Source organism: Sphingobium soli, from assembly GCF_020782245.1.
GTDB lineage: Bacteria > Pseudomonadota > Alphaproteobacteria > Sphingomonadales > Sphingomonadaceae > Sphingobium > Sphingobium soli.
On the sequence record NZ_JAJGNP010000001.1, the window covers coordinates 454155 to 509910 of the forward strand.

Here is a 55756-nt window from a genome sequence, read left to right on the forward strand (position 1 = left end):
CGAATTGCGCCAGCCATAGGCGTCGGGCGTGGGCGCATCGAGGCTGAAGAGATCGCCGCCATTCTTTTCCGCTTTGCCCAGCGTATAGGCGATGTTGACGCCCCAGCCCGACGCCTTGGTGTAATTTTTGTCGAGCGTGAAATAGAGTGCCTTGTAGCGGGTATCCAGCCCGTCATAGCCGATGATGACGTTGGAATAGCCCGCTTGGCGCACCGCGGCGAGCAGATCGCCGTCGCAGCAGGTGCCAAAGCCGCCATCGTTGCGGGTCGCAAACAGATTGGTGTAGCCATTCTTGCCCCGCTGGTAGGAGGCGGTCAGCGAGGCTTCGAAAATGCCGACCTTCTGCCGCACGCCCAGCGAAAACTGGTCATTGACCGGCGGCTTGGCATTATTCTTGACCGCGAAGAGTTCGGGCAGGCCGACTTCGGGGTTGCTGTTGATCAGCGCCAGCAGTCCGTCGCGGGTCAGGTAGGACGGGTCCCAGGCGACCGTCGGCTGGCCATCGCGCGGCAGGCCGTCGGCGGAGAAGCGGAACAGGCCGATGGGGTTGATGGTGCGCGAGAGTTCATCGACCGTGTTGTTGAAATTGTTGCGGTCATAATAACGGCCCGCGCCGCCGAAGATGACGGTGCTGCGGTCGCCCTTCACATCCCAGGAAAAGCCGAAGCGCGGCGCGAAGGCGCCCTTGAACGGGCTGCGGTCATTGCCGTCGGTGATATAGTCTTCGGGATTGAAATAGGAGGTCGTCGGCAGCGCGCGCAGCGCCGTCGCGGCGGCGGCCGGCGTGGTGTAGCGATTGTTGAAACCGTTGCTTTCATAATCCCAGCGCAGGCCAAGGTTGAGCTGCAACCGGTCGGTGATGTCCCAATCGTCCTGAATATAGAGGCCAAGCTGCGTATTGGACGACTGGATCAGGCCCGAACCAAGGCCCAGGCGCGCTTCGGCCGGGAAGGCGAAGTTGAGGTTATTATTGGGTTCGCGGCGGAAATAATAGCGCGGCTGGATGAAGGCCTGATTATCGAAGCTGATATCGGTGAATTCGATGCGCGCGCCGAACTTGATCGCGTGACCGGTCAAGCCGGTATAGGTGATGTCGTTGCGGAAATTATAGCTTTGCTGCACTTCGCGCCGCGTCGAATCCTTGCCGCCGAACAGGATCACACCCTGATAGTCATAGGCGGGCAGATCGGGATTGAGCGCCGTCGGATTGAACGTATAGTTCAGGTAACTGGCGTTGAATTCGTTGAGGATCGTGTCGTCGTCATAGGTCCATTTGAACTGGTATGTATCGACGACGTTGATCTTGTTTTCGGCATAGGAATAAGCGGTGTTGCCGCCAAAGCCCTGAATGTCACTTTCCTCACGCCGGCTGAACGACACGTCGAACGTCTGATAATCGTCGGGGGTCAGCGTCAGCTTGCCGAAATAAAAATCGCTGCGGAACGGGCTGACGAAGGAGCCTTCGAAATCCGTGATATCGCGGCCGGAAAAGCGTTCAAATTCCGCGATCGCATCAGCCGCGCCGGTGGAGCGCACGTTGAAGGCGCGATCCTGGTCATTGCCTTCATAGGCAGCGAAGAAGAACAGCTTGTCCTTGATGATCGGACCGCCGAGCGACGCGCCATATTGCTTGCGCTCGAAAGCGGGCTTGGGATTGCCGTCGCGCTTGTCGATAAAGCTTTTTTCGGTCAGCGACTTGTCGGTATATTGACCGAAAATTTCGCCATGAAAATCATTGGTGCCCGATTTGGTGACGGCGGTAATGACGGCGGCGCCCGCCTGCTCATATTCCGCCTTGTAATTCTGCGTGATGACGCGGAATTCCTGGACGGCGAGCTGGCCAAAGGGGTTGCCGCGGCTGTTCTGCTGGCCCGCCACGCCGCCTTCGCGCAGCTTGTTCTTCAGGCTGACGCCGTCGATGAACACATTGACCTGGCTGGCGGGCGAGGCGCCCGACGAGAAGCTCTTGTCGGTTTCGGAGTCGTTGTAGCGCACGCCCGGCGCGAGCGCGGCGAAGCTCAGGAAATTGCGATCCGTCTGCGGCAGGACGCGCAGCTGTTCCTGGCTGATGTTGGTCGCGATTTCGCTGGTGCGGGTTTCGCGCAAGCGGCTTCCGGTGACGACGATCTGCGCGCCGTTGCCATCGGCCGAGGCCGTGGAGCCGCCCTCCGTGTCAGTCGCGCTGGACAATTGCGCGTCCACCGTCGCGGCGGTGCCGACGCCCACGGCGATATCGCGCTGAAACGATCCCTTCGCCGGGTCGGACACGGAAATCCGGTATGTGCCCGCACGCACGCCGTTCAGAATATAGGAACCGCCGGCATTGGTGGTGGTCGTCTGGGCGCGGCTGGTGCCGGCGCTCGTCAGCGTGACCGTCGCGCCCGCGACAGGCGCGCCTGCGCTGTCGGTCACGCGGCCACGGATCGAAGCGACCGTGGTCTGCGCCACGGCCGGAATGGCGACCGCCAGGCTGCTGAGCGACGTAGCGCCGACAAGCAGCAGGCGGATTGCGGACATCTTGCTCATATGCATCTTCCCCTTGTTCTAACCCTGTTTCCCTGGACGGGACTTTTGTTACGCAGCTGAAAGCTGGCTACTGGTGCGGATAATGAGGCCGGGTTGCCTTAGTTCCATCTGCGGAACGGCTTCGCCGTCGATTAGCGCGACGAGGCGGTTGATGCCGCGCGCGCCCATGTCGGCGATATCGACCGCCATGGTGGTAAGGCCCGGACTGATGAGCCGGGCGAGCGGTATATTGTCGAAGCCCGCGACCGCCACCTGCGTGGGCACATCGACGCCCAAATCACGCAGCGCGACCATGACGCCGATCGCCGTCATGTCGTTGGCGGCAAAGATGGCGTCGACATCGACTTGCTCGGCCTGAAGGCGCTCGACGGCGCGGCGGCCTGACTCCTCGTCGAAATTTCCGGGGAGGATGACGGGTTTGAGGCCCGCCGCTTCCATCGCCTGAGCATAGCCCCGCGCGCGGTCGGCCGCTTCGACATTGCCCTCCGGCCCTTCGACATGGACGATGGCGCGATGACCGCAATCGATCAGGTGCCGCACCATGGTGGCCGCGCCCGCCACATTGTCGACCCGCAATTCCGGCATCCCAAGACCATTGGCCCGGCAATTGAGCAGGACGGCGGGGATGCCGGGGGGCAACTGCGCGAACAGATCATCCAGGTTCAGATGCGGGGCCATGACGATCAAGCCATCGACCCGCCCGCGCATGTTGCGCAGCGCTTCGATTCCGTGGCCGATATCCAGATGCATGTTGGACAGGAGCAGATGGCGTTGGTGCAAGGCGGCTTCCCGCTCCATGCCACGCAGCATTTCGGAGAAATATTCACCGTGCAGGTCGGGCAGGACGATGCCGATCGAGCCGGTGCGCGCCATGCTGAGATTGCGGGCACCGGCATGGGGGACATAGTGGAGCTTACGCGCGGCCTGCTCCACCCGCTCCTTGAGTTCGGGACGCACGTTGGGCAGCCGGTTGAACACGCGCGACACGGATGCGACCGACACGTCGGCTTCGCGCGCGACGTCGCGAATGGTCGCCTGCCCTATGTCCTTTCCCGTCATCCTCAATCCGTCCGGTAAAATATTTATCGGCCCCATGACTTGCCGGGCCAGCTTGTAACCGGTTACAAGAATCCTCTGGCCACTGCAAGTGGGCGTGCAAACGGTGCAATAAGGACATCGGACACGCGCCCGATCTTTAGGAGAATGACATGCGACCACCCTCTTCTATATCCCGGCGCGCATGGCTGATGGGTGCCGGCGCTGTGGTGGCATGGGCATCCTCGCCCGCACGCGCGCTGATGGCGCAGATGGACGGAAGCGCGGCGGCATCGACCGATCTGAACGCGCTGATCGCGCGGATGACGGTGGAGGAAAAGGCCGGTCAGGTCACGCTGATGGCTGCGGCCTGGGCTGGCGGCGCGGCCAATGCGCTCAATCCCACATCGCCGTCGCGCGCCAGCTTTCGCCAGCAGATGGACGATGTGCGGCGCGGGCATGTCGGCGGCGTGTTCAATGGCAATGGCGCGGAGATGGCGCGACAGATGCAAACGATGGCGGTGGAAAAGAGCCGCCTCAAAATCCCGCTGATCTTTGCTGCCGACGTGATTCATGGTTTTCGCACCGTGTTTCCCATGCCGCTCGCAGAAGCGGGCAGCTTCGATCCCGAACTTGCCGAACGCACAGCGCGGATCGCGGCCATCGAGGCCACGGCGGCGGGCATCGACTGGAACTTCGCGCCGATGGTCGACATTGCCCGCGACCAGCGCTGGGGTCGCGGGATCGAGGGCGCGGGCGAGGATGTGCTGCTGAGCCGCATCATGGCCGACGCGCGCGTGCGCGGGTTCCAGGGACGCGCTGGCCTGGCCGCGCCCGACGCCATGGCCGCATGCGCCAAGCATTTCGCCGCCTATGGCGCAGCCGAGGGAGGGCTCGACTATAACAGCGTCGACGTGTCGGAACGGACGCTGCGCGAGGTCTATTTCCCGCCCTTCCAGGCGGCGCTGGATGCGCAGGCGGCGACGATCATGGCGTCGTTCAATGAATTGTCGGGGGTTCCCGCCACCGCCAATCATTGGCTGCTGAGCGACGTGCTGCGCGACGAATGGCATTTCGACGGGCTGGTCGTGTCGGATTATACCGGCGACATGGAACTCATCGCCCATGGCTTTGCCGCCGATGCGCGCGAAGCGACCAAGCTGGCGTTCCTGGCCGGTGTCGATATGTCGATGCAGTCGGGCTTCTACATGGAGCATCTGCCTGACCTGGTGAAATCGGGCGAAGTGCCGATGGCGCGGCTGGATCAGGCAGTGCGGCGCGTGCTGGCGCTCAAGGCGAAGCTGGGCCTGTTCGACGATCCGTTCCGGCGGATCGACCCCAGCCGGGAAAAGACGCTGGTGCGCACGCCTGCGCATCTGGAGGTTGCGCGCGACGCGGCGCGCCGGTCGATCGTGCTGCTCAAAAATGAGGATGATCTGCTGCCCCTGCCCCGTCAGGGCAAGACAATCGCGCTGATCGGCCCGTTCGCGCAGGGGCAGCGCGATCTGGTCGGACCGTGGAATGTCTATGGCACCGACGCGGACGCGATCGACCTGCTGACGGGCATGCGCGCGGTCGCCGCCGACCCGGATGCCATCGTCGCGGTCGACGGATCGGGCGTGGACAAGCCGATCAGGGGCGGCATCGAGGCGGCGGTTGCGGCTGCGCAAGCCGCCGATATCGTCGTGCTGGCCGTGGGCGAAAGCCAGACCATGTCGGGCGAGGCGCAGTCGCGCACCGACATCGTCATTCCCGCGCCGCAAATGGCCCTGGCGGAGGCCGTCGCAGCCACTGGCAAGCCGATGGTCGTGCTGCTGCGTCATGGCCGCGCGCTGGCGTTGCACGGCGCGGTCAAGGATGCGCAAGCGATCCTTGCGACCTGGTTCTTGGGGTCGATGTCGGGCATGGCGACCGCCGACATATTGTTCGGCCTCGCCAGCCCTTCGGCGCGCCTGCCATGCAGCTTTCCCTATGAAAGCGGGCAGGAGCCGCTTTATTATGCGCACAAGAATACCGGCCGCCCCAATCCGCCCGGCCCGCGTGTCGCCTATAAGGCCCATTATCGCGACGCGCCCAATGCCGCCCTCTATCCCTTCGGTCATGGCCTGACCTATGGCGAGATCGTCTACAGCGCGATCGACATGGGAACGGGCCGGCTGAGCGCGGACGGCGAACTGACTGTCACCGCAACGCTGCGCAACAGCGGACGCCATGAAGCGACGGAGGTGGCGCAGCTCTATGTGCAGGACATCACCGCCAGCATCACCCGGCCGGTACGTGAGCTAAAGGCGTTCCAGCGCGTGACGATCAAGCCCGGCGAATCGCGGGAGGTGCGCTTCACTATCAGGCGTGAAGAGCTGCTGTTTTTGGGGCAGGACATGCAGCCGACAGTGGAGCCGGGCAAGTTCCGCCTTTGGATCGCGCCGTCCGCTCAGGCAGAGGGCGTGTCCGACATATTCACGCTCGCCTGATCGACCCGGCCGCGCAGCGGCGCCAGCATCATGATCGCGCCCCCCGCCGCGATCATGATCGCCGGTCCCGCGATCATCACCCAGGCGATGACATCCCTGCCCGCCGCATCGGGCACGCCGCCGGCGTAGCCGCCCATCGCATAGGCCAGACCCAGAAACAGCGCGGCAAGGCCCAGACCGATTTTCTGCACCAGCATGAACAGGCTGAAGGCGGTTGCCTCCACACGCACGCCGGTTCGCACCTCGCCTTGATCGACGCTCAGTGGCAGAAGTGCCCAGGCGGCAAGATGAAAACCGCTGAGCGCGACCTGGATCACCGCCAGCATGGCGATGGAAATGCCAATATCGGGCGCACCGGGCCAGAGCGGCAGCACCGCCAGTGCCAGCAGTGCGAGGCAGGCCGCAGCAAGCCAGCTGGGCTGGGCGCTCCAGCGCAAGGCGACCAGCGTCCAGAGCGGCACGGCGACCGCGCCGATCACGCCCATCACCGCCAGCGCCCGTTTGCCCGCCCCTGCGTCAAGCAGCACATGGGCGAAGTAATAGAGAACCGAATGACCGATGATCGCGCCCGCAACCGTGGCGCAGAATGTCGCGGCGCATAGCATCAGGAAGGCACGGTTGCGCGCAATCGCAGCCAGGTCCTGCGCGAGGGCGTGACGGGCCGGCCTGGGGGGCACCGGCGCGATGGCTTCGGGGACGCGCCACACCACGATCCACAGCACCAGGGCTGCGACGCCAGCCAGCAGCATCGCCACGCCGGCATAATGATCCCCACCGGCGGGCATAACCCAGGCGACCGTGACCGCGCCCAGCGCGCCGAAGGTCATGCGCGATCCCGACATCAAGGTGCGGTCGCGGGCGTGCGGGCTGACACGGGTCGACCAGGCCGCATAGGGCAGGTTTACCAGCGCATAGAGGATGCGGAAGGCGACATGGGTCGCCATCACCACCGGTAACAGCCATTCCGCGCCACCCGCCGGCCGCTGGAACAACAGGACGAAGGACGTTGCGAGCGGCACGGCCCACCAGGCGATGATACGGCGATATCGCAGACGCCAACGATCCGCAGCAATGCCGATGGCAAGATCCGCCAGTCCGTCGGCAATGGCGCCGACCATCATCACCAGCCCCGCCGCTTCGGGTGTCAGGCCCAGGGCATCTGTGTAGAAGAACAGCAGATAAAGAGTGACCGTCTGCCAGAAGAGATTGAAGGCATAGTCGCCCGCGCCAAAGCCGATGGCGCGCGCTGGATGCGGGCCGGAGGAGTCACTCATCCCAAGGAATCAGATGCGCCGGGCGATAGCACCGGCCGCCCAGCCCATCGCCACGGCAATAGCGATCGCGGTCAGACCATAGAGGAACGGCCAGTCTTCAGCGGCGACCGCCATGAACTGTTCGAAGCCCGATTTGCGCACAGTGATGTCGCGCACGGCGGCGGCGACGACGCGGCCATCCTGCACCAGAAATGTTTCGGCCGTATAGTCGCCGACGATGACGCGGGCAGACAGCGGCAGGCGCGCGCGGTAGAGAACGCCGTCCGTGATCTCCACCGTGCCCTGCCGCTCGACAAACAGCCCCGCCCGGTCTCGCAGATCGACGAGGCCAGCCTGAAAACGGTTCAGCTCCGCGCTGTCGTTAAGCGAGGACGGCGACAATTGCAGCTTGTCCACGCCCAGTTCGTAAATGGCGGCGGTGCGTTCATCGACGATCTGGCTGATCGGGCGTGAGGAGGCCATGGCATAGAAGCTGGGCGCGGATTCGAACCGGGCGCTGTCGGCATTGACCCATATGCCCGCCACCTTCTGCTTTTCGCGCATCTGGATCGACTGTTCGGGGCCTTTTAGAACCACGACGATGTCGGCCGGCTTGTCCGGGCGCACGCCGCCGGGATAGACGATCGCGCCAAACAGCAGCAGGTCAGCGCCGGTGAAGCTGTAGAGGATCTGCACTTCACGCTGCGACACGTCGGGCACCAGTTGCGGTTCGTCCGCACCGGTCAACAAGAGCAGGGCCGCGATCAGGGCGCTGGCGCGACGCAGCATCACCGCACCTCGATCGTGAAGATTTCGTCGGGCCGCCAGCCCAGGCCCAGCGCCATGCGCGCGGCCACCAGCAGCACGATGGCAGCCAGCAGGACGCGCAGATATTCGGGCCGCAGCTTCATCGACAGGCGGGTGCCGATCTGCGCGCCCGTGACGCTGCCGATCAGCAGCAGCATGGCCAGCACCAGGTCCACCGCCTTGGTCGTCATGGCGTGCATCATCGTGGTCGCCATGGTGACGAACAGGATCTGGAAGAGGGACGTGCCGACGACCGATTGCGTCGTCATGCCCAGCAGATACAGCATCGCGGGCACCAGGATGAAGCCGCCGCCCACCCCCAGCAACATCGTCAGGATGCCCGTCGCCATGCCCAGCAGAAAGGGTGCGAGCGGCGAGATATAGAGGCCCGAGCGATAGAAGCGCCAGCGCATGGGCAGGGCCGCGACGAGCGGATGGTGCCGCCGCTTGCTCGCCTGCGGCTTGCGGCCGGTCTTGAGCGCGATCAGCGCCTGAATCGATTCCTTGGCCATCAGGCCGCCGATTCCGCCCAGCATCAGCACATAGAGAATGCCGATGACGGTATCGATCTGGCCCAGGCTTTGCAGCAGGCGAAAGATGAACACGCCCATCCCCGCGCCGACGATGCCGCCTGCGATCAGCACCCCGCCCATGCGGAAATCGACCGTGCCGCGCGACATATGGGTGACGACGCCCGACACGCTGGCGCCCGTGACCTGCGAAGCCGCCGACGCCGCCGCGACCGTTGGCGGGATGCCGTAGAAAATCAGGAGAGGCGTGGTCAAAAACCCGCCACCCACGCCGAACATGCCGGACAACAGCCCAACCAGCCCGCCAAGGCCGATAATGACCAGCGCGTTCACGGATAGATTGGCAATGGGCAGGTAAAGATCCATGGCGGTTCAGGGCCTAATCGCAAAGCCGTTCGATAGAAAGGAGAGTTGCGCCGCCCCGATCAAAAATCCGTGGCCAGCGTGATGGCAAGGCCCGAGGGCGGTGCGGCATCGCCGGCAATGCGTTCACGCCATTCGATCGACAGGCGCGCGTTGGCGCGGGGCAGCGGCAGGCGCAGTTGCACTTCCGGGCCGATGTCGAGCCGGCTGACGCCCGGCTGCGCGCCGCCCGATATCGCGCCCCCGATCCGCAGCGCCCCCGCCTTCACTGGCGCCAGCAGCGCAATGCGCCCATCGACGAACCGGTCACCCCTGCGGAAGCCGACGACGCCCGCCTGCCCATAGCCTTCGGCGTAAAGTCCCGGCGCGATGTCCACCGGCCCAAAGCCGCCAGCACCCACGATCGCCATGGCGTTGCGGCCGCCCGAACCAAGCGCCACGCGCCGTTCGATGCCGATGCTGACCGGCAGGTCGGGCAGCGGGCGGACGGCAAGGCCGATTGCGGCTTCGGGTGCGGCAGGGTCTTGCAGCGCGGCCGTAGCCCTGGCGTAGAGCGCGGGTCGATGGGGCGAGGATGACGCAAGGGCATAGTCGATGCGCAGTCCGGCCTGTGATCCGCCGAGGCGCCCCACTGGCGCGGTCTGAACCGCGGACGCCTTGCCCGGCCGCACCAGCAGCCAGCCGCTCGCCTGCCAGCGATCAGGCGCGGATGGGACTTGTTTCGAAACAGGCGGCGGCGTTGCGAAGGGAATGGGCGATGGGCGCGCGCCCATATCCTGGCTGGCATAGTGCCGATTGGAAAAGGCGACCATTTGCCGGATGAAGTCCAGCATGTCGGTTGGCGCGCCGAAATTTCCCGACGGCTTCGTCGCGACGGTGACGGGCTGCACCATGACATTCGAGCCGCCGACTGATCGAGCGACGGGCCATAAGATTTGGACCGGCGGACGATCCATGCGCAATGGCACCGGCGCGACGGCGACGATGCGGTGTGGCGCATGTTGCGACGTCGCGACAGCAAGCGCGGTCGGTTCCACGGCAAAGTCCATCTGGGCCATCACGCGTAGCCCAATCCAGCCCAGCATCAGGACCGCGAGGAAGCGAAGCGGGCGGCCTGAACGGGCGCGGATCATGGGTCGGTCTTGAGGTCGGGAAAGCGATGCTGGGTCTTGTCCCAGCGTAGCGGCTGCCCGGCGAGCGACCTCAGATACAGGAATATGGCGCGGCGCGCGGCGAGGATACCGATATAATTGGCGATCAGCGTGCGCGGCACCGCGCCCAGTCCCGCGCGCAGGCCATAGGCGCGGGCGACGAACAGGAAGCGCATCGCCATGCGCCAGAGCATCAGGAACAGGTTGAACCAGAGCAGCCCCGTCAGCGCCGGGGACAAAGGCCGGGCAGGAAATGGAATGACGAGCGCCAGCAACGCCAGGGTCGCCCAGAGCACCAGCGTCAGATAGGCGGCAAACAGCACCAGCGCTGCCAGAACCGCGCGCCGATCGCGCAGGCGCATCCAGAATTCAGCCGGTCCGCCGCGCCAGCCCAGCCTGTCCCACCCGGCCAGTGCGATGCCGATCGTCCAGCGCGCCTTTTGCCGCACCGCCGCGTCGATGCTGTCGGGGAAAAATTCCCGCGTCGCGATGATATTGCCATAGGCGTCACGCATCCGCACGAAGGCGCTGCGGCCGCCCATGTCGCGAATGCGAAGCCCGGCCTCATAATCTTCCGTCAGCAAACCGGGATCGAACGGCCCGGTGGCTTCGTCGGATGCAAGCGCCGCCAGCATGTCCCGCTCGAAAGCGCAGGCGACCCCCGCCGATGGCACCGATGCCCCCAACGCTTCGCGCACGCTGAGCAATTTCCCATGGCTCTCGGCAAATTCGTCGCCATAATGGTCGGCAATCGCGCGCCGCCACCAGCCGCCCCGGCCCCGCAGTGGCAACACCGGCAACTGGACCAGATCAAACCGGTCGATCATGAAGTCGAACAGGCGAATCTCGTCGGCGTGCACGACGTCCTCCGCATCGTGCAATATGATCGCCTTGTAGCGAAAGTCGCCCTGTTCCTCCTCAGCCCGCATCGCGCGCCAGAGCAGGTTCAGGCAATCGGCCTTCGTGGTCGGACCCGCGCGATCATTGATGCACAGCGTCAACCAGGTGGCATCGCACGCCACGTTTGCCACTGCATCGATGGTCGCATCATCATTGGGGTAGACGCCTACAAAAATGCGATAGCGCGCTTCGCCCCAGCTGTCGCGGGCGTGATTCAGCATCGCGGCGATGACGTTCGATTCCTGCCATGCGGGCACGAAGACCGCGATTTTCCCGGGTCGTCGCGAATGCGGAAGCTCCGGGCCCGTCATGCGTTGGTGTCGAGCGTAAATGACGATGTCACGCCAGGCCTTGCGCCCGAAATAGAAGATGTCGATCAACAGATCGTTCAGGCCCCCGATCGCGAGCCCGACTGCCGCAAAGAGCAGGATTTCATGATGCACCGCGACAAGAAGCGCGGCCGTCCCTGCCCCCAAAGGCTTGACCCCCATGCCCAATCAGGGGAGAGGATGCCATCAGCCTTCCCGCTATCCAACCCCCTGCATGGCAAACAGAGGAATTATTCGCGCATGATCCAACGCCCATCATCGGCCCTGAGGAACTTTCTGACCGGAGAAGCCGGCGGCGCGGTCCTGCTCATCCTGGCTGCGGCGCTGGCCATGCTGCTCGCGAACCTGCCCGCCGCGGGGCATTTCTATCATGATCTGGTCCATGCGCAGGTCGGCCCCACGCTGACGCCCAAGCTTGGGCCGATGACGGTCCATCTGTGGATCAACGATGGGCTGATGGCGATTTTCTTTTTGGTCGTCGGGTTGGAAATCAAGCGCGAGTTTCTGGACGGCGGACTTTCCACCTGGGAACGGCGGCGCTTGCCCGTGCTCGCAGCGGTTGCCGGCATGGTGTTTCCCGCCATCGTCTATCTGGTCGTCACCGGCGGCGAGCCGGGGCTGACCAATGGATGGGCGATTCCGGCCGCGACCGACATCGCCTTTGCCATTGGCGTGCTCGCGCTGCTGGGCGACCGGGCGCCCGCATCGCTCAAGCTGTTCCTGACGGCGGTCGCTATTGTCGATGACATGGGTGCCGTCGCGATCATCGCACTGGTTTATACCCAGGGGCTGGACATGACCGCATTGGCGGGGGCCGCGGCGGTGCTGGCGGTGCTGTATGGCATGAACCGGGCCGGGGTGAAGGCGCTGACGCCCTATATGATCGGGTTCGCGCTGCTGTGGTATTTCACCCTGTTGTCGGGCGTGCACGCGACCGTCGCCGGCGTGCTGGCGGCGCTCACCATTCCGATCCGCTGCACGCCGGGCGCACCCGATGCGATCGACAGTCCGCTGCACCGGCTGGAACATGCGGTCCACCCCTGGAGCGCCTATCTCATCATCCCCCTGTTCGGGTTCGTGAACGCCGGGCTGGCGCTCAATGCGCAAATGTTCGCGCTGCTGCTGGAGCCGCTTCCGCTGGGCGTCGCGCTGGGCTTGTTCATCGGCAAGCAGCTTGGCATTTTTGGCGCGATCTGGGCCGCAGTGCGGTTCAACATCGCCGATTGCCCGTCCGGGGCCAATTGGGCGCAAATCTATGGTATGTCTCTGCTTTGCGGTATCGGCTTTACCATGAGCCTGTTCATCGGGGGCCTCGCCTTCCCAGGGCAGGCCATTTTGGTGGAAGAAGCCAAGGGCGGCATATTGATGGGATCACTGCTGTCGGCGCTGGTCGGTTTTGCGGTCCTGCGCTGGGCCGCGCCGGGCGAGCGACGGGCTGAAATCGCAGCCGGATAATCGGTTCGCGTAACCCTGGGATCATGCTATGATCCCCGGGCTGTCGCTTTTGCATCGACAGCCTTTTTCGACCAGACTCACGCAATCGGAGGAAGGCGATCATGAGCAGGGAAACAGATGTCAATTATCTGCTGCTGCGTCAGCAGATGTCGATGGCGCGGGCGCAATCCAGCCCGTCGAGACAAGGGCGCGCGGCCTATGAAGGGCTTGCGCGCGGCTATAGCGATCAGATCGACGCCTATCGCCGCACCAATGTCGAGATGGTCGAGCGCGCTCACTGACGCCAAGGCCGGCGGCGCGCCTCAGCGCCGCTCTATCAGGCGTTCGATCGCCAGCTTATGCGTGACATCGTCCCCGCATTCGCGCTCCAGCACCTGCCGGATGCGTTCCAGTTGCGCCTCGGTCAGATGTTCGATTCCAATGAAGTCGTTGCGGGCGCTGTCGATTGCGCGAATCAGTTCATCCAACTTTGCCTGAATGGCGGCGCCATCGCGGTTCTGGGCATTTTGGATCAGGAACACCATCAGGAAGGTGACGATGGTGGTGCCGGTGTTGATCACCAGCTGCCAAGTGTCCGAATAAGCGAAAACCGGACCGGTCACGAGCCAGACAAGGACGGTCAGCGTCGCCAGGATGAAGGCGGCCGGCTGGCCCGCCCAGCTGGCGATGCGGTGGGAAAGCGCGGCGAAAATCCTGTCCATGACCTCATGTCCTTTTGGGAGCACCGTTTAGGCTCCGTTCAACCAGGCGTTGCCATGACCGGGCGATGACCGCCACAGCCTTTCGCACCATGCGCGCCGCCCTTCTCCTGCTCCCTCTGCTTGCCGCCTGCACAAGCCTGTCGCCCGAATCGCGTTTGGCGGCCGGGCTGGAGGACGCAGGCCTGCCGAAGGATATGGCCCGGTGCATGGCCAAAAGGATGGCGTCCAAGTTGACCATCGCTCAATTGCAAAAGCTCCAGTCGCTTGGCACGCTCCGCAAGTCGCCAAGCGAACCGCTCACGATCGAGGAATTGGTGCACAAACTGCGCGCCATGGGCGATCCGCAGATCGTGGCCATATCGGCAAAAGCGACCTTTTCCTGCTCATTCTAGCGCGCGTTTCGCACCGTCGGAGTCAATCGAGCCATTTTCGTTTTGCAATTTTGCAAAGTGATTTTGCAAAATCTTCTGGCCGCTGGCTAGCGGCTGTGCTTACTCCCGACCCAACAGCTTGAAACGCAAAAGGACGGGCGAGCCCATGAATATTCACGAATATCAGGCCAAGGAATTGCTGGCGAAATATGGCGCACCGATCGCCGCCGGCTATCCCGCCTTCTCCGTCGAGGAAGCCGTCGAGGCCGCCAAGAAGCTGCCCGGGCCGCTTTATGTCGTGAAGTCGCAAATCCACGCTGGTGGCCGCGGCAAGGGCAAGTTCAAGGAACTGGCCGCCGAAGCGAAGGGCGGCGTCCGCCTCGCCTTCAACCTGGACGAGGTCAAGGCCCACGCGACCGACATGCTGGGCAATACGCTGGTCACGATCCAGACCGGCGAAGCGGGCAAGCAGGTCAACCGCCTCTACATCACCGATGGCGCCGACATCGCCAAGGAATTCTACCTTGCGCTGCTGGTCGATCGCGCCACCAGCCGCATCGCCTTCGTCGTGTCGACCGAAGGCGGCATGGACATTGAAGAGGTCGCCCATTCGACCCCTGAAAAAATCCACAGCTTCTCGGTCGATCCCGCCTCGGGCTTCCAGCCGCACCATGGCCGCGCCGTCGCCGCCGCGCTGGGCCTTACCGGCGATCAGGCGAAGCAGGCCGCCAAGGTCGCCTCTTCGCTCTATGCCGCGTTCCTCGACACCGATGCCGAGCAGATCGAGGTCAACCCGCTGGCGCTGACCGAACAGGGCAACCTGCTGGTGCTTGATGCCAAGGTCGGCTTCGACGGCAACGCCATGTTCCGTCACAAGGACATCGCCGAACTGCGCGACCTGACCGAAGAAGACGCGGCTGAAGTCGAAGCGTCGAAATATGACCTCGCCTACATCAAGCTGGATGGCAATATCGGCTGCATGGTGAACGGCGCGGGCCTTGCCATGGCGACGATGGACATCATCAAGCTGAACGGCGAATTCCCCGCCAACTTCCTGGACGTGGGCGGCGGCGCCACCACGGAGAAGGTGACGGCAGCCTTCAAGATCATCCTGAAGGACCCGGCGGTCAAGGGCATCCTGGTCAACATCTTCGGCGGCATCATGAAGTGCGACATCATTGCCAATGGCATTGTCGCCGCCGCCAAGGAAGTGAACCTGTCGGTTCCGCTGGTCGTTCGCCTGGAAGGCACCAATGTTCAGGAAGGCAAGGACATATTGGCCAATTCGGGTCTGCCGATCGTCCCGGCGGATGATCTGGGCGACGCGGCAAAGAAGATCGTGGCGGAAGTGAGGAAGGCGGCCTGATCGCTCTCCCCGCCTAGCCCCAGATACCCAACAGGGTGCGGGTGGTCCGGAAACGGACTGCCCGCGCCCGCGTTGGCATTTTTCATAAGGAGGATGTTGAAATGAAGATCCTTGTGCCCGTGAAACGGGTCATCGACTATAATGTGAAGCCGCGGGTCAAGGCGGATGGCACGGGCATCGACCTGGCCAACGTCAAGATGAGCATGAACCCGTTCGACGAAATCGCGGTCGAAGAAGCCATTCGCCTGAAGGAGAAGGGCGCGGCGAGCGAAGTGGTGGTGGTGTCGATCGGCGTCGCCAAGGCGCAGGAAACGCTGCGCACGGCCCTCGCCATGGGCGCTGACCGCGCGATCCTCATCCAGACCGACGATGAAGTCGAGCCGCTGGGCGTCGCCAAGCTGCTCGCCAAGGTGCAGGAGGAAGAAGGTGCCGGCCTCATCATCCTGGGCAAGCAGGCGATCGACGATGACAGCAACCAGACCGGCCAGATGCTCGCCGCGCTGCTTGGTCGGCCGCAGGGCACCTTCGCCAGCAAGGTCGAAGTGGAAGGCGATGCGGTCAGCGTCACGCGCGAAGTCGATGGCGGGCTGGAGACGGTGAAGCTGACCACCCCGGCCATCATCACCACCGACCTGCGCCTGAACGAGCCGCGCTATGCGTCGCTGCCCAATATCATGAAGGCCAAGTCCAAGCCGCTCGCGAACAAGACGCCTGCGGACTATGGCGTCGATATCAGCCCGCGCCTGGAAACGGTGTCGGTCGCGGAACCGGCCAAGCGCTCGGCCGGCGTCAAGGTGGCCGATGTCGATGAACTGGTCGCCAAGCTCAAGTCCATGGGAGTAGCCGCATGAAGACGCTGGTATGGGTTGAACATGAAGGCGGTGCGGTCAAGGACGCCACCTTGTCCGCTGTAACCGCCGCCGCCAAGCTGGGCGAAGTGCATCTGCTGGTCGCCGGCGAAAGCGTCGCCGGCGTGGCTGAGGCCGCCGCAAAGATCGCAGGCGTGGGCAAGGTCCATGTCGCCGATGACGCGGCGCTCGGCCATGCGCTGGCGGAAAATGTCGCACCGTTGGTGGTGCAGCTGATGGCCGATCATGATGCCTTCGTTGTGCCAGCGACCAGCAACGGCAAGAATATCGCGCCCCGCGTCGCGGCCTTGCTGGACGTCATGCAGATCAGCGACATATTGTCGGTTGAGGGCGAAGACACGTTCACGCGTCCGATCTACGCCGGCAACGCGATCGCCACGGTCAAGTCCAAGGACGTCAAGAAGGTCATCACCGTCCGCGGCACGGCCTTTGAAAAGGCTGCGTCGGAAGGCGGTTCGGGTACGGTTGAATCGGTCGCCTCTACCGGGGACGCGGGCCTGTCGTCCTTCGTCGGCGCCGAGATCGCCAAGCTGGAGCGGCCGGAGCTGACCAGCGCCAAGGTGATCGTATCGGGCGGCCGTGCGCTGAAGGACGGGGAAACGTTCGAGCAGCTGATCTTCCCGCTGGCCGACAAGCTGGGCGCGGCTGTCGGCGCGAGCCGCGCCGCCGTCGACGCGGGCTATGTTCCCAACGACTATCAGGTCGGGCAGACCGGCAAGATCGTCGCGCCGGAAGTCTATATCGCCGTGGGCATTTCCGGGGCGATCCAGCACTTGGCCGGCATGAAGGACAGCAAGACCATCATCGCCATCAACAAGGACGAGGACGCGCCGATTTTTCAGGTGGCGGACATCGGACTTGTCGGCGATCTGTTCAAGGTCGTGCCGGAGCTGACCGAAAAACTCTGACCGGATCGATGGGCAAGAAAAGGGGCGCGGAGAGTGATCTCCGCGCCCCTTTTTCACGTCATTTGCGAATAATCTAATTATTCGCAGTTGATGTCGTTCTTGTCGATGGCGCGGCCCGCCAGTGCGCCCCCGCCAGCACCCAGGATCGTGCCCAATGTCTTCGATCCGCCCGGAGCGATGACATTACCCAGCACGCCGCCGGCGAGCGCGCCAACGATGGTGCCGGTGGTGCCGTCATCCCGCTTGCAGTAGTAACGACCGTCGCGATCGCGATAAATCTGGTCATTGTTACCCAGACGACGGCGGTGATGGCGCGGCCCGCCATTATAATTGCCGGGTCGATCATAGCCGTAGCCGCGACCGTAATTGTCCGAGGCGCATGCACCGAGCGGCAGCATGGCGAACATCGCCATAGCAAGAATGGGTTTGCGCATATTGGTCTCCTTCTACCTAAACCTATGGCGGACCAACCCCGCAGAAACGATATGGTTGCTTGACGCTACTAGGCTGGATTTGAATAAAAAATAAGCCGCCCGTCACTGCCGTGAGAGGGGGAGTGCGGCAGCGGACGGGCGGCGACCGTCTGCGTCCTCGGGGGCAGGGACGCAGACGAAACTTTGAAAGGAAATGACGCGGCGCTTAGTTAGGCAGCGGCCGCGCAGCGCTGGTGGGGCTGACCATGGGAGCAGTGTCCGTGACAGCGCCATTTTGCGCGCGCTGTTCGTCCAGCTTCACCTTGGCTTCGCTAAAGCGGGTGCTGAGGTCGTTCTTGAACTCGGTCAGCTTGCCTTCGTCGTAGAGCTTCTTGCCAACATAGCCGGCAATGGCGCCGAAAATCAGGGTACGGATCATGATGTTCTCCTTCGCAACGCCGTTCGAGAGGCGTTTGACCCAATAACCTGTTGACCGCAGCCCGGTTCCAATCCGATGTGCAGAAACGACGGTCCTTGGCGGACGTGCGACGGACGGAGGGGCAAGGAGCAGATGTCGGCTTTCGATCTGGTATTCGCGGTATTCGGACTCTTGCTGGGTCTGGCCCTGTGCGAGGTGCTGGCGGGATTTGCGCGTGTTCTGAAGTTGAAGCGGGGCGCGCGGCCAGCGCGGATCGGCTGGCTCACGCCGCTGCTGGGCCTGTTCGTCATGCTGGACCTCACCAGCTTCTGGGGCCTGGCCTTCATGGCGCGCGACCAGATGGACGCGAGCTATCTGACGCTCGCCATCGTGCTGGCGATCACCGGCGGCTATTATCTGGTGGCGTCGCTGATCTTTCCCGACGACCCGGAAGACTGGCCGGACTTCGACCTGTGGTACGAACGCCAGAAGCACATGGTGATCGGCGGCCTGCTCAGCATCAATATCGTCACGATGATCGCCACAAGTATTCTGGACGCATTGCGGCCGGTGCCCCAAGCGCCGCCGGGGCCGGCGGGCGAGGTCGGCTTTCTGATCTATGGCCTGGGCGCGATGGCGCTTTTCATGCTGCTGATCGCACTGTTTTTTGTCAGGAACCGTCCATCGAATGTCGCGATGCTGGCGGCGCTGAACCTCATCTTGCTGGGGACGAGCATATTGGAGGATTTCATCTGATAGAGGCCGACCAGGTCTAGGCGGATAGCGCCATCCTGGCCACCGCCCCATGGACGCGATGGACGATCGCCTGTTTCCCGACAAAAGAACGGGCCGCCATCCGAAAAGGGATAGCGGCCCGCGCCTGTCTTTTAGCCATGGGCGGGCGTGGCGCGCCCCCCCGTCGCCGTGGGCCGTCCTATTCGGCCGCGATGCCCGCGGCCTTGAACATGTCGGGGCCTTCCTCATCGGCGTTGGCGGCAGCACTGCCCTTGACCTTCTGGCGACGGTCAAACGCATCCCATACATCGTTCCACTGGCCGCGCGTTGCCGCCTTGGAATATTCGGTCGAGCGGGTTTCGAAGAAATTGGCATGCTCCACGCCGTTCAGCAGCGGCGTGAGCCAGGGCAGCGGATGCTCGTCGATCATGTAGATGGGCTTCAATCCCAACTGCCCCAGCCGCCAGTCGGCGATATAGCGGACATATTTCTTGATGTCCTTGGGCGTCATGCCGGGCACCGGCCCCATTTCGAACACCAGGTCGACGAAGGCGTCCTCGATGCGGACCGTCTTCTGGCACATGTCCATGATGTCGTCCTTGACGCTGGCGGTCAGGCAATCGCGTTCCTTCACAAAAGCGTGGAACAGGCGCACGATCCCTTCGCAATGGAGCGTCTCATCGCGGACCGACCAGCTGACGATCTGACCCATGCCCTTCATTTTATTGAAGCGCGGGAAGTTCATCAGCATCGCAAAAGACGCGAACAGCTGCAAGCCTTCGGTAAAGCCGCCGAACATCGCCAGCGTCTTGGCAATGTCTTCATCCGTATCGACGCCGAACTGTTGCAGATAGTCGTGTTTGTCCTTCATCTCCTTATATTGCATGAAGGCGCTATATTCGCTTTCGGGCATGCCGATCGTGTCGAGCAGGTGCGAATAGGCGGCGATGTGGACCGTTTCCATGTTGCTGAACGCGGTCAGCATCATCTTCACTTCGGTCGGCTTGAACACGCGGCCATATTTTTCGTGATAGCAATCCTGCACTTCCACGTCCGCCTGGGTAAAGAAGCGGAAGATTTGCGTCAGCAAGTTGCGCTCATGGTCGGAGAGCTTCTGCGCCCAGTCGCGGCAATCCTCGCCCAGCGGCACTTCCTCGGGCAGCCAGTGCAGCTGCTGCTGGCGCTTCCAATATTCATAGGCCCAGGGATATTCGAAGGGCTTGTAGACCTTGGAGGCTTGGAGAAGAGGCATTTCGGGTTACTCCGGGGCGAATACGTTATCAGGAAAGGATCGTTGCAACCGGGCCAGAGGACGAACGTTGATGCGCCGTCCCCTCAGCAACAGGAGAGCAATGATGGTCGATTTGAGCCAGATCAAGGAACATGCAGAAGTCATCGGCGCCGACGGCGTCCATGTGGGCACCGTCGACCATGTCGAGGGCGACCGCATCAAGCTGACCAAGAAGGACAGCGGGGCGCAGGTCGAGGGTGCTACCGGAAGCCATGAAGGGCATCATCATTATATTTCAAAGGGCCTGATCGCGGAGGTCGAGAGCGACGGACGGGTGCGCCTGTCCGCCAATGCCGACGTCGCGGTGATGTTCGAAGAAGAAAAATGAGGCAGCCGGCGCGGCGGATCGCTCCGCTGCGCCGCTTGCTCCCCTATCACTGACAGGCGAGACATTCGTCATAATCCGTCGTCTCGGCGATTTCGAACCGGGGCGCATCGATGGTGTTGTCCGCTTCCACCCCGCCGGCAAAGCCTGCGCGCTGCACCGACTTGGACCGCAGATAATAAAGCGACTTGATGCCCAGTTCCCAGGCGCGGAAATGGAGCATCAGCAGATCCCATTTCTCCACGTCCGCCGGAATGAACAGGTTCAAGGACTGCGCCTGATCGATATAGGGCGTGCGGTCGGCGGCGAGTTCGAGCAGCCAGCGCTGGTCTATTTCGAAGCTGGTCTTGAACACATCCTTTTCTTCCTGAGTCAGGAAGTCGAGATGCTGGACCGAGCCGCCCTTTTCCAGGATCGAATTCCATACCGCGCTGCTGTCCTTCGCCTTGGCGACGAGCAGCTTTTCGAGATAGGGATTCTTGACGGCAAAGCTGCCCGACAGCGTCTTGTGCGTGTAGATGTTGGCCGGGATCGGCTCGATGCAGGCCGACGCGCCGCCGCAGATGATGCTGATCGACGCGGTCGGCGCGATCGCCATCTTGCAGGAAAAACGCTCCATCACGCCCTGGTCGGCTGCATCGGGGCACGGCCCACGCTCCTGCGCCAGCAGCATCGACGCCTCGTTCACCTTGGCATTGATTTGCTTGAAGATGCGCAGGTTCCACGACTTGGCCATCGCCCCTTCGAACGGAATGTTGCGCGCCTGGAGGAAGCTGTGGAAACCCATGACCCCCAGCCCGACCGAGCGTTCACGCATCGCACTATATTTGGCGCGCGCCATTTCCGGCGGCGCACGGTCGATATAGTCCTGCAACACATTGTCGAGGAAACGCATGATATCCTCGGCAAAGGTCGGATGATCCTTCCACTCATCCCAGGTTTCCAGATTCATCGAGGACAGGCAGCAGACCGCCGTGCGATCATTGCCGAGATGGTCGCGACCCGTCGGCAAGGTGATTTCCGAGCAGAGGTTGGAGGTCGAGACCTTCAGCCCCAGTTCGCGGTGATGCTTGGGCATCATCCGGTTCACGGTATCGTTGAAGACGATATAGGGCTCGCCGGTGGCGAGGCGCACTTCGACCAGCTTCTGGAACAGGGCGCGGGCATTCACCGTGCCGCGCACCGACTGGTCCTTGGGGCTGCGCAGGTTGAAGTCGGCGCCATCGCGCACCGCCTCCATGAACTCATCGGTCAGCAATACGCCATGATGGAGATTGAGCGCCTTGCGGTTGAAGTCACCGCTCGTCTTGCGGATTTCGAGGAACTCCTCGATCTCCGGGTGCGAAATGTCGAGATAGCAGGCGGCCGACCCACGGCGCAGCGACCCTTGGCTGATCGCCAGCGTCAGGCTGTCCATGACGCGCACGAACGGGATGATGCCGCTGGTCTTGCCGTTCAAACCGACCGGCTCGCCGATGCCGCGCACATTGCCCCAATAAGTGCCGATGCCGCCGCCACGCGAAGCGAGCCAGACATTCTCGTTCCAGGTGTTGACGATGCCCTCCAGGCTGTCGTCCACCGAGTTCAGATAGCAGCTGATCGGCAGGCCGCGCCCGGTGCCGCCATTGGACAGAACGGGAGTCGCGGGCATGAACCAGAGCTTGGAGATATAATCATAGACGCGCTGGGCGTGGTCCGCATCGTCGGAATAAGCGGCGGCGACGCGCGCGAACAGATCCTGATAGGATTCGCCGGGCAGCAGATAGCGGTCGTTCAGCGTCTCCTTGCCAAATTCCGTCAGCAACGCGTCGCGCGATGCGTCGGTCACGACGGGAAAACGGCGCGCCAATACGGTCGAAGACGACAGCGGCTCGGACGCCTCATTTGACGTCGCCACCGCTTCGCTCATCTTCTCCAAAACTTCGTCCATTACCGTCGCCACGTCGCCTGTCCCTGCCTGTCCACTATCGCGAAAATCCATCTGCGAGTCCCCGATGTTCCTGTTTCGTTCGATTCGGTCAAGCGCGATTGCGGCAAAGCGCGTCTCGGCATCGACCGGTCCACAGGGGCACGGAAATGGGCCAACTTATCGGATCGCCAGGCCTTCAAACGGCCCACCTCCCAGATAGGCATCCAGGAGGGCGATCACAATCTGTTGGGTAACCCCCGTTAACCCGATACAAGGGATAGTGCCACAGCCGTTCTCAGGCGCAAGAGGGTAAATGACGGTTCCGGGACTCAGCGCGGATCGGCCCTGCGTCGATCCATCGCCTGCATCGCCCCGCCCCTGGCCGCGACGCGCGCTCCTCCCACGCCCCGCGAAAAGACAAGGGGGCGATGGCAAAAAAGAAAATAAATTTGGCTTGCCACGCAATGCCGCGCGCCGCTGATCCCATGACTTTTTGATGACGGAAAAATGACCTTGGCATCGCCGCGTCACCCTTACCGCGCCAGTCGCCGCGATCGGCCAAAGATGCGCTGGCTGGACTTGCCCTTCCCAATGCGTATAGCCGCCGATGCGAAGACCCGCCGTACAGGGCGGGCGGCAGATATAGGGATTTGGGTAAGATGACGCTCATCAAGACCGCCGACCTCATCGAAAGCGTCGCCGACGCGCTCCAGTTCATCAGCTATTATCATCCGATGGATTATATCCGCGCGCTGGGCCAGGCCTATGAAGCGGAGGCCAATCCGGCTGCGAAGGACGCGATCGCACAGATCCTGACAAACAGCCGCATGTGCGCCGAAGGCCACCGACCGATCTGCCAGGACACCGGCATCGTCAATGTCTTCATCAAATGGGGCATGGACTGCCGCCTAGACGACAATAGCCGGTCGATGCAGGAAGTCGTCGATGAGGGTGTGCGCCGTGCCTACCTCAACCCCGAAAACCGCCTGCGCGCTTCAATCCTGCGCGACCCTGCGTTCAGCCGCCAGAATACGAAGGACAACACGCCCTGCGTCCTCAATGTCGAGATGGTGCCGGGCAACAAGGTGATCGTCGATGTCGCGGCCAAGGGCGGCGGGTCGGAGAACAAGACCAAGTTCAAGATGATGAACCCCAGCGATTCCATCGTCGATTGGGTGCTGGAGATGCTCCCGCAGATGGGCGCGGGCTGGTGCCCGCCCGGCATGCTGGGCATCGGCATTGGCGGCACCGCGGAAAAAGCGGTGGCGCTGGCCAAGGAAAGCCTGATGGACCCGATCGACATGGGCGAACTCAAGGCGCGCGGGCCCCAGAACAAGATCGAAGAGCTGCGGATCGAACTGTATGACAAGGTCAATGCGCTCGGCATCGGGGCGCAGGGGCTGGGCGGACTGTCCACCGTGCTCGACGTCAAGATCCACGATTACCCCTGCCACGCGGCGGGCAAGCCGGTCGCGATGATCCCCAATTGCGCCGCGACGCGCCACGCGCATTTCACGCTCGACGGCTCGGGCCCTGCCTATCTGGAAGCGCCCAAGCTGAGCGAATGGCCGCAGGTGGACTGGAAGCCGAGCAAGGAAGCGATCCGCGTCGACCTCGACACGCTGACGCCGGAGATCGTGCAGAGCTGGAAGCATGGCGACCGGCTGCTGCTCAATGGCAAGATGCTGACCGGCCGCGATGCGGCGCATAAGCGGATCGCCGACATGCTGGAAAAGGGCGAGAGCCTGCCGGTCGATTTCAAGGGCCGCGTTATCTATTATGTCGGCCCGGTCGATCCGGTGCGCGACGAAGTGGTCGGCCCCGCCGGCCCCACCACCGCCACGCGCATGGACAAGTTCATGGACATGATGCTGGAACAGGGCCTGGCCGCCTGCGTCGGCAAAGCCGAGCGCGGCCCGGCGGCGACGGAGAGCATCAAGACGCACAAGAGCGCCTATCTGATGGCGGTCGGCGGCGCGGCCTATCTGGTCGCGCGCGCGATCAAGGAGGCGAAGGTCGTGGGCTTTGAAGACCTTGGCATGGAAGCGATCTACGAATTCACGGTCGAGGACATGCCCGTCACCGTCGCGGTCGACAGCGAGGGGCAGAATGTCCACCGCCTTGCCCCGCTGGTATGGCAGGAGAAGATCAAACGCGAAGGGTTGCTGGAACAGGCATGATCCTGCCCTTGCTTCCCGCGCTGGGCGTGGGGAGCAAGGAAGTGACTGATCCTTGTTAATCGCAGGAACTCGCGCCCTGGCCCGGCATTGATTGCCGCACCCCCAGCCGGAGTCCGCCATGTCCTTCACGCAACTCGACCCGCCCCTTCCCGTAGATATCCAGGGCAAGGGGAAGGGCTTTGCCTTTGCCGTCATCGATTATGGCCAGGAGCATAATCTCATCTGGGTGACGGGCCTGACCGATTCGGGCGAAATCTGGTGCGCGCCCAACCCCATGGTCCGTTTGCAGACCAACTGGACGATGGGCCGGGAGGCTCACCCTGGCGGCGATTGGCAGGGCGTCACGCTCGCACCACTCAATCCCAGCTAAAGGATCAGGACGCCAGCGCGCGCGGTTGAACCCGTAGGGATGCGAGATCGATCGAACGATCGAAAACGACGCCCATCCGGTCATCCTTCGACCAGCGCGCGATCGCCTGCACCGCCAGCCGATCGGACAATTCGACCGAAAAACTGGTGCCGACAGGCACATTCCACAGCCCTTCGATCAGGGCTCCCGTTTCGGAGATGTTGCGCACCCGGCCGGTATAGACATGCCCGTCATGACGCACCGCCACGGTCCGCAGCATCGTCTTGCGCTCGGGCCGGCTCGACCGATACCCCTTGGGCGTGGCGGCATTCGTGACGCCGCCGCGATGGGCGATCAGCACATCCTCCATCGGCATTGGTCGGCCATAGATATAGCCTTGGATATGGCTGCACCCCAATTGCCGGATCAGCGCCAGTTCGTCCTGTGTTTCCGCGCCCTCTGCCGTCGTGTCCATGTCCAGCGCCTCGGCCAGGCTGACGATCGCCTTGATGATCGCACTGTTGCGACTGCCGTTGATCGCCGCGCCGCGCACGAAACTTTGGTCGATCTTGATCTTGTCGAAAGGCGCTTTCTTCAAATAGCCCAGTGACGAATAGCCGGTGCCGAAATCATCGAGCGCCAGCCGCACGCCGAGCGATTTCAGGCGCGCGAACATCGAATCGGTGTCCGAATCGTCGTTCAGGAACACGCTTTCGGTGATTTCCAGTTCCAGTCGTTCCGGCGCCAGTTGCGCGGCCGCCAGCGCGTTCATAACGGTCGAGGGGAAACCGGGATTGGCGAACTGTGTCGGGGAGACATTCACCGCGACGCGGATGCCTTCAGGCCATTGTGCCGCATCCAGGCAGGCGGTGCGCAACACCCATTCGCCGAGCGGCCCGATCAGGCCGGTATCCTCTGCGATCGGGATGAAGAGCGCCGGCGAAATCGGCCCTCGCGTCGCGTGGTTCCAGCGCAGCAGCGCTTCGTAACCGGTGATCTGTTCGGTACGCGACGACACGACCGGCTGATAGACCAGATGCAGGCCGTCGGCGGCCAGCGCATGGCGCAAATCCTCCTCCAGCTTGCGCCGGTCTTCGGCATCGGCATGCATTTCGGGCGCATAGAAACGGTGCACGCCGCGCCCGTCGCCCTTGGCAGCGTATAGCGCCAGGTCGGCGTTGCGAATCAGCGCTTCGGCGGTCACGCCATCCTGGGGAGACATGGACACGCCGATGGAAACGCCAATGACCACCGATGTCCCTTCGATAGTATAGGGTTCGGCGACCGTCGCGATAATGGCTTTGGCCAGGAGTTCCAGGCCGCTTTTGTCATGATGACGCGGCAGCAATATCTTGAACTCGTCGCCGCCCTGTCGCCCGACCAGCCCCTTATCCCCCACGACGCGCTGCAACCGCTGGCTGACCTGGCGCAAGAGCGTATCGCCAGCCGGGTGTCCCAGCGAATCATTGACGCTCTTGAACCGATCCAGGTCGAGCATCATCAGCGTGCATTCACCCGGCCGGCCGTGGCGGGCAGCCACCGCCTGCTCCAGCGAACGCAGCATCTGGATGCGGTTGGCCAGGCCGGTCAGCGAATCATATTGCGCCAGTCGCGTCACTTCCGCCTGGCTGCGTCGCATTTCGGTGAGGTCCGTGCCCGACCCGCGAAAACCATGAAACTGGCCATATTCGTTGAACACCGGCTGCCCGGAGATCGACCACCAACGCTCTTCCTTCGACAAGGCCGCGCAGACGGGGATTTCGGAAAAACCGGTGCGGGCGGACAGGTGGAAGCCCAGCGTGCGTTCGCCATCGCCCGCCTGCCGGTCGCCCGGACGCAATATGTCGGTAAAGACCCGGCCGATGAGGCTGCCGCACGGCAGGTTCATCGTCTCGCACAGCGTGTCGGATATATAGGTCAGGCTCCCCTGCCGGTCGGTTTCCCAGAACCAGCCGCGTCCGCTGCGTTCATGTTCCTGCAACAGTCGGTCCGATCGCTGGGCGCGCAAGTCCTGGCGATGCATCGCCATGGCGCGATCACGATCGACCGAAGCCTGCCTGACGGTGGCGACCGCCATGACCAGCAAACCGCTGGATAGCAGACCGATCGGGATCAGCCCTGCGCTCCCAATGAAGGCCGCGATCAGCAGGCCTAGAAAATAGCTCATCCCCAGCAAGCGCCGGTCCCCGACGATACAGGCCACCAGCAAGGCCACCACCAGTTGGGACAGGGCCGTCAGCGCCGGCGAAGCCGTTTGGGTCCATCCCAACGCGCCGGCGATCCAGGCACTGTAACTAAGGCCGGACAGAAACAGCATGGGCAACATGGCCCAGGTCTGGATATGCGGCAGCAAACTGCGGAACCGATCCTGTCGCGGCAGGATCATCAACATGCCATCCACCAGGAACATCAGCCCCAGCAACAGGAACTGCGCCCAGCCCTGCTGCCGGAAGACGAGCAGCCCCAATATTAGAATGACGCACATTTTCGACAGCAGGATCAGCGGCCACAGTCGCGCGATGTGGAAAAAGCTGCCGCAAATCCAGGTCGCACCGACATCTGTACCGCTTCGCGTCAGGCCAAGCGCCATCAACAACGTGGCAGGTCGTGACAACTCTGAAGAAGACGCGCGCTTAAGAGACATGGGGCGCCTTCTAATCGCGATCTATTGACAGAGACTTACTTACAGACCGTAAATCAATGGGGCGGCATCCCTTTTCCGCCCCTGCCTGTCACACCCGCATGGGCATCAGCACATAGAGCGCCGGACTGGCGTCATTTTCCCGGATCAAGGTCGGCGCGGCGGCATCGGCCAGGTGCAGTTCAACAAGGTCGCTGTCGATCTGGCCGAGGATGTCGAGCAGATAGCGGGCGTTGAATCCGATATCAAAGCCTTCGCCCTGGAACGCGCCGGGCACTTCTTCGGCCGCGGTGCCATTTTCCGGACTTGTGACCGACAGGGTGATACGGTCCTTGTCTAGGGTCATCTTGACCGCGCGGGTCTTTTCCGTCGCGATGGTCGCAACGCGGTCGACGCCATCCTCGAAACTGCGCGGGTCTATCTTGAGCAGCTTGTCGTTACCGGTCGGGATGACGCGGCTGTAATCGGGGAAGGTCCCGTCGATCAGCTTGCTGGTCAGGATCGCACTGCCCAGGCCAAAGCGGATCTTGCTGGCCGACAGGCTGATCTGGACCGATCCTTCCACTTCGTCGAGCAGCTTGCGCAATTCGCCGATGCATTTGCGCGGAACGATGATGCCGGGCATGCCGTCAGCGCCATCGGGCCGCGGCACGGTGACGCGGGCCAGGCGATGGCCGTCGGTCGCCGCGGCTTTCAGCACGGGCTGCCCCTCATCGGACACATGAAAATAGATGCCGTTCAGATAATAGCGTGTTTCCTCGGTCGAAATCGCAAAGCGCGTCTTGTCGATGATCTGCTTCAATGTTTCGGCCGGCAGTTCGAACTGCGTCGGCAGGTCGCCCTCGGCAATCACGGGAAAATCGTCGCGCGGCAGCGTCGACAGGTTGAAGCGCGCGCGCCCCGCCTGGATCAGCATCTTGCCGTCGGCGGCCTGCAACGACACCTGGCTGCCTTCGGGCAGCTTGCGCGCTATATCGAACAAGGTGTGGGCGGAAATGGTCGTCGCGCCGGGCTGCTCCACCTGTGCGGAGATGCTTTCGACCACCTGAAGGTCAAGGTCGGTCGCCATTAGCTTGATCGCGCCGTCGGCCGATGCCTCGATCAGCACGTTGGACAGGATGGGAATGGTATTGCGCCGCTCGACCACCGACTGGACGTGGCTCAGGCTCTTGAGGAGCGTTGCGCGTTCGATGGTGGCCTTCATGTCCCTGTTCTGTCCGTTCTTTTTAAGCCGAGAGCCGGGGGTTCGGTCGAATCCCGGCGACACTGATGGATGCTTCTTCATAACCACTGTTGTCGTCCCTGCAAGCGTGGCATCGCCCTTTCATTACGGATGGGGTTGCAAATGAGGGCGGCTTGCGCTTTGCCCTGGCAATGCGCCGCGCCCTCGCCTGCCTTGTCCCGCTGCTGCTCGCGCCGCCGCCCGCCATCGCGCGCGATTCACTGGGCATTTTCGAAAGCTGGGGGGCATTTCGCGATCCTGCGGCAGGACAATCAGCGCCGCGCTGCTATGCCATTGCCCAGCCGCAGGTCCGGCGCGGCCGCGCGCCGCGGGGCTTTGCCGCCGTAGGCAACTGGCCGCGCGACCATGTGCGCGGACAGGTCCATTTTCGCCTCAGCCGCGCCCACTCACCCGACGCCCCGGTTCGCCTGAGCGTGGGCGAGCGCCGCTTCACATTGGTGGCGGGGCAGGTCGACGCCTGGGCCACGGACGCCCGCGCCGATGCGCAGATCATCGCCGCCATGCGTTCGGCCACCAGCATGAGTGTGTCCAGCGTTGGCGCGGACGGCCGCGCCTTTGCCGACAGCTACGCCCTGCGCGGCGCGGCCACGGCGATCGACGCCGCCGCGCTGGGCTGCGCGCGCCTGCGCTAAGCCCGGCTCCGCCTTACATTTGCCCGAAAATTCCGCTATGGCGCGGCCATGCAGACATCCGCCAGCCCCCTGATGCCGATTCCCGGCGCTATTGATCCTGTGCCCGTGCCGCGCGCCGTGACGCCGCGAGAGGATGGGCGCGTTGACCTGATGGGCCTGTCCCGCGCGCAGATCAAAAGCGTGTTCGAGGAAGCGGGGCTGGACGCCAAGGCGGCAAAGCTGCGCTCCAAGCAGATTTTCCATTGGCTCTATCATCGTGGCGAAACCGATTTCGACGCCATGACGGACCTTGCCAAGCCGATGCGCGGCTGGATGGCGGAGCGATTCGTGGTTGGGCGCCCCCAGGTGGTCGAAGCGCAGGTGTCGAGCGACGGTACCCGTAAATGGCTGCTGCGATCCGATGACGGTCAGGATTATGAGATGGTCTTCATCCCTGATGCAGACCGGGGCACGCTGTGCGTTTCCAGCCAGGTCGGCTGCACATTGAACTGCTCCTTCTGCCATACCGGCACGATGCGGCTGGTGCGCAACCTGACGCCGGGCGAGATCGTCGGGCAGGTCATGCTGGCCCGCGACGCACTGGGTGAATGGCCCAAGGGCAGCATGGCGTCCGCCAATGATGACGAGGAAAGCGACGAGGCGTCGCATTCCACGTCTGACGGCCGGATGCTGACCAACATCGTGATGATGGGCATGGGCGAACCGCTCTATAATTTCGATCATGTCCGCGACGCGCTCAAGGTCGTGATGGATGGCGATGGGCTGGCCCTGTCCAAGCGGCGCATCACTTTGTCGACCAGCGGCGTCATCCCGATGATGGCGCGCGCAGGTGAGGAAATCGGCGTCAACCTCGCCGTATCGCTCCATGGCGTGACCAAGGATGTGCGCGACGAGCTGGTGCCGCTCAACCGCAAGTTCGGGATTGAGGCGCTGCTGGCCGCCTGCGCCGCCTATCCCGGGGCGAATAATGCCCGGCGCATCACCTTTGAATATGTGATGATCAAGGACAAGAATGACAGCGACGCGGACGCGCGCGAGCTGGTGCGGCTGCTGCGGCATTATAAGCTGCCGGCGAAGGTCAATCTGATCCCGTTCAATCCGTGGCCGGGCACCGATTATGAATGTTCCACGCCCGAACGGATCAGGCGCTTTTCCGACATCGTGTTCGAAGGCGGCATTTCCGCGCCGGTCCGCACCCCTCGCGGTCGCGACATCATGGCGGCGTGCGGCCAGTTGAAAAGCGCCAGCGAGAAAAAGAGCAAGGCCGAGATGCGCCGCCTCGCCGAAGAGAAGCAAGCCGCGCTGGGATGACCCGGGGCTGACAGGCTGCGCGTCAAAGCGCAATCAGAACCCCGCCCTCACCCGGCGGGGTTTTTCAGTTTAGGAGGGAATGAGGATGACGGACGAGGACATAAGGGCAATCGCGGACGCCTTCATCGCCCGCACCTTGCCCAAGGCCGATTGGACGCATGACGCGCATTTCGCGACCGCGCTCTGGCTCATGCTGAAACGACCGGACCTGCGGCCCGAACGCGACATGGGGGCGCTGATCCGACGCTATAATGAAAGCGTTGGCGGGGTGAACGATGACAATAGCGGCTATCATGAGACGATCACACAGGCATCCTTGCGCATGGCGCGGCGGCTGCTGGCGGATCTGCCTGACGATGTCGCCCCTTCGGTGGCTTTTGCCGCGGTCAAGGCGTCGCCGCTAAGCGACAAGGATTGGCTGTTCGCCTATTGGTCGCGCAGCGCTTTGATGACGCCGGCGGCGCGGCGCGACTGGCTGGAACCGGACATCAAGCCCATGCCCGCCTGAATCGCTGACGAAAAAGGGCGGCCCCCTTGGGGACCGCCCTTCGCTTGATCTGATCGTGAGAGAGCGATCAGAACGACGTGGATCAGAAGCGGAAGCCCACCCCGACCATGGCGGCGTCGCGGCCACCGACATTCTGTTCATATTCGGTGCGCTGATATTCGGCCGAGATATAGGTGTTCGGCGTCGCGGCGAACTCCAGGCCGCCGCCATAGCGCACGCCTTCCAGGCCTGCTCCGTCGCCATCGAATTCGAAGCGGGTCGAGGCATAGCCTACCTTGCCGAAAGCGAGGACGCGCGGGGTCACGACATAGCCGGCGCGCAGCGACGCGGCGATGTCGCGGCTGACGTCGAGGCCGCTGTCATCGACCGTGGTGTCGCCCAGGCTCACTTCAACGCCGCCCGTGATGCGGGGAGCAAGCGCCAGATCGTAGCCGGCGGTCACGCCATAGGCGAAGCCATCTTCGCCGCCGATCTTGTCATAACCCATGGTGACGCCGGCGCGCGGCCCAGTGAAGGGCGCAGCGTCCTGAGCGAAGGCAGGCGCAGAAACGGCGGTGGCAGCAGCAATCGCTGCGAAAATCACAGTCTTCATAAAGTCCTCGTTTTTGTTCTTAGCGCCGCGACTTAGATATTCATCCGGCGTTCAGGTTCGATGCAAAGAGACCACGGCTTTTACCTATGGTCACTCCTGCTTCTATTCTCTCCATCTAAAGAGAGAATGGAGCGCGTTGTGCATCATCATCGCGCAACGCCCATCTAGGATCGCAGAAATCAGTTGCAAAGAGGGCCTGAATTTATTTCAATCAATTTCAGGCCCTGTGTTGCAAAACGGTGACATCCTTCCGGACCCAACCCTGTGCGACCCCTGTCGACCTGTCATGAAAGTGCGCTAGAATGACCGCCATGAATATGATGCCAGACAGCGCCGACCCAATCGTCAAGCGCCACCGCCTGTCCACCCGCCTGTGGCACTGGCTAAACGCGCTGTTGCTCTACATCCTGTTCACCAGCGGCCTTGGCATCTTCAATGCTCACCCGCGCCTCTATTGGGGGGCTTATGGCGCGAATTTCGATCCGGCCTGGCTGGAGCTGGACCGATTCGGCAGCTGGTGGACATTGCCAGCCACCTATAATTTGGCGCTGTCACGCCACTGGCATTTGACAGCCGCGCCGATCTTCGCCTTCGCCCTGCTCGCCTACATGCTCTGGAGCCTGGCCAACCGGCATGTCAGCCGCGACCTTGCCTTCCATCGCGACGAACTGGCGCCCCGACATGTGTGGCAGGATATCAAGGATCATGCGCGGCTGCGCTTCCCGACGGGAACGGCGGCGCTGCGCTACAATGTCTTGCAAAAAGCGAGCTATATCGGCGTGATTTTCGTGGCGCTGCCGCTTGTCATCCTGACCGGCCTGACCATGTCGCCAGGCATGAATGCCGCCTTGCCCTGGCTGGCGGACCTGTTCGGCGGGCGGCAATCGGCGCGCTCGATCCATTTCATCGCCGCCTTCGCGCTGGTCGCCTTCTTTCTGGTCCATATCCTGATGGTCCTCTTGGCCGGACCGGTGAACGAGGTGCGATCCATGATCACCGGGCGCTACAAGGTGCCGGAGGAACGCCCATGATCCTCGCCCGCCGCGCGCTGCTGCTGGGTGCGACCGCCGCCCTCACTGGCTGCGATCGCCTCGCCCGGAACGAGACTGTCCGAAATGCCCTCTTTTCCGCCGAGAATTTCCACAAATGGGCACAGCGCAGCTTGATGGCGCGCGATGCGCTGGCGCAGGAATTCCGGCCCGACCAGATTTCGCCGGTCTTTCGCGCCAATGGCACCGCCAATCCGAACACGCCCGAATACAAGGCGATCTGGCGCACGGGCTTTGCCGACTGGCGCCTGCGCGTCGATGGCAAGGTCGCTCGGCCGCTGTCGCTTTCACTGTCGCAACTGCGAACCCTGCCCCACCGCGAGCAGATTACCCGCCATGACTGCGTCGAAGGCTGGAGCGCGATCGGCAAATGGCGCGGCGTGCCGCTGCGCACGATCCTCGATGCGGCCGGCTTGCGGCAGGATGCGCGCTATATCGTCTTTCATTGCGCCGACGATATGGGGGGCGGCCGATCCTATTATGAAAGCATCGACCTCATCGACGCTTTTCATCCGCAGACCATCCTTGCCTTCGCGCTCAACGACCGGCCGCTTTCGGTCGCCAATGGTGCGCCTTTGCGCCTGCGGGTGGAGCGGCAACTGGGCTATAAGCAGGCAAAATATCTGATGCGGATCGAAGCGGTGGACAGCATTGCGAACATCGGCCACGGCAAGGGCGGCTTCTGGGAAGACTATGCCGGCTATGATTGGTATGCCGGTATTTGACGCCTGCGTAACGACATGACACATGGAACAATATGAAGATATTCGAGCGCGTTCTCAAACGGTTGGTCACGCGTGGGCAACTGACGGTTCATTATGCCAAGGGCGGCAGCTTCACTGCGGGGCGTGCCGACCCGGAATTCCCCAACCTGGCCCTGCGCTTTCACGATAGCCGTGTCCCCTTCGACATCGTCAAAGATCCGCGCCTGGGCATGGCCGAGGCCTGGATCGATGGCCGTGTCGGGATAGAAGGCGGCGGCATCATGGAGTTCATATCCATGATCCGCGCCAATAACCCATGGGAAGCCGGGCGATCGATCGACGCGAAAAGCCGGATCAGCCGCAGCTTTAAGACCGTGCGGCAAAAACTGTGGCGCGCCAATCATAAATCGCGGTCAAAGGCGAATGTCGCCCATCATTATGACCTGTCCGGCGCGCTCTACGCGCTGTTTCTCGACCGCGACCGGCAATATAGCTGCGCCTATTTTCCCGATGCCGACAACGAAACCGGGATCAGCCTGGAACAGGCGCAGGAGGACAAGAAGGCGCATATTGCAGCAAAGCTGCACCTCAAACCCGGGATGAAAGTGCTCGACATCGGTTGCGGCTGGGGCGGCATGGCGCTCTATCTGCATCGCACCTGCGGCGTGGACGTGACGGGCATCACCCTGTCGGAGGAGCAGCTCAAGGTCGCGCGTCAGCGAGCGCAGGATGCGGGCGTCGCCGATCATGTCCGCTTCGAATTGATCGACTATCGCGACATGACCGGCCCGTTCGACCGCATCGTGTCCGTCGGCATGTTCGAGCATGTCGGCACCGCGCATTTCCGCACCTTTTATAACAAATGCCGGGAGTTGCTCGCGCCCGACGGCGTCATGCTGATCCACACGATCGGGCGGGTCGATGGACCCGGCATCACTGATGCATTCACGCAGAAATATATCTTCCCCGGCGGCTATATCCCCGCCTTGTCGGAAATGATCCAGGGCAGCGAAGGCACCCGGCTGATGGTGACGGATGTGGAGGTGCTGCGGATGCATTACGGCCTTACCATCCGCGAATGGTACAAGCGCACCATGGCGCACAAGGCGGACATCGTCGCACTGTATGACGAACGCTTCTTTCGCCTGTGGACTTTCTATCTGGCCGGCGCGGCGACCGTGTTCGAACATGGCGGCATGGTCAATTATCAGGTCCAATATGTCCGCGACCGCCGCGCGCTGCCGATCACGCGCGGTTATATGCAGGAGGCCGAAAGCGCCCTGCGCGGACGCTGAACCTTCGCTGACAGCATTATTCCCGCTCGGTTCAGTTGGCGTTCGCCAAGGTGCCTCTCATGGCTCGCCCCGACAGGCGACCGGAGAGAGGAGAGACTATATGACCCTGATCTGGAAAGCGGCCGCAGCATTCAGCCTTGCCGTCGCTGGCGTGGGTGCGGCTGCAACGCCCGCGCAGGCACAATATCACAATGCAGGCTGGCGCGACGGGCGCGATCATCGCTGGGATAATCGGCGTTGGAGCGACCGTCGGCATTGGCGCGGTAACCGCCGCGACTGGCGGCGCCATGGCGGATATTATCGGTCCCATTATCGCTATCGCCCGCGCTGCTGGACGCAATGGCGTTATGATCGCTGGCGGCACCGCGACGTAAGGGTGCGCATCTGTCGCTGATCCGATAAGGCTGCGCCGCGCCCTGCCCGGTTGATCGAACGGACCGGTTGCGGCATGGCTGGGGCATGAGCGATCCCATGCCCGTCATCCAGAGCCTGCTAGCGGGCCTGCCGATCCTGTTGCTGCATCTGGGCAGCGCGACCCTGGTGTGGCTGGCCGCGCTTGCCTTATATCTGTGGATCACGCCGCATGACGAATTCGCGCTGATCCGCGCCGGCAATGAATCGGCTGCCATTTCATTAGGCGGCGCGGCGATTGGCCTTGCCGTGCCGCTGGGTTTCTGCCTGGCCGGATCGGTCAATGTCTGGGACGTAATAATCTGGGGCAGTGTGACGCTGGTTCTGCAACTGATCGCCTTTCGCCTCGTCGACTTTCTCATCGGCACCCTATCCGCTCGGATCGAGGCGAATGAGCGGTCGGCGGCGATCTTCCTGGCGATGATGAAGGCGGCGGTGGCCTGTCTGACCGCTGCTGCGGTGGCGGGCTAAGGGCGCATGGCGGGCAAGCAGGGTTGTGGCTGCCTGCCCTTTGCTCTGGGTGCGGTGCTTCTGATCGTGGCCTGGGGCGCGCAGCAATCCGTCATCCCGCCACTCCAAGTCGAGCAATTCGATCCGCGCAGCCCGCGCCGGCCCATGCCGCAATGGGGCGACGAACAGTTTGTGATCGAGGATCGCCCTGGCGGACCCGCCGATTCCATGGGCACCGCCTTTGCGGTCGATCGGGATGGCGCGTGGTTGACCGCCGAGCATGTTACCCATGGCTGCACCCGCGTCGGACTGGAGGATGGCCGCTTCGCCCGGCCCGTCGCTCGGGTGCTGGAAAGCCGGGAGGGCGATGCGGCCGTGGTGCAGGCCAATCTCACCAGCCCCGACGCGCTCCCCCTGTCCGATCATGTGCCGCAGCCGGGGACTCCGGGCTATCATATGGGCTTTCCGGCCGGCGAACCTACCCTGGTCGTATCGGAACTGATCGGATCGGCCAGCGCCCGGCGCGGCCTTAGCGAAACCGCGCAGCCGATCCTCGCCTGGGCCGAACGCACTCGCCTGCCCGCTGGTGATGGCACGCTTTCGGGCATCAGCGGCGGCCCTGTCCTGTCCGAAGATGGCCATGTCATCGGCGTCAACAGCGCCGCCACCGATCGGCGCGGCCGGATATTGACGACAGCCCCCGATGCAGTCGTCCGGCTCGCTGTCGCCAGTCGGCTGCTCGACGAACGGCCCGTCGCCTATCCGATCGAGAATGTCGCCGACGCCAGCCGTCGTTTTGTCGCCTGGCTGGATCAGGGCGTCATCCGCCGCATCTTCTGCAATGTGGACGCGCCGGCGGGCGGTTGACGAGCGCGCAGGCCAGGCGCTAGGCGCTGCGCAACTTTGCAAGGATTTCCATCATGAGCGATACGCCCCCCGATCATCTGTCCACCAATCCCAAGAGCCCCCATTTCGACATGCATGTGCTCCAGCGCGGCATCGGCATCCGCTTCAAGGGCCGTGAGCGCAAGGATGTTGAGGAATATTGCATGTCGGAAGGCTGGATCCGTGTCGCCGCCGGCAAGACCCGCGATCGTCACGGCAATCCGCTGACGATCAAGCTGAATGGCGAGGTCGAGGCCTGGTTCGAAAATCCGGCCGAGGGCGCTGCCGACGAAAAGGCATCGGACGGCGAATGAGGGCAAAGGGGCGCCGCGATCAGGCGCCCCTTTTTGCGATCAGTTCACCATCGTCTCGCGCTTCACGTCCGCGATGATGGCGCTCAGACTCCGCTCTACCGGCGTATTGTCGGCAAATTGCAGGATCGCCGGATCAGTGCGCAGATGTGGCGCACGACCGCGCCGTTCCGCCTTGGCTTCGACTATAGCCTGCGCAGTCCGGACCGCGCGGACAGGGGCTCCTTTGCGATCCCAGCGATCGGCGTCCACCCTGGCGAAGCGGATGCTTGCGCCCAACGCAGGATCAGGCGTGAAATCGTGCAGCTTGGCCTTGGACGGATAGATGAAACCGAAGGTCGGATTGGCGCGCGCGCCCATTTGCCCGGTTGGGCTGTGCCATACCCGGACCTGGCTCCAGTCCCCTTGGTCCGAAACGTCGATCGCCAGCACATCCTCCTCGATCGCGCCGGGCACGGACCAGTTGGCATGGCGAATGAGGATTCGGCGATCGTCCAGCACGCGGCTTACCACCGCGACATGCCCCAGCGCCATTGGGCCGAACGCCCGGAACGCCAGCACCGCGCCCTTTTTAGGCGCATGCCCGCGCTTGAACCGGCCATCGGCCTGATCCCACCAGTTGAGCGCATCGCCATAAAGATCGACGCCCGATACCGTGCGCGCATAGGGCACGCATTGCAGCACCGACGCACCCCATGCTTGCGCGCCCGTCATCCCGGACAGCAACAGCGCGGCTGTCCAGACCATCTTTCGAATCATTTGCGATCCCGAAACGTCTAGAATCGCCCCACCGGGATCGACCCTATGCGCGCGTCGGTTGGCAAAAGGTTAAGGGCTCAGAAAGCAGAGCGGACCGCCGCGCCACCGGTCGTATCAGCCGACGCGATCTGCACCGGCTGGTCGATCGTCGCAGGCGCTTGAGCGTAGATGAAGCCGCGCGCCGGGTTGGAGCGCGTGCCAAGGCCGCCGATCGGGCCATACCAGACGCGCACGTCGGTCCAGTCATTATTGGGCGACACGTCGATGGCGCGCACATCGCGTTCGATGCCGCCGCGATAGGACCAGTTGGCATGGGTCAGCAACACTTCTCGATCCCCGACCACTTTGCTGACCATTGCGACATGGCCGACCGGCATCGAACGGCTGGAAGAAAAGGCCAGCACGGCGCCGACGCGCGGTTCGTGCCCACGGGCGTAGCGGCCTTCGGCCTGGCCCCACCAGGTATTGGCGTTGCCATGAATGTCGATACCGGAAACCTGGCGGGCGAAGGGCGCGCATTGCAGCGTGCCAGCAGCGGCAGGGACGGAAGCCAATGTCGAAAGCGCAAGAATAGACGCCGCGAAAAACGCGCGAAAACCAGCCAACATGTGATTGCGACCCCGACTTTTTGCTTAGGCTTGAACCCCGATGGCCGCTTTAGGGCAGACGCCGCCGAGCTTGAAAAGTCGCTGGCGACGAATCGTTTTGTCGATGCGTTATGTTGTGGAACGAAAGACATGACCGGCTGTTACGGTCAGTCGCGTTGCGGCCGTCAAGTCGCTGAACAGGCTTGGCTCCGTGCCCGTCATCCATATCTGCCCACCGGTTTCCGCCAGCCGGTCGAACAGCGCCGCGCGACGGAGCGGATCGAGATGCGCCGCCACTTCGTCAAGCAACAGCACCGGGGGCTGTCCGCGTTCGTCGGCGACCAAAGCGGCATGGGCGAGCAGAATCGACAGGAGCAGCGCCTTTTGCTCCCCAGTCGAACACAACGCCGCCGCCTGCCCCTTGGCCACATGCGTCACGGCCAGGTCGTGGCGATGCGGCCCGGACAGGCTGCGCCCGGCGGCTGCGTCGCGGCGCCGCTGTCGCGCCAGGCGCATCGCCAGCGGCTCCTCTCCTTGCGGCTCCGCCTCCTCGATGGCGATCATCGGCCGCGCAAAGGGTGCGTCCGGCTGCCGCGCCAATATATTATTGAGGCGCACGACAAGGTCCGCCCGCGCCGCGCTCAGGGCCAGACCATGGTCGTCCATCTGCGCCTCCAACGCGGACAGCCAGGCCGGATCGGCCGTGCGCAAATCGCCGAGCAACCGGTTGCGCGCGCGCATTGCCGCGTCGTAGCGCGCGCTATGCGCGGCATGGCCTGGATGCAGCGCAAGTGTCAGCCGGTCGAGAAAGCGCCGCCTTCCGCCCGGACTGTCCAGGAACAGCCGGTCCATTGCCGGTGTCAGCCATGTGATCGCGAGATGATCGGCCAGCGCATTGGCGGACGACCCGACGCCGCCGATCCGCACCTGCCGGCGTTCCGGCGCGCTTGCCGCGACGCCAGTGCCCAGCACGACCCCATCGACTTCCGCAGCGATGCCAAAGCCCCCCGCCCCCTCCTGCCGCGCCATCGCGCCCAGCGCCGCGCCGCGCAGGCCCCGGCCAGGCGCCAACATCGACACGGCTTCCAATATGTTGGTCTTGCCCGCGCCATTGTCGCCGGTCAGCAGCACGAAGGCGTGATCGGGCAGGATCAGCGCGTCCGCATGATTGCGAAAGTCGCTCAGGGTCAGGCGGCCGATCATCGCGTCGCTGTAGCGAGGACTGGAGTAGGAAGGAAGCGCGCTTCGTCAGCAGCGCTTGCGCGTCACTGCCGTCCCATCAGTGACGATGGTGAGCCGCGCGCCATCGGCCGATGGCCTAAAACTAAGGGTGCGCGTCCAGCTTTCGCCCTCACCTGTAAAGGCGGCCTGCACCTGAAGCCTGCCATCGGCCTGCTGGTTGACCGACTGCACGACGCCAACGCTTTCATGGAAAATAAGCTGGTCCGGCTCGACCGTCAGTTCCATCGCATCCGACCGGTCGCCGCAGCGGGCCTGCGTGCCCGCCCAGCGCCCCTGAACGCTGGCGGGGATCGGCCCCGCCGATGACGCGGTCGGTTCAGGCGTTTCGATGGTGGGGGCTGGCTCGACGGGGACGATCGCGTTGGCGGGCGGGGCGGGCTCATCCGTGTGGGGCAGGGCCTGGTCCATGATATTGGTCACCACCCCGGGTTGCCCGGCCTCATTGCCATTCTGCTGCCCACAGGCGCCCAGAAGGATAATCGGCATCAGGACGACGGGCAGGGGGAGCGATGTCACGCGCATGGACGAAATAACCCGGATCGCCTGCGCCTTGTTCCCGCGCCAGTCGGCGGGAACAGTTGTCGGGAAGCAGGCCCGTTACCTGCCTTCCATTCCGGCAAATCAGCAACCATGTCCCGCCCGACGGGCATTCTTGCGGAATTTTTGCGTGGCCGATCTCGTTTCTTGCCCGGACAGCTTGCGCTCGGCCCAAATCGCGACCATCACCAAAGCGCGATGCGATGACGCTGCGGACGGCCGGTTTTTCTGCGTGCACAATCCCAAGACCTGTCGTCCTGCTGCGGGAACCGCGTCCCTGAAACCGAGCCCAAATTGAACGAGGAATATGTCGATGAAGCGCCTGTCCCTGATGCTCGCTGCCACAGCCGCTTTGCTTCCTGCTGGAAACGCCATGGCGGCGCTTGCAGTGGGTGCGAAAGCGCCGGACTTCACGACCCGCGGCGCGCTCGCTGGCAAGACCTTTACGCTGACCCTGTCGCATCAGCTTAAGCGTGGGCCGGTGGTGCTCTATTTCTTCCCCAAGGCCTTCACCCCCGGCTGCTCGGCCGAAGCGCGCGAATTCGCCGAGAATATCGACAAGTTCAAGGCGGCGGGCGCCACTGTCATCGGCATGTCGGCCGATCCGGTCGACGATCTTGTGTCCTTTTCGACCAAGGAATGCGCGGGCAAGTTCCCGGTCGCATCGGCCGGATCGACCATCATTTCCGGCTATGATGTTGGCCTCAAGATGCGGCCGGGCATGACCGACCGGACCTCCTACGTCATTGCTCCTTCAGGGCGGATCGCGTTCGTTCATAGCGAAATGAACTATGCAAATCATGTGAAGAGCACGCTGGAGGCCGTCCAGTCCATGCAGGCCAAATAAGGCGACCGCTGGCGTTCATCCCTCCAGCTTGCTGAGGATGAAGGCCAGCAAAAATCCTGCGACGGCGATAAGCCCAGAAAATTCATGCGCCTCTTCGGTCGCTTCCGGGATCATCGTGTCGACCAGCATTGCCAGGATCGCGCCGGCCGCGACGGCCGTAGTCGCAGCGATGATGTCCGGGCTGGCGCCTGCCATGACGGCATAGCCAAGCGCCGCCGCCAGCCCTGACGCCATCGCGATCGCGCCCCACACGCCAAAGATATAGATTGCGCTGCGGCCTGCTTTCTTCATGCCCGCCGCACTCGACAGACCTTCGGGCACATTGGACAGGAACACCGCCGCCACCGTCACCAGGCTGACGCCTGACCCTTCCAGCAAGCTGACGCCGATTACCACCGATTCGGGAATACCATCGAGCAAAGCCCCCACGGCAATCGACAGGCCCGATCCTTCCTGCGCTGTCGCCTGGCTCTGCTTCGGGTTCGAGCCGGACCGTTTGCGATGCTTTGCGCCCGCGCGCGATACCAGGATGTTCGCGCCCGTGTAGACCAGTGCACCGCCGAAAAAACCGATCGCGGTCGAATCGAATCCGCCGCGCCGATAGGCTTCATCCATCAAATCAAAGGCGACCGCGGAAATCAGTACGCCTGACCCTGCGGCCATGATCGCAGCGATCAGCCTTTGTGGCAGGCGTGCGAAATAGGCGATCGCCGCCCCAATCAGCAACGCCGATCCGCCGACGAGTCCCCAAAATCCCGCGATTGCGGCTCCGTCCATGCAGGCAACTCCTTGAACCAACCTGATGCCAGGGGAAAGCGCAGGCGGGAGAGCCGGTTCCGGGCCGATTATCGAGGGGTCAGGAAATCGCCGCCCTCGATTCGTTCCAAGGGTGTGACGTCGCGCGCATAGATATAGGTCCATGCATCGACCTGCGCCCGGGGCCCGGCAACCGGGATCAAGGCGCGGCGATATTCCCAGGGCCGGGGAAAAGCGGGGCTGCATTCTTCATAGTCGTCCAGCCACGCAAGCGTGGATTGAGGATCGCCGAGCGCGTAGAGGTCGCCAACGACCTTGGCATTCCCGCCCGGCACCAGACCGGGATAGTCGCGGATCCGGTACAAGGCGCCGGCGGTCGTAGCGGGGCCGATCAACCTCCCCTCACGACGCAAGCGATCCGCCACCGGTCCCGCATGATCTGAGCGCAGCGTGCCATAGACGAACAGAAATGCAGCAGTCACGGCATACGGTCGCGAAATTTACCAAGTCTTTGCATAAATCGCCAATGGCCAGCCACCTTTCCAACGAGACCAGCGCATGACAGCGATGGAAATGGCGGTTTTGCGTTCATAACTGAAATTGGCACGCCTTCTGCAAATGAGTTCGACATCAAGGCCGGATGATCCGGCCAGCCAAGCAGGGAGTTATTATCATGTTCATTGCCAAGATCCAGAACGCCGCCGTCGCCTTTTTCGGCGCCGTTGTCGTCGCCAGCCTGTTTGTCGGCGCAGCGGTTCCGGTCGCGCCGATCGCCTGATCACCGCACCCGCTTTCCCCAAACTTGAGACAACAGAAGGCCAACGTCATGAACAGCAATTTCACCCTCGACCGCCGCCATGGCAAGATCATGGGCGTTTGCGCTGGGCTTTCCAATCGCACGGGCATCGACGTCACGCTCATCCGCGTCGCCTTGGTGCTATTGACGCTGTGCGCATTGGGACCGATTGGCGTCGCCGCCTATCTGCTGGCCGGATGGCTGGCAGAAGGGTGACGCCCACAGTTCTGGAAACCGATCAAATACTAAAAAGGCCGCCCCGATTAATCGGATAGCGGCCTTTTTCGGTTCTGGGCGAGCCCAAATGCCGATGCGGCAACGCCGCTGTCAGGCATAAAGTACCGAATAAAATGTCACCATCTGCACGCCAACGGCAGCAGCGAGGACGGCTCCTTGAAAGATCTGACGCATTATTGACTCCATTGTTGCGAAGGACGGTGGTCCCTGCATGTGTAAGGAGCAATTAGGTCCGTCATATCATTGTAACAATCGCAAAGCCTGACTTTCCGATTGCAACAAACGCAATGGTGTCGGTCAGGCCAGCGCCGCGATCATCGCCTGTGCGGCGGCCGGGTTGCGCTCCTTCGCGCCACTGATGAAAAAGCCATAGACATCGCCGGTTTCGGCCAGCCTTTCTGCACGTCTGGCCCATCGATCGATATCGGCAGGGGCATAGCCGGTTGGCTCGTCCGCCCTCGTCTGCATCAGCCGCAGATACGCAAAGCCGGCGTCATGGCCGGCGATTGCGGGATAGTCCTCATGATCCGCCAGCACCACCGCTGCCCCGGCCGCCTTCGCCATGTCGAGAAAGGCAGGATCATCGAAACTCTCATGCCGTACCTCCAGCGCATGCCGAAGCCGCACGCCATCGACAGCATCAGGCAGCAATTTCAGGAATGCGCTAAAATCATCGGGATCGAACCGTTTGGTGGGCATGAATTGCCACAGGATCGGCCCCAGCCTGTCGCCCAGTTCTGCTATCCCCTGCCCGGTAAATTTCGCGATCGATTCGCCTGCCTCGGCCAGGATCTTGCGGTTCGTGCAGTAACGCGAGGCTTTCACCGCAAACTGAAACCCATCGGGCACCGCCTTGGCCCAGTTGGCAAAGGTCGCGGGCTTCTGGCTGCTGTAATAGGTCGCGTTCACCTCGGTGGCGGTCAGATGCTCGCCGACATAGGCCAGTTCTTCCTTCTGACGCAGGCCTGGCGGATAGAAGCTGCCGCGCCACGGCTCATAGACCCATCCGCCAATCCCTGTCCTGATCCGTCCTGCCATGCCATACCTCCTGCCCCGCGACAGTGATCGTCAGAGCCGATCAGAACCAGCAAAAAATGCCATTAGCAAGGTTTGCGAATGGTTCTTATTTGCAGGTCCGTTCAGGAGATACCCATGTCGCTCGACCTCATCAAGACTGCCACGTATTTGACGATCCATCTGACCGTCGGCTTCACCGTCGCTTATGTCATGACCGGGTCCCTCGCCCTGGCGGGCGGCATCGCGCTTATCGAACCGATGATTAATGCAGTAGCCTTCTTTTTCCATGAGAAGGCCTGGAAATCCGTGACAATGAGCGTGCCACCAGCATCTGATCGCAGATGGCCGCGTGATCAGGCGCGCTTTGCGTGAATCTGTCTATTTTGCTGTCCGTTTAAGCCCCAGCAGCCAGGGCTTGGGTGCGCGCGAAGGGGTCGGCCTGCCATCGAGGCGACGAGCGCGCAAAATCCTGATCGGCTTGACGATCATCTGCCCGCGCATTGGCCCCGAGCCGCAGCAGGTGGGCACCGCGAGGATTTTCTTCACCACATCCATTCCCGCCACCACATGGCCAAAGGCGGCATAACCGATATAGGTGCCGCGCGCGTCCATATTGGGCGTTGCGCCGACGGTGATGAAGAAGTTGCCCGCGGCCGAATTGGGTCGATTGGGCCGCGCCATAGATACGGTCGCATCCAGATGGCGAAGCCCGGTCTGGCTGGTCGGTTCATGCCTGATCGGGGGAAGCGACCGGCGCAAATCCGTGTCGATGCCGCCTTGGATCAGCCCCAGCTTGGGATTGCTCTTGCGCCGCGCCGCCCGGTAGAAGGTAACGCCGTCGAAGCGGCCATCATCGACATAGGTGAGGAAATTCGCCGATGTGCGCGGCGCTCGCTTCAGATCTACGGCAATCACCATCGTTCCCACCGACGTTTCGACCGCCACTCGGGTATAGCCTGGGGTCGGCTTGTTTGCGGGAAGCGCGAGCACCGCCGAGGGCGCGAGGCTGAAGAGCAAGAGAAGCAAGCGAAAGAGCGGCATGGCCCCCGTCCGTAATTGCGCCGCAGGTCAGGCGCAACCGGACTGCGCCCTCACGTCGCCCGACATGGCAAATCAACGACCTCGATGGCAAAGAAAAAGCGGCGCCCACGTCAAGGCGCCGCTTCCCATTCTAACAGTCTGACTTACTTGGCCTGACCCGATGCGTCCGACACGGCGCCGCCGGCCGATCGGAGGTCCTTACCAGCGCCGTTGACAGTATTGCAGGCAGCAAGGCCAAGCGTCACAACAGCGGTCAGAGAAATAATGATTGCCTTCATGGCCATATCCTTTTTGTTATTGCCCATCAGGCGCGGTTGCCGCGCGTCAGGATCGACAGGGTTGCAAGAGCCAGCGATCCCAGCGCGAGCAGGCTGACAAGCGGGCGTTCTTCATAGAGGCGACGAGCGCTGTCCAGGACGTCGCCCAACATCGTCTCGACCTTGCCTTCGATCTGACGGCCTTGGCCGCGCAGTTCGGTGCCGGTGTCGCCTGTGACCTTACCCAGGCCTTCCTCAAGCGCGCCTGCCTTTTCCTTAATCGCGCCTATGATCGTATGATTGTTCATTACAGTCTCCTCTAAATCTGGATGGTAATGGGATTTTCAGGGGTTGCGCCGGGCGGCGACTACGCCACCCGCCGACGCCGCCGCCGCGCCGAGCAGCATGACGATGAACAAGGTAAACGCGGTGCCAGCGGCATAGTCAGCGCCCTTGCTGCCGGCGTCGATCGCGATTTCCACCGCGTTGCGCTTGGCGGCGACGAAGTCCTGACGCGCCTTTTCCACCTTCGCCCGCGCGTCCGACTGGCTGATCTTCCGCTGGGCGGCGACGATCATGGCGACGCGATTTTCCGCCTCCTGGCCTTCAGCGCCACCGCGCGCCATGGCGGGCAGTTCGGCGATTATCGCCTTGCGACCTTGTTCGGGGGTCATGGCTGCCGGGTCGGACGGGGTGTCGTCCAGCAGCGCTGACACCTGCGCTTCGACATCCGTCTTGTCGATACCAGCTGCCTTTGCCACGGCAGGGGTTATGGCACTCGCGCTGGCGGTTGTCGCGCCAGCGATGCCGCCAACGGTCCGGAACGCACCACCCACGAGACCACCGATCGCGGAACTCAGCAGATAAAATGTGATCAGCAAGGTGAGGCCCCATATGGCGACACCATGCAGGACGCCGTCCACCGGCCGCCGCGTATGCGCAATCGTCGTCGCCGCATAGGCGCCAGTCGCCAGGGCCAGGATAGTGCTGATCGTCCACCAGATGATAGCGCCGATGCCCAGGCCGCCCGCGCTTGCGCCGCCCTTGCCGTTGGGGTCAATGGCCGACAGCCCTATGCCTGCTCCCAACAGGCCCAGCATCAATTCGATCGCCAGCGCGGTCACGGTGCCGACGACCAGTGCGGACCAACTCATTCGCGGGGTGACACGGACGTCAAAATGGGGATCCGTCATGGTGGTAGCCATGGCAAACTCCTTTTTTCTTTAGATCTAAATGGTCAAACGCTAGCTTATGTCTTCAGCGTTTTGATAGCGGCTTCCACAATATCAGCCGCGTCTGCCTCCAGCCTTCCGGCGCGCTTTTCGGCGGCACCTTCCGCCTGCGTTTCCCGGTCTCCAGTGATTTTTCCGATCGCTTCCTTGATCGCCCCTTTCACCCGGCGGACATCGCCTGCTGTACGATCCTTGCCCATGCATTCCTCCTTTCTGGCGGTGCCCGATGGCAGCGCCGATAGTGGAGAAATAAGCCCGGCCGGTCGCGACGAGCAGATGCAGAACTACTAAATCATATGGTATTTATGCATCAAAAATATTAGCGAATGGGGCGCTGGAGGGGGTAGCCGCGCTCACGCGCCCATAATATGGCTTGCGCCCGCCGGTTGACGCCGATCTTAGCGTAGACGCGCGCCACATGATTGCGCAACGTGTTGCGGGATACGCCCATTTCCTTGGCAATAGCCGCATCGTCACCTCCTTCGCACAGCAGGCTCAGCACCTCCTTTTCCCGGCGCGTCAATTCGCTGGTTTCGACAGGTCGGGCAGCACCATGAGGTGCGCGAAGATTGGCGAGTTTTTCCACCACCGTTCGGCTGAACCAGTTGGTATCCTTCATCACGGCCTCGATCGCACCGATCAGTTCGAGTTCGCTGTGACGCCGTTCGTGAATGTCCTGTATCACCCACAGAATACAGGTATCCTTACGCAGCGAAATGGATGCCGCGGACACCAGGCAGTCCGTTATCCCGCCATCCTTGGCCCGCAGCCGGGCGTCTCGGCCGCGAAAGGCCGTGCGTTCAGCTAAGTCTTCCAACGCGGCATCAAGAAATTTTGGCTCTTCCCACAAGCGAAGCGCCGGCATCGCTTTCCCCATCGCCTCGTCGGGAGACCAGCCGGTCAGCTGATGAAAGGCGTCATTAGTATCGCACAGCAGGCGTTCGTCCCAGGTCGTGATCGCCATAGCCACGGGCGCAAGCCGAAAGGTTGTGACAAAACGTTCCTCGCTATGCCGCAGTTCATTTTCCGCCTGCCGCCGAGGTTCGAGGTCGGCGAAGGAGAACAGCATGCAGGGTTCATCATCCAGTTCGACGGGTTGCCCCGCAACGATGACCAGCTTGCGCCCGCCATCGGGCAAGTCCAGGTCCGCCTGCATCTGCGGCACCATTCGCCCTTCGCGCAGGCGCTCCTTCGCGACATCCAGAGCGGCTGCATCCTTTAGAATGTCTATATCATACAGCGCCCGGCCGAGAACCTCGTCCTTCTGGTAGCCGGTCAGGTCCAGGAAGCCTTGGTTGACCTTTACATAGCGTTGGTCGGCCAAGCGCATGATGACGGCGGGGGCGGGATTGACGTTGAAGGTCTGCTCGAAACGCTGCTCAGCTTCGAACCGCAGCGAGACGTCCTGAATCACGAGTACAAGCAGATCCGGATCGCCATTCATATCAGTCAGAATGAGGCTGCGTATCTGATGAATCCAGCGCGGATCTTCCTCGCCCTGGGGGATGACCTCTACGATGACCTGGCTGAAGGATTCACCGGCAATCACCCGATCAAGCGGATAATCACCCTCCCCGAGCCGGTGATTGTTGCGATACCGCAGTTGGAAGCGACGCCGGTAGTCATCGACATCCTTCCCCAGCCCCGTCAGATCCTCGACACCGTGCATCCGCAACGCGGCATCATTTGCCCACAACAGGGATTGATGGGCGTCGACCAGCAGGACGCCTTCACTCAGGCTGCCAATGATGTGACGAAGGCGATCGAGATCGATCAGAGGATGCGCGTTGGTCATGCCGACGTCGTAGCGGCAACGGTCAGATTGCAAAAGCAGCCGATTTGAGATCACGAAAGCTAGGCGGCGTGGACAAATTTGAGCCAGTATCTGGCGGTAGCGATATGGACCATACCGAGGAAGCTGTTGGCCAGTTGGTCGTATCGGGTGGCGATCGCCCGGTTGATCTTGAGTTGGCCGAACATGCGCTCGGTTCGGTTGCGCTGCTTGTAGAGCGCCCGGTCGTGCTCGATTTTCACGCGCCGGTTTGACCGTCCGGGGATGACGGCCTCGATATTCCGTTCTGTAAGATCGGCACGGATTGCGTCGGCGTCGTAGCCCTTGTCGGCGAGCAAGGCGTCAGGTGCGCGTTCTGGTAGGCCGATCAGGGCGTCATAGGCTTTGCAATCTGCCGCCTCACCGACCGTTAGATGGAAGGCAAGCGGTCGTCCAAGGGCGTCAGCCAGGCAGTGAAGCTTACTGGTGAACCCGCCCCGCGAGCGGCCAAGAGCGCGTCGATGAGTCCCCCTTTTCCGCCCGCCGCCGATACGTGGGCGCGGACTGTGGTGCTGTCGATGCTGTAGTGACCGCTATCTGCCATGATCTCAGCCAGCGTTACGGCGACGGTCTCCCAGACCCCGGCCTCACTCCAACGCCGGAACCGCCGATAGATGGTGTTCCAGCTACCGTATTTAGGCGGTACGTCTCGCCATGGAGCGCCACATCGAAGCCGCCAGAGAATGCCGTTGATGATGGAGCGATTTTGCTCCGGCCGCCTGCCTCGTCCACGATTTTCAGGCTCAATAGGCAGCAAGCCCTTTAGAATGCGCCATTCTGCTTCGGTGAGATCGCCCCGGCTCAAACCCGCCTCCAAAAGGCAGCCTTGAATCAATCCTCGCGAAGCACGTCAACCGGCTTCAGGCTCCCAGCGACGGGCTGATCAGTTGGTGTGATGGCCGTATCGACGAATACCAGCGTCACGAAGATCATCGAGCGTGTGCTCATCCCCCGGTCGCATATATGGCTCGACTGACGCAATCCCATCAGAACACCGGGCAAGCGCCGCACCGTCTTCCGGCACCACGACGTTGTACCCGCCTGCGGTATTCTTACGAAGCAGCCAAGTTCCTTTCGCGCGACACACGATAGGTATGCTGAACCGTCAGCACCCTGACCATCTTGCTGGGTAAGGCACCTTCGATGACACGCGCCACCCGCAAATCGACGAACTATGGCCACGACATGATGATGCAGTCACTGCCGCAATCGCCGATCTCGCTCGGTACTTGGTCAACGGGTAGCGCACGAACTTTCGCATCCTAGCACATCGGCTCGGCCAGAGCCGGCAGAAGGCGTTGCAAGGCCAATCAATATGGCGGCGGTCGAGCGCGTGTTATAGATCACCAACCAAGGCTACACGCGCGAAGGCCGACCGTCACTAATTTGTCCACGCGGCCTAGGAATATCGACGTCCAGTCGATCCAATGCCACCCAAAAGCAAGGTGGTGACCCCTACGGGAATCGAACCCGTGTTTCAGCCGTGAAAGGGCCGCGTCCTAACCGCTAGACGAAGGGGCCGTTCGGCGGCACTGCCGGGCAGCGCTGCGAAGCGAGGGCGCAATTAGGCGGGGACGGGAAAAGGGTCAACCCCTAAACGCCAAGAAAATTGCAAACTCGCTCAATCCGCCCAGGCTGCATCTTCCAGATGGAGTTCGGCGGCAGGACGGCTGCCCCAATCGTCAATCTTGGCCTTACCGGCCACCCAAAGCCGTCGATCACGCGGAGCAGCAAGGATCGCCTGCCCAAGGTCCGTTTCAGCGCGACGGAACGCGATCGTCTTGATGGATCTGCCATCGTCCCCGGCCATGATCGCGCGCAGATGACCGTTGCCCACCACGTCCGCCTTGACGACGCGCATCGGGCCGGCCGCGATCAGCGGTGCGGGCCAACCCGCGCCATAGGGGCCGCCCTGGTCCAGCGCGGCGACAAAGTCCGGGTTGACGCCGGTCGGCGCAAGCACGGCGTCAATGAGGAGCGCGCGGTCGTCCCGCGCCTTTGCCACCGCAGCGGACAGCCGTTCGTCCAGATAATCCGCCAGCGCGTCAATGCGGTCCGCAGCTACGGTCAGCCCCGCCGCCATCGCGTGCCCGCCGCCCGCGACCAACAGCCCGCTATCCTTCGCGGCCAGCACCGCCGCGCCCAGATCGACGCCCGAAATGGAACGGCCAGATCCCTTGCCAACGCCTGCGTCGTCCAGCGCAATGACGATCGCGGGTCGACCCGCCTTTTCCTTGATCCGTCCGGCAACGATACCGATGACGCCGGGATGCCAGCCGGCGCCCGCGATCACCGCCACCGCCCGGTTTCCCTGGGCGGCAAGCAGTGCTTCGGCCTGTTCCTGCACCGTCGATTCGATCGCGCGCCGCTCCTCATTATACTGGTCGAGTTGTGCTGCGATCCGCGCCGCTTCGGCAGGGTCTTCGGTTGTCAGCAGACGGACGCCAAGATCCGCCTGGCCGACCCGCCCGCCCGCGTTGATGCGCGGGCCAAGCGCAAAGCCAAGGTCATGGCATAGCGGCGCGCGCGTCAGGCGACTGGCGTCGATGAGCGCGGACAGGCCGATGTTGCGCCGCTTGCTCATCACCTTGAGCCCCTGCGCCACGAAAGCGCGATTGAGGCCTTTCAACTGCGCCACGTCGGCGACGGTGCCAAGCGCCACGATATCCAGAAGGTCGAGTATATTGGGCTTTTGACGGCTCGCGAACCAGCCTCTGGCGTCCAGGGTCTTCAGCAGCCGCGCGCCCAGCAGAAAGGCGACGCCAACGGCCGCCAGATGCCCGTGCAGGGCGGCTTCGGGATGTTCGTCCAGCCTGTTGGGGTTCACCAGCGCGAACGCCTCGGGCAGCTGGCTTGCGCATTTGTGATGGTCTACCACGACAACGTCGACGCCCGAGGCTTTGGCCATGGATAGCGCCTCGAACGCCTGCGCGCCGCAATCGACAGTAACGATCAGGCTTGCCCCCTCGCCCGCCAGGCGGACCAGCGCCTCACCGGATGGACCATAGCCTTCCATCAGCCGATCCGGGATATAGGGCCGCGCATGCAACCCCAGATCGCGCAGCAGCCGGATCAGCAAGGCCGCGCTTGTCGCGCCATCGACGTCATAGTCGCCGAAGATGCGCACATCTTCCTGGCGCTGTACGGCATCGGCCAGGCGCTCGGCCGCCACGTCCATGTCGCGAAACAAGCTGGGATCGGGCATGAAACCGCGGATGGTGGGATTGCGATGCGCGTCCAGCCCATCGCGCGTGCAACCGCGCGCCAGCAATAGTTGCGTGACCAGATCATCAGGGACGCAGGGCGGGTCGCGCGTGTCTGCCCCGGCGCCGCGCCAGCGCCAGGGCTGCCCGGAAAGCGAGCGCGAAATGTTAAGCGCGAATGTCATGAAAAAGCTCTAGCCGCCCGCAAGCCCCATGGAAAGTCGCTGGAATCATGTCGCAGGCGGAACCGTTGCAACCTGTCGGGCGTATTCAAGCATTGCCGGACGTCATAACGGGCGTGGCGCAAAAGGGGCGACGCACGACGATGACGAGACGACAGGCATTCCATGTCCAGCGCATGTTGAGCCTATTGCTGTTGACCGCATCCCCCTTGCCCTTGTTGGCGCAGACCACTTCCGCCTCTGAAACCGACGCCGAAGAACCCATTCTCCCTGATGCGCAATTTGAGGCGCGACTGCCCAAGATGGAAGGCAACGATCCCAACGCCCCCCTTCCATCCATCGACACCTGGATCGACCAGCAGATGCCGGCGCAGTCCGCTGCGCCCGCTGAACTGCCGGCTGCCGTCGATCCTGCAGAAGAACAGGAACTTGCACAGCCCCTGCCTCCGCTGGGTAGCGTAACCGTTCCCGCCAATGAAGCTAAGCAGGACGATCCGGATGCGGAACTGCCCGACGTCCGGTACGCCACCCGGGTCGAAGGTTTTGGCAAAACAGGGTTGGACGATGAGTTTCGCGCGGAGTCTGCGCTGTTCGATGGCGATGGCAAGGCCGATACGGCTACGATGGTGCAGCAGCGCGCGAAGGCGGATCAGGAACTGGCGGTCCGCCTGCTCTATTCGCAGGGCTATTATGATGGAACCGCGCTCGCCAGCCTGGATCAGGGTGGCGACGGAACGTTGACGGCTGTCGTGTCCGTGACGCCGGGCAAGCGCTACAAGATCGGCGATATCGTCATCAATTCCCAGCCTACCGTGCCGCCGGGCCTGGTGCGCGAAAGCCTGCCCCTGAAAAACGGGGACTATATCATCGCCGCCAATGTTGAGGGGGCAGAGGCGAATGTTGCACTCAAGCTACCCGAAAATGGCTATCCCTTCGTCGAAGTTGGGCAGCGCGACATCCTGCTGGATCCCCAGACCGTCACAGGCGCCTACACCCTGCCGGTGGAAACCGGCCCGCGCGCCAGCTTCCGCAAGATCACGACCAGCGGCGAGGATCAGGCCTTTGGCGCGGACCACATGGAAGTGATCAAGCGCTATAAACCCGGCGAATTATATGACAGCCGCAAGGTGGATGACCTGCGCAAGGCGCTGGTGGCGACGGGCCTGTTTTCCAGCGTGGCGGTGGATCCGGTCCGCACCGGTGAAGCGGGTCCCGATGGCACGGAGTATGTCGACTTGCATGTCGATCAGGATGCTGGCCCGCCGCGTACGCTGGCCGGCGAAGCGGGCTATGGCACGGGTCAGGGGTTCCGCGCCGAAGGCACATGGACGCATCGCAACCTTTTCCCACCTGAAGGCGCGCTGATCCTGGGGGCAATCGCGGGCACGCAGGAACAGGGCGCCTCGGCGACGTTCCGGCGATCCAATGCAGGCAAGCGGGACAAGACCTTCCAGACCGGCATCACGCTCAATCACCAGAATTACGACGCCTATGAAGCCTATACCGCCGGCATCAATATCGGCTGGGCGCGCCAATCCACGCCGATTTTCCAGAAGCGCTGGACCTATAGCTATGGCGCGGAGATCCTGCTGACCAACGAACAGGTCGTCATCGACCCCGCAACGGCGGACAAGACGCGGCGCACGTATTTCATCGGCGGGCTGCCGTTGCAGATCGGCTATGACCGATCCAATGATCTGCTCAATCCCACCAAGGGTTTCCGCGCCAATCTGCGCGCTGAACCAGAAGGGTCGCTTCAGGGGAATTTCTCACCCTATCTGCGCGCCACGTTCGATCTGTCTGGCTATTATCCTGTGTCCGACAGCCTGGTCATCGCGGCGCGCACCCGACTGGGCACGATCAGCGGCGTCGATCGCGACGATGTTGCGCCATCGCGGCGGGTCTATGCGGGGGGCGGCGGATCGGTGCGCGGCTTTGGCTATCAGGAACTCGGCCCCAAGGATGTGAACAACGATCCGATCGGCGGTCGGTCAGTCAATGAATTCGCGGTCGAAGGGCGTTATCGCTTCGGCAATTACGGCGTCGTCGCCTTCGTCGATGCGGGCCAGGTCTATGAAAGCGCGATCCCCAAATTTTCCGACATGCGCTATGGCGTGGGCGTGGGCGGGCGCTTCTACACCAATTTCGGTCCCTTCCGCGCCGACATCGCCATGCCGATCAACCGGCAACCCGGTGAATCCAAATTCGCCATCTATATCGGCATTGGGCAGGCTTTCTGATGGCACAGGACGACACTCCTTCCAACGCTTCGTCAGCCGCTGACGCGCCTGCGGAGACCATTGTCGTGCGCGACAAGCGGCCACTGTGGCAAAAGATCGCCATCGGCGTCGTCGGGGTTCTGGTCGGGCTCGTCCTGTTGGTCGGCATATTGCTGCTTGGCCTCAACACCCAGCCCGGCAAAAAATTCCTCATCAAGCAGATTGCCGCCCTGCAGATGGAATCGGGGATGCAGATCGAGGTCGGGCGGATCGACGGATCGATCTACAGCGACATGGTCATCCATGACCTCATCCTGCGCGACCCTAAAGGCGTATTCGCCGTATCCCCGCGCGTCCATGTCGTGTGGAAGCCGTTCCGCTACCTCAACAACCATATCTCTGTCAGCCTGTTGGACACGCCTCTGGTCGTGCTGGCGCGAAGCCCGCAGTTCAACGTCACCGAAAGCGACCCCAACGCCCCGATCCTGCCCGATCTGGACATCGACGTAGACAGGTTGAAGATCGCAAAGTTCGTTCTCGCCAGGCCGGTCACAGGCCAAAAGCGTGAAATCGCGATCGATGCTGTGACGCATATCGCCGATGGCCGTGCTCAGCTGGAAGCGAGCGCGCTGGTTGATAGCGGCGACCGCTTGCAGGCAAAGCTCGACGCCGTGCCCGAACAGAATCGCCTGGCGATGAGCGGCACGCTGACCGCGCCCAAGGGCGGCGTCATCGCGGCGATGTCGGGCCTGACCGATGGCATGACCGCCACACTGGACGGCAAGGGCAGTTGGGAGGCGTGGAACGGTCGCATCGTCGCAACGTCGCCCAAGGGGGAGCTGGCGAATATCGCCCTTGCCGCACGCGACGGCAATTTCACGGCCAAGGGGCCGCTACGCCCCGGACTGGTCTTTGCCGGGACCGTCGATCGGCTGACTGCGCCCCAACTGAACGTCGATCTGTTTGCGGGACTGAATGAGCGTAAAGTCAATCTCAAGGGATCGGTGCGTTCGTCGGCCATGACCGCCGACATTCAGGGATTGGTCGATCTTGCCGAAAGCAAATTCGGTTCGTTGCGCGTCAACACCGCCTTGCTGACCCCCGGAGCGATCATGGAGAAAGTCAGGGGTCGTGACGTGCGCGCATCGGTCATCCTCGATGGACCGATGGCGACGCCGTTCATCGACTATGACATCACCGCTAAAAATATCGCCTTCGACGCGACAGGCATCGAAAACCTCAAGGCCAGCGGCCGGGCGGTAATAGACGCCGATCGCATCCGCATTCCAGTGAACGCCACCGCCAGCCGCGTGACCGGCCTCAACGCAGCGGCAGGCGGCCTGCTCCAAAATTTGCGGGTAAAAGGCGACTTCGCCTATGCCGCAGGCAAGCTGATCAGCGACAATCTCAAGATCGACAGCGACAAGGTCGATGCAACAGCGATCATCCTGGCGGACCTTGACAACGCCATTTATCGCGGTGGCCTGAAAGGCCGCGTCAACGACTATCGGATCGATGGCGTTGGCATCGTCAATTTGAATACCGATGTCGAACTTGTGCCGGGGCCTAAGGGCGGATTTGGCCTTTCAGGCCGGTTTGGCGTACGCACGGCGCGCTGGGAAAATGCATCGGTCCGGGATTTTCTGGGTGGCAATGCCCTTGTGTCGGGACGGATCGGCATGACGCCGGAGGGCAAGTTCACGCTGGCCGGCCTCAAGGGCGCGGCCCCCAATTTCACGATCCAGTCGGGCTCCGGCAGTTATGACACCGACGGGCAGATCGCCTTCGACGCGGCTGCGTCGTCCAAACAATATGGTCCGCTGGCCCTGACTGTTCGTGGCACCGTCGATCGACCGCAGGCCGTATTGCGCGCCGCGCGACCCAATGTCGGTGTCCAGCTGACCGACGTGGTGGCCAAGTTGAACGGCGAAGCGGCTGGTTACCGGCTCGAGGCCGCCGGCGGATCGCCCTATGGGCCCTTCTTTGCCAATGTCCTGATCCGCACGGCGCAAGGTCCGTTGACCATCGACGTCACTCGTGCGCGCTTTGCCGGGGTCGATATGAACGGCCGCATCCAGCAAAGCGCCGCCGGTCCGTTTACCGGGCAACTTGACATGAATGGATCGGGCATCACCGGCGCCGTCCGGCTCGCAGCGGTCGGCAAGGTGCAAGGCGTGGACGTCAACGCCAACGCCTCCAACGCCAAATTGCCCGGTGAGGCAGACATCATCATCGGTCGCGCCATCGTCAACGCGTCGGTCCTTCTTGCCGACCAGCCGCAAATCCGCGCCGACGCGCAGATCGCCAATGCAGCCTATGGCAACTA

Annotated in this window: 55 protein-coding genes, 1 tRNA gene and 2 pseudogenes (2 of these 58 only partly in view); 26 read left to right on the top strand and 32 right to left on the bottom strand. The window is 62.8% G+C overall.

What is annotated here, in order from left to right; genetic code table 11:
* Positions 1–2526 carry the 5' portion of a TonB-dependent receptor gene (locus LL253_RS02170; RefSeq protein WP_228226013.1) on the bottom strand. Its footprint begins 450 nt before the window's first position, so only the first 2526 of its 2976 coding nucleotides appear in the window; it begins with the start codon at positions 2524–2526; its stop codon lies beyond the left edge, outside the window.
* A gap of 48 nt (positions 2527–2574) precedes the next feature.
* A complete protein-coding gene (locus LL253_RS02175; RefSeq protein ID WP_228226014.1) occupies positions 2575–3585 on the bottom strand; it encodes a LacI family DNA-binding transcriptional regulator in 1011 nt (336 codons plus the stop codon).
* 149 nt (positions 3586–3734) lie between these two features.
* Here LL253_RS02175 and bglX point away from each other — a divergent pair, with 149 nt between their 5' ends.
* Positions 3735–6032 carry a beta-glucosidase BglX gene (gene bglX, locus LL253_RS02180; protein WP_228226015.1) on the top strand — a complete coding sequence of 766 codons (2298 nt, stop codon included), beginning with the start codon at positions 3735–3737 and terminating at the stop codon, positions 6030–6032.
* Here the strand turns inward: bglX and LL253_RS02185 are convergent.
* Genes LL253_RS02185 through LL253_RS02205 form a run of 5 tightly spaced genes read right to left on the bottom strand, consistent with a single transcriptional unit; the run spans position 5993 to position 11527 of the window.
* The gene (locus LL253_RS02185) at positions 5993–7306 is read right to left on the bottom strand and encodes an MFS transporter (RefSeq protein ID WP_228226016.1); all 1314 of its coding nucleotides are present in this window, start codon (positions 7304–7306) and stop codon (positions 5993–5995) included. The two genes, bglX and LL253_RS02185, sit on opposite strands and share 40 nt — an antisense overlap.
* Before the next feature lie 9 nt (positions 7307–7315).
* Positions 7316–8074 (bottom strand): TIGR02186 family protein, encoded by a 759-nt coding sequence (locus tag LL253_RS02190; RefSeq protein WP_228220602.1) that lies wholly within the window; start codon positions 8072–8074, stop codon positions 7316–7318.
* Entirely contained in the window at positions 8074–8988 is a 915-nt protein-coding gene (locus LL253_RS02195; RefSeq protein ID WP_009822618.1) for a sulfite exporter TauE/SafE family protein, read from the bottom strand. The genes LL253_RS02190 and LL253_RS02195 overlap by 1 nt, the downstream gene beginning before the upstream one ends.
* A gap of 59 nt (positions 8989–9047) precedes the next feature.
* On the bottom strand, positions 9048–10118 hold the full coding sequence (locus tag LL253_RS02200) for a flagellar biosynthesis protein FlhF (protein WP_009822619.1): 1071 nt from the start codon (positions 10116–10118) through the stop codon (positions 9048–9050).
* Entirely contained in the window at positions 10115–11527 is a 1413-nt protein-coding gene (locus LL253_RS02205) for a glycosyl transferase family protein (protein WP_228226017.1), read from the bottom strand. The genes LL253_RS02200 and LL253_RS02205 overlap by 4 nt, the downstream gene beginning before the upstream one ends.
* A 78-nt stretch (positions 11528–11605) precedes the next feature.
* Here LL253_RS02205 and nhaA point away from each other — a divergent pair, with 78 nt between their 5' ends.
* Together nhaA and LL253_RS02215 are read left to right on the top strand one after the other, a co-directional pair.
* Positions 11606–12820: a Na+/H+ antiporter NhaA gene (gene nhaA / locus LL253_RS02210; protein ID WP_228226018.1), complete on the top strand. Its 1215-nt coding sequence runs from the start codon at positions 11606–11608 to the stop codon at positions 12818–12820.
* A 101-nt stretch (positions 12821–12921) separates the two neighbouring features.
* Positions 12922–13101, top strand: a complete 180-nt coding sequence (locus tag LL253_RS02215; RefSeq protein ID WP_228226019.1) for a hypothetical protein — start codon at positions 12922–12924, stop codon at positions 13099–13101.
* 21 nt (positions 13102–13122) lie between these two features.
* Here LL253_RS02215 and LL253_RS02220 read toward each other — a convergent pair whose 3' ends face one another.
* Positions 13123–13521 (bottom strand): low affinity iron permease family protein, encoded by a 399-nt coding sequence (locus tag LL253_RS02220; protein WP_009822623.1) that lies wholly within the window; start codon positions 13519–13521, stop codon positions 13123–13125.
* 65 nt (positions 13522–13586) lie between these two features.
* Between LL253_RS02220 and LL253_RS02225 the strand changes: the two genes are divergently transcribed.
* From LL253_RS02225 to LL253_RS02240, 4 genes are all read left to right on the top strand, one after another.
* A complete protein-coding gene (locus LL253_RS02225; RefSeq protein ID WP_228226020.1) occupies positions 13587–13913 on the top strand; it encodes a hypothetical protein in 327 nt (108 codons plus the stop codon).
* 145 nt (positions 13914–14058) lie between these two features.
* Positions 14059–15258, top strand: a complete 1200-nt coding sequence (sucC, locus tag LL253_RS02230) for an ADP-forming succinate--CoA ligase subunit beta (RefSeq protein WP_228226021.1) — start codon at positions 14059–14061, stop codon at positions 15256–15258.
* A gap of 101 nt (positions 15259–15359) precedes the next feature.
* Complete coding sequence (locus LL253_RS02235) at positions 15360–16109, top strand: electron transfer flavoprotein subunit beta/FixA family protein (protein ID WP_228226022.1); 750 nt, start codon at positions 15360–15362, stop codon at positions 16107–16109.
* Positions 16106–17035 carry an electron transfer flavoprotein subunit alpha/FixB family protein gene (locus tag LL253_RS02240; RefSeq protein ID WP_228220596.1) on the top strand — a complete coding sequence of 310 codons (930 nt, stop codon included), beginning with the start codon at positions 16106–16108 and terminating at the stop codon, positions 17033–17035. The genes LL253_RS02235 and LL253_RS02240 overlap by 4 nt, the downstream gene beginning before the upstream one ends.
* 77 nt (positions 17036–17112) lie before the next feature.
* Here LL253_RS02240 and LL253_RS02245 read toward each other — a convergent pair whose 3' ends face one another.
* Positions 17113–17469 (bottom strand): glycine zipper 2TM domain-containing protein, encoded by a 357-nt coding sequence (locus LL253_RS02245; RefSeq protein WP_037543048.1) that lies wholly within the window; start codon positions 17467–17469, stop codon positions 17113–17115.
* Between the two features lie 205 nt (positions 17470–17674).
* On the bottom strand, positions 17675–17887 hold the full coding sequence (locus LL253_RS02250) for a hypothetical protein (RefSeq protein WP_228226023.1): 213 nt from the start codon (positions 17885–17887) through the stop codon (positions 17675–17677).
* Positions 17888–18019: 132 nt separating this feature from the next.
* On the opposite strand from LL253_RS02250, the gene LL253_RS02255 reads away from it, so the two are divergent.
* Complete coding sequence (locus LL253_RS02255; protein ID WP_009822630.1) at positions 18020–18622, top strand: hypothetical protein; 603 nt, start codon at positions 18020–18022, stop codon at positions 18620–18622.
* 178 nt (positions 18623–18800) lie between these two features.
* Here the strand turns inward: LL253_RS02255 and LL253_RS02260 are convergent, their stop codons facing one another.
* On the bottom strand, positions 18801–19853 hold the full coding sequence (locus tag LL253_RS02260) for a ribonucleotide-diphosphate reductase subunit beta (protein ID WP_009822631.1): 1053 nt from the start codon (positions 19851–19853) through the stop codon (positions 18801–18803).
* A gap of 103 nt (positions 19854–19956) precedes the next feature.
* On the opposite strand from LL253_RS02260, the gene LL253_RS02265 reads away from it, so the two are divergent.
* The gene (locus LL253_RS02265) at positions 19957–20220 is read left to right on the top strand and encodes a DUF2171 domain-containing protein (protein WP_228226102.1); all 264 of its coding nucleotides are present in this window, start codon (positions 19957–19959) and stop codon (positions 20218–20220) included.
* 46 nt (positions 20221–20266) lie between these two features.
* Here the strand turns inward: LL253_RS02265 and LL253_RS02270 are convergent, their stop codons facing one another.
* Positions 20267–22147, bottom strand: a complete 1881-nt coding sequence (locus LL253_RS02270; protein WP_228226103.1) for a ribonucleoside-diphosphate reductase subunit alpha — start codon at positions 22145–22147, stop codon at positions 20267–20269.
* 638 nt (positions 22148–22785) lie between these two features.
* Between LL253_RS02270 and LL253_RS02275 the strand changes: the two genes are divergently transcribed.
* On the top strand, positions 22786–24306 hold the full coding sequence (locus tag LL253_RS02275; RefSeq protein ID WP_228226024.1) for a fumarate hydratase: 1521 nt from the start codon (positions 22786–22788) through the stop codon (positions 24304–24306).
* Between the two features lie 118 nt (positions 24307–24424).
* Complete coding sequence (locus LL253_RS02280) at positions 24425–24676, top strand: hypothetical protein (RefSeq protein WP_228226025.1); 252 nt, start codon at positions 24425–24427, stop codon at positions 24674–24676.
* A gap of 4 nt (positions 24677–24680) precedes the next feature.
* On the opposite strand, the gene LL253_RS02285 is transcribed toward LL253_RS02280, so the two are convergent.
* Entirely contained in the window at positions 24681–27299 is a 2619-nt protein-coding gene (locus LL253_RS02285; protein ID WP_228226026.1) for an EAL domain-containing protein, read from the bottom strand.
* A gap of 88 nt (positions 27300–27387) precedes the next feature.
* Entirely contained in the window at positions 27388–28500 is a 1113-nt protein-coding gene (gene dnaN / locus LL253_RS02290) for a DNA polymerase III subunit beta (protein ID WP_228220591.1), read from the bottom strand.
* Positions 28501–28670: 170 nt separating this feature from the next.
* On the opposite strand from dnaN, the gene LL253_RS02295 reads away from it, so the two are divergent.
* The 3 genes from LL253_RS02295 to LL253_RS02305 all read left to right on the top strand — a co-directional run bounded on the left by LL253_RS02295 (position 28671) and on the right by LL253_RS02305 (position 30990).
* Complete coding sequence (locus tag LL253_RS02295; protein ID WP_228226027.1) at positions 28671–29171, top strand: hypothetical protein; 501 nt, start codon at positions 28671–28673, stop codon at positions 29169–29171.
* A gap of 48 nt (positions 29172–29219) precedes the next feature.
* The gene (gene rlmN / locus LL253_RS02300; protein ID WP_228226028.1) at positions 29220–30482 is read left to right on the top strand and encodes a 23S rRNA (adenine(2503)-C(2))-methyltransferase RlmN; all 1263 of its coding nucleotides are present in this window, start codon (positions 29220–29222) and stop codon (positions 30480–30482) included.
* Between the two features lie 85 nt (positions 30483–30567).
* Positions 30568–30990, top strand: coding sequence for a hypothetical protein (locus tag LL253_RS02305; RefSeq protein WP_228226029.1), 423 nt, complete (start codon positions 30568–30570; stop codon positions 30988–30990).
* Between the two features lie 82 nt (positions 30991–31072).
* Here the strand turns inward: LL253_RS02305 and LL253_RS02310 are convergent, their stop codons facing one another.
* A complete protein-coding gene (locus LL253_RS02310) occupies positions 31073–31582 on the bottom strand; it encodes an outer membrane protein (protein WP_228226030.1) in 510 nt (169 codons plus the stop codon).
* A 302-nt stretch (positions 31583–31884) separates the two neighbouring features.
* Between LL253_RS02310 and LL253_RS02315 the strand changes: the two genes are divergently transcribed.
* The 7 genes from LL253_RS02315 (at position 31885) to LL253_RS02345 (ending at position 36690) form a co-directional block, all read left to right on the top strand.
* Positions 31885–32613, top strand: a complete 729-nt coding sequence (locus tag LL253_RS02315) for a cytochrome b/b6 domain-containing protein (protein WP_228226031.1) — start codon at positions 31885–31887, stop codon at positions 32611–32613.
* Positions 32610–33356: a molybdopterin-binding protein gene (locus LL253_RS02320; protein WP_228226032.1), complete on the top strand. Its 747-nt coding sequence runs from the start codon at positions 32610–32612 to the stop codon at positions 33354–33356. The genes LL253_RS02315 and LL253_RS02320 overlap by 4 nt, the downstream gene beginning before the upstream one ends.
* Positions 33357–33388: 32 nt before the next feature.
* The gene (locus tag LL253_RS02325) at positions 33389–34630 is read left to right on the top strand and encodes an SAM-dependent methyltransferase (RefSeq protein ID WP_228226033.1); all 1242 of its coding nucleotides are present in this window, start codon (positions 33389–33391) and stop codon (positions 34628–34630) included.
* Between the two features lie 100 nt (positions 34631–34730).
* A complete protein-coding gene (locus tag LL253_RS02330; protein WP_083784892.1) occupies positions 34731–35024 on the top strand; it encodes a hypothetical protein in 294 nt (97 codons plus the stop codon).
* 65 nt (positions 35025–35089) lie between these two features.
* A complete protein-coding gene (locus LL253_RS02335) occupies positions 35090–35512 on the top strand; it encodes a DUF350 domain-containing protein (protein WP_009822646.1) in 423 nt (140 codons plus the stop codon).
* Between the two features lie 6 nt (positions 35513–35518).
* Entirely contained in the window at positions 35519–36358 is an 840-nt protein-coding gene (locus LL253_RS02340; protein WP_228226034.1) for a S1 family peptidase, read from the top strand.
* A 53-nt stretch (positions 36359–36411) separates the two neighbouring features.
* Positions 36412–36690: a DUF3297 family protein gene (locus LL253_RS02345; RefSeq protein ID WP_228226035.1), complete on the top strand. Its 279-nt coding sequence runs from the start codon at positions 36412–36414 to the stop codon at positions 36688–36690.
* Between the two features lie 39 nt (positions 36691–36729).
* Here the strand turns inward: LL253_RS02345 and LL253_RS02350 are convergent, their stop codons facing one another.
* From LL253_RS02350 to LL253_RS02365, 4 genes are all read right to left on the bottom strand, one after another.
* Entirely contained in the window at positions 36730–37446 is a 717-nt protein-coding gene (locus LL253_RS02350; protein ID WP_228226036.1) for a CHAP domain-containing protein, read from the bottom strand.
* A 77-nt stretch (positions 37447–37523) separates the two neighbouring features.
* Positions 37524–38054: a CHAP domain-containing protein gene (locus tag LL253_RS02355; RefSeq protein WP_228226037.1), complete on the bottom strand. Its 531-nt coding sequence runs from the start codon at positions 38052–38054 to the stop codon at positions 37524–37526.
* A gap of 108 nt (positions 38055–38162) precedes the next feature.
* Positions 38163–39236 carry a DNA replication/repair protein RecF gene (recF, locus tag LL253_RS02360; RefSeq protein ID WP_228220581.1) on the bottom strand — a complete coding sequence of 358 codons (1074 nt, stop codon included), beginning with the start codon at positions 39234–39236 and terminating at the stop codon, positions 38163–38165.
* A gap of 45 nt (positions 39237–39281) precedes the next feature.
* Complete coding sequence (locus LL253_RS02365) at positions 39282–39761, bottom strand: hypothetical protein (RefSeq protein WP_228226038.1); 480 nt, start codon at positions 39759–39761, stop codon at positions 39282–39284.
* Positions 39762–40125: 364 nt separating this feature from the next.
* On the opposite strand from LL253_RS02365, the gene LL253_RS02370 reads away from it, so the two are divergent.
* Complete coding sequence (locus LL253_RS02370; protein ID WP_228226039.1) at positions 40126–40659, top strand: peroxiredoxin; 534 nt, start codon at positions 40126–40128, stop codon at positions 40657–40659.
* Between the two features lie 15 nt (positions 40660–40674).
* On the opposite strand, the gene LL253_RS02375 is transcribed toward LL253_RS02370, so the two are convergent.
* Positions 40675–41436 (bottom strand): ZIP family metal transporter, encoded by a 762-nt coding sequence (locus LL253_RS02375; protein ID WP_009822655.1) that lies wholly within the window; start codon positions 41434–41436, stop codon positions 40675–40677.
* A gap of 68 nt (positions 41437–41504) precedes the next feature.
* A complete protein-coding gene (locus LL253_RS02380) occupies positions 41505–41897 on the bottom strand; it encodes a gamma-glutamylcyclotransferase family protein (protein WP_228226040.1) in 393 nt (130 codons plus the stop codon).
* A gap of 344 nt (positions 41898–42241) precedes the next feature.
* On the opposite strand from LL253_RS02380, the gene LL253_RS02385 reads away from it, so the two are divergent.
* Entirely contained in the window at positions 42242–42427 is a 186-nt protein-coding gene (locus tag LL253_RS02385; RefSeq protein ID WP_009822658.1) for a PspC domain-containing protein, read from the top strand.
* A gap of 318 nt (positions 42428–42745) precedes the next feature.
* On the opposite strand, the gene LL253_RS02390 is transcribed toward LL253_RS02385, so the two are convergent.
* On the bottom strand, positions 42746–43486 hold the full coding sequence (locus LL253_RS02390; protein WP_228226041.1) for a DUF72 domain-containing protein: 741 nt from the start codon (positions 43484–43486) through the stop codon (positions 42746–42748).
* Between the two features lie 114 nt (positions 43487–43600).
* On the opposite strand from LL253_RS02390, the gene LL253_RS02395 reads away from it, so the two are divergent.
* Complete coding sequence (locus LL253_RS02395) at positions 43601–43837, top strand: DUF2061 domain-containing protein (RefSeq protein WP_228226042.1); 237 nt, start codon at positions 43601–43603, stop codon at positions 43835–43837.
* A gap of 6 nt (positions 43838–43843) precedes the next feature.
* Here the strand turns inward: LL253_RS02395 and LL253_RS02400 are convergent, their stop codons facing one another.
* The 10 genes and pseudogenes from LL253_RS02400 to recJ all read right to left on the bottom strand — a co-directional run bounded on the left by LL253_RS02400 (position 43844) and on the right by recJ (position 51214).
* On the bottom strand, positions 43844–44506 hold the full coding sequence (locus LL253_RS02400) for a peptidylprolyl isomerase (RefSeq protein ID WP_009822661.1): 663 nt from the start codon (positions 44504–44506) through the stop codon (positions 43844–43846).
* A gap of 143 nt (positions 44507–44649) precedes the next feature.
* Positions 44650–44784 (bottom strand): entericidin A/B family lipoprotein, encoded by a 135-nt coding sequence (locus LL253_RS02405; RefSeq protein ID WP_228226043.1) that lies wholly within the window; start codon positions 44782–44784, stop codon positions 44650–44652.
* A 26-nt stretch (positions 44785–44810) separates the two neighbouring features.
* Positions 44811–45071: a CsbD family protein gene (locus tag LL253_RS02410; RefSeq protein WP_009822663.1), complete on the bottom strand. Its 261-nt coding sequence runs from the start codon at positions 45069–45071 to the stop codon at positions 44811–44813.
* 36 nt (positions 45072–45107) lie between these two features.
* The gene (locus LL253_RS02415) at positions 45108–45968 is read right to left on the bottom strand and encodes a hypothetical protein (protein WP_228226044.1); all 861 of its coding nucleotides are present in this window, start codon (positions 45966–45968) and stop codon (positions 45108–45110) included.
* 44 nt (positions 45969–46012) lie between these two features.
* Positions 46013–46195 carry a CsbD family protein gene (locus LL253_RS02420; protein ID WP_228226045.1) on the bottom strand — a complete coding sequence of 61 codons (183 nt, stop codon included), beginning with the start codon at positions 46193–46195 and terminating at the stop codon, positions 46013–46015.
* Positions 46196–46314: 119 nt separating this feature from the next.
* Positions 46315–47325: a PAS domain S-box protein gene (locus tag LL253_RS02425; protein WP_266100855.1), complete on the bottom strand. Its 1011-nt coding sequence runs from the start codon at positions 47323–47325 to the stop codon at positions 46315–46317.
* Between the two features lie 345 nt (positions 47326–47670).
* Positions 47671–47790 (bottom strand): annotated as a pseudogene (locus LL253_RS19735) (hypothetical protein); the annotation flags it as partial.
* A gap of 59 nt (positions 47791–47849) precedes the next feature.
* A pseudogene (locus tag LL253_RS19985) lies at positions 47850–48661 on the bottom strand (IS5 family transposase).
* A gap of 611 nt (positions 48662–49272) precedes the next feature.
* A tRNA-Glu gene (locus LL253_RS02435) sits at positions 49273–49347 on the bottom strand.
* Positions 49348–49447: 100 nt separating this feature from the next.
* Positions 49448–51214: a single-stranded-DNA-specific exonuclease RecJ gene (gene recJ, locus LL253_RS02440; protein ID WP_228226047.1), complete on the bottom strand. Its 1767-nt coding sequence runs from the start codon at positions 51212–51214 to the stop codon at positions 49448–49450.
* A 140-nt stretch (positions 51215–51354) separates the two neighbouring features.
* On the opposite strand from recJ, the gene LL253_RS02445 reads away from it, so the two are divergent.
* Positions 51355–53451, top strand: a complete 2097-nt coding sequence (locus LL253_RS02445) for an autotransporter assembly complex protein TamA (protein WP_228226104.1) — start codon at positions 51355–51357, stop codon at positions 53449–53451.
* Positions 53451–55756, top strand: the 5' portion of a protein-coding gene (locus LL253_RS02450; protein ID WP_228226048.1) for a translocation/assembly module TamB domain-containing protein. 1927 nt of this gene lie beyond the right edge of the window; the window shows 2306 of its 4233 coding nt (coding positions 1–2306); it begins with the start codon at positions 53451–53453; its stop codon lies beyond the right edge, outside the window. The genes LL253_RS02445 and LL253_RS02450 overlap by 1 nt, the downstream gene beginning before the upstream one ends.

Bases quoted from the DNA above. Each gene is read 5' to 3' on its own strand.
- LL253_RS02395 (WP_228226042.1), top strand. From the start codon at position 43,601: ATGTCGCTCGACCTCATCAAGACTGCCACGTATTTGACGATCCATCTG.
- LL253_RS02400 (WP_009822661.1), bottom strand. From the start codon at position 44,506: ATGCCGCTCTTTCGCTTGCTTCTCTTGCTCTTCAGCCTCGCGCCCTCG.
- LL253_RS02315 (WP_228226031.1), top strand. From the start codon at position 31,885: ATGACCGCCATGAATATGATGCCAGACAGCGCCGACCCAATCGTCAAG.
- LL253_RS02425 (WP_266100855.1), bottom strand. From the start codon at position 47,325: ATGCGCTTGGCCGACCAACGCTATGTAAAGGTCAACCAAGGCTTCCTG.
- recF (WP_228220581.1), bottom strand. From the start codon at position 39,236: ATGATCGGCCGCCTGACCCTGAGCGACTTTCGCAATCATGCGGACGCG.
- LL253_RS02225 (WP_228226020.1), top strand. From the start codon at position 13,587: ATGACCGCCACAGCCTTTCGCACCATGCGCGCCGCCCTTCTCCTGCTC.
- LL253_RS02190 (WP_228220602.1), bottom strand. From the start codon at position 8,074: ATGCTGCGTCGCGCCAGCGCCCTGATCGCGGCCCTGCTCTTGTTGACC.
- LL253_RS02205 (WP_228226017.1), bottom strand. From the start codon at position 11,527: ATGGGGGTCAAGCCTTTGGGGGCAGGGACGGCCGCGCTTCTTGTCGCG.
- LL253_RS02355 (WP_228226037.1), bottom strand. From the start codon at position 38,054: ATGTTGGCTGGTTTTCGCGCGTTTTTCGCGGCGTCTATTCTTGCGCTT.
- LL253_RS02370 (WP_228226039.1), top strand. From the start codon at position 40,126: ATGAAGCGCCTGTCCCTGATGCTCGCTGCCACAGCCGCTTTGCTTCCT.
- recJ (WP_228226047.1), bottom strand. From the start codon at position 51,214: ATGACATTCGCGCTTAACATTTCGCGCTCGCTTTCCGGGCAGCCCTGG.
- LL253_RS02280 (WP_228226025.1), top strand. From the start codon at position 24,425: ATGTCCTTCACGCAACTCGACCCGCCCCTTCCCGTAGATATCCAGGGC.
- rlmN (WP_228226028.1), top strand. From the start codon at position 29,220: ATGCAGACATCCGCCAGCCCCCTGATGCCGATTCCCGGCGCTATTGAT.
- LL253_RS02410 (WP_009822663.1), bottom strand. From the start codon at position 45,071: ATGAACAATCATACGATCATAGGCGCGATTAAGGAAAAGGCAGGCGCG.
- LL253_RS02235 (WP_228226022.1), top strand. From the start codon at position 15,360: ATGAAGATCCTTGTGCCCGTGAAACGGGTCATCGACTATAATGTGAAG.
- LL253_RS02375 (WP_009822655.1), bottom strand. From the start codon at position 41,436: ATGGACGGAGCCGCAATCGCGGGATTTTGGGGACTCGTCGGCGGATCG.
- dnaN (WP_228220591.1), bottom strand. From the start codon at position 28,500: ATGAAGGCCACCATCGAACGCGCAACGCTCCTCAAGAGCCTGAGCCAC.
- LL253_RS02255 (WP_009822630.1), top strand. From the start codon at position 18,020: ATGTCGGCTTTCGATCTGGTATTCGCGGTATTCGGACTCTTGCTGGGT.
- LL253_RS02365 (WP_228226038.1), bottom strand. From the start codon at position 39,761: ATGCCGATTATCCTTCTGGGCGCCTGTGGGCAGCAGAATGGCAATGAG.
- LL253_RS02390 (WP_228226041.1), bottom strand. From the start codon at position 43,486: ATGGCAGGACGGATCAGGACAGGGATTGGCGGATGGGTCTATGAGCCG.
- LL253_RS02325 (WP_228226033.1), top strand. From the start codon at position 33,389: ATGAAGATATTCGAGCGCGTTCTCAAACGGTTGGTCACGCGTGGGCAA.
- LL253_RS02345 (WP_228226035.1), top strand. From the start codon at position 36,412: ATGAGCGATACGCCCCCCGATCATCTGTCCACCAATCCCAAGAGCCCC.
- LL253_RS02445 (WP_228226104.1), top strand. From the start codon at position 51,355: ATGACGAGACGACAGGCATTCCATGTCCAGCGCATGTTGAGCCTATTG.
- LL253_RS02275 (WP_228226024.1), top strand. From the start codon at position 22,786: ATGACGCTCATCAAGACCGCCGACCTCATCGAAAGCGTCGCCGACGCG.
- LL253_RS02385 (WP_009822658.1), top strand. From the start codon at position 42,242: ATGAACAGCAATTTCACCCTCGACCGCCGCCATGGCAAGATCATGGGC.
- LL253_RS02200 (WP_009822619.1), bottom strand. From the start codon at position 10,118: ATGATCCGCGCCCGTTCAGGCCGCCCGCTTCGCTTCCTCGCGGTCCTG.
- LL253_RS02295 (WP_228226027.1), top strand. From the start codon at position 28,671: ATGCGCCGCGCCCTCGCCTGCCTTGTCCCGCTGCTGCTCGCGCCGCCG.
- LL253_RS02340 (WP_228226034.1), top strand. From the start codon at position 35,519: ATGGCGGGCAAGCAGGGTTGTGGCTGCCTGCCCTTTGCTCTGGGTGCG.
- LL253_RS02220 (WP_009822623.1), bottom strand. From the start codon at position 13,521: ATGGACAGGATTTTCGCCGCGCTTTCCCACCGCATCGCCAGCTGGGCG.
- LL253_RS02310 (WP_228226030.1), bottom strand. From the start codon at position 31,582: ATGAAGACTGTGATTTTCGCAGCGATTGCTGCTGCCACCGCCGTTTCT.
- LL253_RS02260 (WP_009822631.1), bottom strand. From the start codon at position 19,853: ATGCCTCTTCTCCAAGCCTCCAAGGTCTACAAGCCCTTCGAATATCCC.
- LL253_RS02245 (WP_037543048.1), bottom strand. From the start codon at position 17,469: ATGCGCAAACCCATTCTTGCTATGGCGATGTTCGCCATGCTGCCGCTC.
- LL253_RS02330 (WP_083784892.1), top strand. From the start codon at position 34,731: ATGACCCTGATCTGGAAAGCGGCCGCAGCATTCAGCCTTGCCGTCGCT.
- LL253_RS02350 (WP_228226036.1), bottom strand. From the start codon at position 37,446: ATGATTCGAAAGATGGTCTGGACAGCCGCGCTGTTGCTGTCCGGGATG.
- LL253_RS02265 (WP_228226102.1), top strand. From the start codon at position 19,957: ATGGTCGATTTGAGCCAGATCAAGGAACATGCAGAAGTCATCGGCGCC.
- LL253_RS02420 (WP_228226045.1), bottom strand. From the start codon at position 46,195: ATGGGCAAGGATCGTACAGCAGGCGATGTCCGCCGGGTGAAAGGGGCG.
- LL253_RS02250 (WP_228226023.1), bottom strand. From the start codon at position 17,887: ATGATCCGTACCCTGATTTTCGGCGCCATTGCCGGCTATGTTGGCAAG.
- nhaA (WP_228226018.1), top strand. From the start codon at position 11,606: ATGATCCAACGCCCATCATCGGCCCTGAGGAACTTTCTGACCGGAGAA.
- LL253_RS02305 (WP_228226029.1), top strand. From the start codon at position 30,568: ATGACGGACGAGGACATAAGGGCAATCGCGGACGCCTTCATCGCCCGC.
- sucC (WP_228226021.1), top strand. From the start codon at position 14,059: ATGAATATTCACGAATATCAGGCCAAGGAATTGCTGGCGAAATATGGC.
- LL253_RS02335 (WP_009822646.1), top strand. From the start codon at position 35,090: ATGAGCGATCCCATGCCCGTCATCCAGAGCCTGCTAGCGGGCCTGCCG.
- LL253_RS02285 (WP_228226026.1), bottom strand. From the start codon at position 27,299: ATGTCTCTTAAGCGCGCGTCTTCTTCAGAGTTGTCACGACCTGCCACG.
- LL253_RS02270 (WP_228226103.1), bottom strand. From the start codon at position 22,147: ATGGACGAAGTTTTGGAGAAGATGAGCGAAGCGGTGGCGACGTCAAAT.
- LL253_RS02405 (WP_228226043.1), bottom strand. From the start codon at position 44,784: ATGAAGGCAATCATTATTTCTCTGACCGCTGTTGTGACGCTTGGCCTT.
- LL253_RS02415 (WP_228226044.1), bottom strand. From the start codon at position 45,968: ATGGCTACCACCATGACGGATCCCCATTTTGACGTCCGTGTCACCCCG.
- LL253_RS02175 (WP_228226014.1), bottom strand. From the start codon at position 3,585: ATGACGGGAAAGGACATAGGGCAGGCGACCATTCGCGACGTCGCGCGC.
- LL253_RS02185 (WP_228226016.1), bottom strand. From the start codon at position 7,306: ATGAGTGACTCCTCCGGCCCGCATCCAGCGCGCGCCATCGGCTTTGGC.
- LL253_RS02215 (WP_228226019.1), top strand. From the start codon at position 12,922: ATGAGCAGGGAAACAGATGTCAATTATCTGCTGCTGCGTCAGCAGATG.
- LL253_RS02240 (WP_228220596.1), top strand. From the start codon at position 16,106: ATGAAGACGCTGGTATGGGTTGAACATGAAGGCGGTGCGGTCAAGGAC.
- LL253_RS02320 (WP_228226032.1), top strand. From the start codon at position 32,610: ATGATCCTCGCCCGCCGCGCGCTGCTGCTGGGTGCGACCGCCGCCCTC.
- LL253_RS02195 (WP_009822618.1), bottom strand. From the start codon at position 8,988: ATGGATCTTTACCTGCCCATTGCCAATCTATCCGTGAACGCGCTGGTC.
- bglX (WP_228226015.1), top strand. From the start codon at position 3,735: ATGCGACCACCCTCTTCTATATCCCGGCGCGCATGGCTGATGGGTGCC.